This window comes from Undibacterium parvum, from assembly GCF_003955735.1.
GTDB classification, from domain to species: Bacteria; Pseudomonadota; Gammaproteobacteria; order Burkholderiales; family Burkholderiaceae_D; genus Undibacterium; species Undibacterium parvum.
This window is the reverse complement of record NZ_CP034464.1, coordinates 634250-691920: the sequence shown is the minus strand read 5'-3', so window position 1 is coordinate 691920 and position 57671 is coordinate 634250. Positions and strand designations below refer to the sequence as shown.

General features: G+C 51.0%; 43 protein-coding genes, 1 tRNA gene, 1 pseudogene and 1 riboswitch (1 of these 46 cut by a window edge). Of the genes and pseudogenes, 34 read left to right on the top strand and 11 right to left on the bottom strand.

Annotated elements, in window-relative coordinates:
* Positions 1–253, bottom strand: partial view of a leucyl/phenylalanyl-tRNA--protein transferase gene (gene aat, locus EJN92_RS03055; protein WP_126126477.1) — the 5' end (the start) only. It extends 464 nt beyond the left edge of the window; only the first 253 of its 717 coding nucleotides appear in the window; the start codon lies at positions 251–253; the stop codon falls past the left edge of the window.
* A gap of 191 nt (positions 254–444) precedes the next feature.
* Here aat and EJN92_RS03050 point away from each other — a divergent pair, with 191 nt between their 5' ends.
* Positions 445–1647, top strand: coding sequence for an ammonium transporter (locus EJN92_RS03050; protein ID WP_126126476.1), 1203 nt, complete (start codon positions 445–447; stop codon positions 1645–1647).
* Between the two features lie 13 nt (positions 1648–1660).
* Here EJN92_RS03050 and EJN92_RS03045 read toward each other — a convergent pair whose 3' ends face one another.
* Entirely contained in the window at positions 1661–2227 is a 567-nt protein-coding gene (locus EJN92_RS03045; RefSeq protein ID WP_126126475.1) for an NUDIX hydrolase, read from the bottom strand.
* Positions 2228–2389: 162 nt separating this feature from the next.
* Here EJN92_RS03045 and EJN92_RS03040 point away from each other — a divergent pair.
* From EJN92_RS03040 to truB, 8 genes are all read left to right on the top strand, one after another.
* Positions 2390–2466, top strand: a tRNA-Met gene (locus EJN92_RS03040).
* 291 nt (positions 2467–2757) lie between these two features.
* On the top strand, positions 2758–3588 hold the full coding sequence (gene scpB / locus EJN92_RS03035; RefSeq protein ID WP_126126474.1) for an SMC-Scp complex subunit ScpB: 831 nt from the start codon (positions 2758–2760) through the stop codon (positions 3586–3588).
* Entirely contained in the window at positions 3588–5306 is a 1719-nt protein-coding gene (locus tag EJN92_RS03030) for a pseudouridine synthase (protein ID WP_194074960.1), read from the top strand. The genes scpB and EJN92_RS03030 overlap by 1 nt, the downstream gene beginning before the upstream one ends.
* 198 nt (positions 5307–5504) lie before the next feature.
* The gene (gene rimP / locus EJN92_RS03025) at positions 5505–5990 is read left to right on the top strand and encodes a ribosome maturation factor RimP (protein ID WP_126126472.1); all 486 of its coding nucleotides are present in this window, start codon (positions 5505–5507) and stop codon (positions 5988–5990) included.
* Positions 5987–7546, top strand: a complete 1560-nt coding sequence (nusA, locus tag EJN92_RS03020; protein ID WP_126126471.1) for a transcription termination factor NusA — start codon at positions 5987–5989, stop codon at positions 7544–7546. Before rimP ends, nusA begins: the two co-directional genes overlap by 4 nt.
* A gap of 71 nt (positions 7547–7617) precedes the next feature.
* Entirely contained in the window at positions 7618–10572 is a 2955-nt protein-coding gene (gene infB, locus EJN92_RS03015) for a translation initiation factor IF-2 (protein WP_126126470.1), read from the top strand.
* Positions 10573–10654: 82 nt separating this feature from the next.
* The gene (rbfA, locus tag EJN92_RS03010; RefSeq protein WP_126126469.1) at positions 10655–11044 is read left to right on the top strand and encodes a 30S ribosome-binding factor RbfA; all 390 of its coding nucleotides are present in this window, start codon (positions 10655–10657) and stop codon (positions 11042–11044) included.
* 113 nt (positions 11045–11157) lie between these two features.
* Complete coding sequence (gene truB / locus EJN92_RS03005; RefSeq protein WP_322348674.1) at positions 11158–12066, top strand: tRNA pseudouridine(55) synthase TruB; 909 nt, start codon at positions 11158–11160, stop codon at positions 12064–12066.
* Positions 12067–12144: 78 nt separating this feature from the next.
* Here the strand turns inward: truB and cysS are convergent, their stop codons facing one another.
* Complete coding sequence (gene cysS / locus EJN92_RS03000) at positions 12145–13521, bottom strand: cysteine--tRNA ligase (RefSeq protein ID WP_126126467.1); 1377 nt, start codon at positions 13519–13521, stop codon at positions 12145–12147.
* Positions 13522–13894: 373 nt separating this feature from the next.
* Between cysS and EJN92_RS02995 the strand changes: the two genes are divergently transcribed.
* Entirely contained in the window at positions 13895–14992 is a 1098-nt protein-coding gene (locus EJN92_RS02995; RefSeq protein ID WP_157984303.1) for a GGDEF domain-containing protein, read from the top strand.
* 151 nt (positions 14993–15143) lie between these two features.
* Here EJN92_RS02995 and EJN92_RS02990 read toward each other — a convergent pair whose 3' ends face one another.
* Positions 15144–16181, bottom strand: coding sequence for an alpha/beta hydrolase (locus EJN92_RS02990; RefSeq protein ID WP_227869679.1), 1038 nt, complete (start codon positions 16179–16181; stop codon positions 15144–15146).
* Between the two features lie 186 nt (positions 16182–16367).
* Positions 16368–16454, top strand: a riboswitch (cyclic di-GMP riboswitch).
* Positions 16455–16553: 99 nt separating this feature from the next.
* On the opposite strand from EJN92_RS02990, the gene EJN92_RS02985 reads away from it, so the two are divergent.
* From EJN92_RS02985 to EJN92_RS02940, 10 genes are all read left to right on the top strand, one after another.
* Positions 16554–18557 carry a PKD domain-containing protein gene (locus EJN92_RS02985; protein WP_170174858.1) on the top strand — a complete coding sequence of 668 codons (2004 nt, stop codon included), beginning with the start codon at positions 16554–16556 and terminating at the stop codon, positions 18555–18557.
* A gap of 288 nt (positions 18558–18845) precedes the next feature.
* The gene (locus tag EJN92_RS02980; protein ID WP_227869678.1) at positions 18846–20222 is read left to right on the top strand and encodes a TIGR01777 family oxidoreductase; all 1377 of its coding nucleotides are present in this window, start codon (positions 18846–18848) and stop codon (positions 20220–20222) included.
* Positions 20223–20232: 10 nt separating this feature from the next.
* Positions 20233–20688, top strand: a complete 456-nt coding sequence (locus tag EJN92_RS02975; RefSeq protein WP_126126463.1) for an SRPBCC family protein — start codon at positions 20233–20235, stop codon at positions 20686–20688.
* Positions 20689–20872: 184 nt separating this feature from the next.
* The gene (locus EJN92_RS02970; protein ID WP_126126462.1) at positions 20873–22003 is read left to right on the top strand and encodes a hypothetical protein; all 1131 of its coding nucleotides are present in this window, start codon (positions 20873–20875) and stop codon (positions 22001–22003) included.
* Positions 22000–23835: an AAA family ATPase gene (locus EJN92_RS02965; RefSeq protein ID WP_126126461.1), complete on the top strand. Its 1836-nt coding sequence runs from the start codon at positions 22000–22002 to the stop codon at positions 23833–23835. Before EJN92_RS02970 ends, EJN92_RS02965 begins: the two co-directional genes overlap by 4 nt.
* Complete coding sequence (locus EJN92_RS02960) at positions 23832–24488, top strand: 4Fe-4S single cluster domain-containing protein (RefSeq protein ID WP_126126460.1); 657 nt, start codon at positions 23832–23834, stop codon at positions 24486–24488. Before EJN92_RS02965 ends, EJN92_RS02960 begins: the two co-directional genes overlap by 4 nt.
* Before the next feature lie 6 nt (positions 24489–24494).
* Positions 24495–26933 (top strand): protein kinase domain-containing protein, encoded by a 2439-nt coding sequence (locus EJN92_RS02955; protein WP_126126459.1) that lies wholly within the window; start codon positions 24495–24497, stop codon positions 26931–26933.
* Between the two features lie 416 nt (positions 26934–27349).
* Positions 27350–29740: a TonB-dependent receptor domain-containing protein gene (locus tag EJN92_RS02950; protein ID WP_126126458.1), complete on the top strand. Its 2391-nt coding sequence runs from the start codon at positions 27350–27352 to the stop codon at positions 29738–29740.
* A 129-nt stretch (positions 29741–29869) separates the two neighbouring features.
* Complete coding sequence (locus EJN92_RS02945) at positions 29870–31027, top strand: hemin-degrading factor (protein ID WP_126126457.1); 1158 nt, start codon at positions 29870–29872, stop codon at positions 31025–31027.
* Positions 31028–31305: 278 nt separating this feature from the next.
* On the top strand, positions 31306–33369 hold the full coding sequence (locus tag EJN92_RS02940; RefSeq protein WP_126126456.1) for a C13 family peptidase: 2064 nt from the start codon (positions 31306–31308) through the stop codon (positions 33367–33369).
* Between the two features lie 124 nt (positions 33370–33493).
* Here EJN92_RS02940 and EJN92_RS02935 read toward each other — a convergent pair whose 3' ends face one another.
* Complete coding sequence (locus EJN92_RS02935; RefSeq protein ID WP_126126455.1) at positions 33494–34927, bottom strand: aminotransferase-like domain-containing protein; 1434 nt, start codon at positions 34925–34927, stop codon at positions 33494–33496.
* Positions 34928–35064: 137 nt separating this feature from the next.
* Between EJN92_RS02935 and EJN92_RS02930 the strand changes: the two genes are divergently transcribed.
* From EJN92_RS02930 to EJN92_RS21400, 10 genes are all read left to right on the top strand, one after another.
* A complete protein-coding gene (locus EJN92_RS02930) occupies positions 35065–36045 on the top strand; it encodes a threonine dehydratase (RefSeq protein WP_126126454.1) in 981 nt (326 codons plus the stop codon).
* Positions 36046–36140: 95 nt separating this feature from the next.
* Entirely contained in the window at positions 36141–36989 is an 849-nt protein-coding gene (locus tag EJN92_RS02925; RefSeq protein ID WP_126129738.1) for a DMT family transporter, read from the top strand.
* 233 nt (positions 36990–37222) lie between these two features.
* Entirely contained in the window at positions 37223–37681 is a 459-nt protein-coding gene (locus EJN92_RS02920; RefSeq protein WP_126126453.1) for a RidA family protein, read from the top strand.
* Positions 37682–37776: 95 nt separating this feature from the next.
* Positions 37777–38970, top strand: coding sequence for an aminotransferase-like domain-containing protein (locus EJN92_RS02915; RefSeq protein ID WP_126126452.1), 1194 nt, complete (start codon positions 37777–37779; stop codon positions 38968–38970).
* A gap of 229 nt (positions 38971–39199) precedes the next feature.
* Positions 39200–40417 (top strand): M24 family metallopeptidase, encoded by a 1218-nt coding sequence (locus EJN92_RS02910; RefSeq protein ID WP_126126451.1) that lies wholly within the window; start codon positions 39200–39202, stop codon positions 40415–40417.
* Between the two features lie 302 nt (positions 40418–40719).
* A complete protein-coding gene (locus tag EJN92_RS02905) occupies positions 40720–41442 on the top strand; it encodes a pseudouridine synthase (RefSeq protein ID WP_126126450.1) in 723 nt (240 codons plus the stop codon).
* Positions 41443–41470: 28 nt separating this feature from the next.
* Positions 41471–42082: a ParA family protein gene (locus EJN92_RS02900; protein ID WP_126126449.1), complete on the top strand. Its 612-nt coding sequence runs from the start codon at positions 41471–41473 to the stop codon at positions 42080–42082.
* 317 nt (positions 42083–42399) lie between these two features.
* Positions 42400–42996 (top strand): lysophospholipid acyltransferase family protein, encoded by a 597-nt coding sequence (locus tag EJN92_RS02895; protein ID WP_126126448.1) that lies wholly within the window; start codon positions 42400–42402, stop codon positions 42994–42996.
* 335 nt (positions 42997–43331) lie between these two features.
* Positions 43332–43955, top strand: a complete 624-nt coding sequence (locus tag EJN92_RS02890; RefSeq protein WP_126126447.1) for a flagellar basal body-associated FliL family protein — start codon at positions 43332–43334, stop codon at positions 43953–43955.
* A gap of 108 nt (positions 43956–44063) precedes the next feature.
* Positions 44064–44216, top strand: coding sequence for a hypothetical protein (locus EJN92_RS21400; RefSeq protein WP_157984302.1), 153 nt, complete (start codon positions 44064–44066; stop codon positions 44214–44216).
* Between the two features lie 20 nt (positions 44217–44236).
* Here the strand turns inward: EJN92_RS21400 and EJN92_RS02885 are convergent.
* The 6 genes and pseudogenes from EJN92_RS02885 to zwf form a co-directional block, all read right to left on the bottom strand.
* Positions 44237–44947, bottom strand: a pseudogene (locus EJN92_RS02885) (HDOD domain-containing protein); the annotation flags it as partial.
* Positions 44948–44998: 51 nt separating this feature from the next.
* Positions 44999–46536, bottom strand: a protein-coding gene (locus EJN92_RS02880; RefSeq protein WP_407701518.1) for an IS3 family transposase whose coding sequence is annotated in 2 segments (ribosomal slippage) — positions 44999–46062 and positions 46062–46536 — 1539 coding nt in all. Because the reading frame shifts where the segments join, the coding sequence is not laid out codon by codon here.
* Positions 46533–46727, bottom strand: coding sequence for a hypothetical protein (locus tag EJN92_RS02875; protein ID WP_126126445.1), 195 nt, complete (start codon positions 46725–46727; stop codon positions 46533–46535). Before EJN92_RS02875 ends, EJN92_RS02880 begins: the two co-directional genes overlap by 4 nt.
* Before the next feature lie 175 nt (positions 46728–46902).
* Positions 46903–47805 carry an SIS domain-containing protein gene (locus tag EJN92_RS02870; RefSeq protein ID WP_126126444.1) on the bottom strand — a complete coding sequence of 301 codons (903 nt, stop codon included), beginning with the start codon at positions 47803–47805 and terminating at the stop codon, positions 46903–46905.
* A 97-nt stretch (positions 47806–47902) separates the two neighbouring features.
* Complete coding sequence (gene pgl, locus EJN92_RS02865) at positions 47903–48583, bottom strand: 6-phosphogluconolactonase (protein ID WP_126126443.1); 681 nt, start codon at positions 48581–48583, stop codon at positions 47903–47905.
* Positions 48584–48589: 6 nt separating this feature from the next.
* A complete protein-coding gene (gene zwf, locus EJN92_RS02860) occupies positions 48590–50050 on the bottom strand; it encodes a glucose-6-phosphate dehydrogenase (RefSeq protein WP_126126442.1) in 1461 nt (486 codons plus the stop codon).
* Between the two features lie 203 nt (positions 50051–50253).
* On the opposite strand from zwf, the gene edd reads away from it, so the two are divergent.
* The 4 genes from edd (at position 50254) to ppc (ending at position 57560) form a co-directional block, all read left to right on the top strand.
* Positions 50254–52098: a phosphogluconate dehydratase gene (edd, locus tag EJN92_RS02855; protein ID WP_194074959.1), complete on the top strand. Its 1845-nt coding sequence runs from the start codon at positions 50254–50256 to the stop codon at positions 52096–52098.
* A 94-nt stretch (positions 52099–52192) separates the two neighbouring features.
* Complete coding sequence (eda, locus tag EJN92_RS02850; protein WP_126126441.1) at positions 52193–52831, top strand: bifunctional 4-hydroxy-2-oxoglutarate aldolase/2-dehydro-3-deoxy-phosphogluconate aldolase; 639 nt, start codon at positions 52193–52195, stop codon at positions 52829–52831.
* Between the two features lie 159 nt (positions 52832–52990).
* Positions 52991–54631: a glucose-6-phosphate isomerase gene (pgi, locus tag EJN92_RS02845; RefSeq protein WP_407701548.1), complete on the top strand. Its 1641-nt coding sequence runs from the start codon at positions 52991–52993 to the stop codon at positions 54629–54631.
* Positions 54632–54779: 148 nt separating this feature from the next.
* Positions 54780–57560, top strand: coding sequence for a phosphoenolpyruvate carboxylase (ppc, locus tag EJN92_RS02840; protein WP_126126439.1), 2781 nt, complete (start codon positions 54780–54782; stop codon positions 57558–57560).
* Positions 57561–57671 lie beyond the last annotated feature (111 nt).

Sequence of the window (57671 nt, the reverse complement as noted above, 5' to 3'; positions counted from 1 at the left end):
TTCTGATGGTTTTTTTAAGGCTGTCCGAAAGCTTAAACTCAGCCGTCATCAAGACCATACGTGGATCGGTAGACCACCAAAGTATCGGCTGGCCTTCCGAGTACCACGGAAATATCCCATGTTTATAGGCATCTAACAAACGCGCAACCGACAGATCGGCGCCGGCGGCCAGCAAGCCTGCCGCTTCTTGATCTGCGCCCAACGCCTGGCCTACATCCGGAAACGGCGTATCGAGTTCTAACCAGGGAATCATGATCGCCCTAGTGCGTATCGCATGCCGCGCACCAAAAAGGCGCTATATTTTGGTGCAAAATTAAGCTGGGTCATAAGTTGGAAAAAATTAGGTATATAAATCAATGATTTAAATTCGCACTAAATTGGTACATTTATTGCTTTACTAGTGCGTCAGTATTTAGTATTTGCACATTTATCGGGAGATTTTATATGGATGCACACAAAAGTGGCGCGGATGCCTTGTTCATCTTGCTGGGGGCGATCATGATTTTAGCCATGCACGCGGGTTTTGCCTTTCTTGAGTTGGGTACGGTACGCAAAAAAAATCAGGTGAATGCCTTGGTTAAAATTATCGTTGATTTTGCGGTGTCGACCATCGCCTATTTTTTTGTCGGTTACGGTATCGCCTACGGTATACAGTTTTATGCGGGTGCCGAGGTGTTGGTGCAGCGTAATGGCTTTGAATTGGTCAAGTTCTTTTTCTTGCTAACCTTCGCAGCGGCAATTCCCGCCATTATCTCGGGTGGTATCGCAGAGCGCGCCAAATTCTATCCACAATTGATCGCTACCGCCTTATTGGTTGGGGTCTTATATCCTTTCTTTGAAGGGATAGCCTGGAATCAGCGCTTCGGCATTCAAGCCTGGCTCAAAGCCATGTTCTCGGAAGAGTTTCATGATTTCGCGGGCTCGGTGGTGGTGCATGCTTTTGGAGGTTGGGTGGCTTTGCCAGCTGTCATGTTACTGGGTGCGCGGCGCGGACGGTATATGAAAAACGGCGCGATTGCAGCGCATCCGCCGTCCAGCATCCCGTTTTTAGCCTTGGGAGCATGGATTTTGACGGTGGGTTGGTTCGGTTTTAATGTCATGAGTGCCCAGACGCTCGATAAGATGAACGGCCTGGTGGCGATCAATTCTTTGATGGCGATGGTGGGCGGCACCTTGGTGGCGTTGGTCATGGGTAAAAACGATCCTGGCTTTGTGTATAACGGACCTTTGGCGGGCTTGGTGGCGGTCTGTGCCGGATCAGATTTAATGCACCCATTGGGAGCTTTGATGACGGGTGGGATTGCCGGTGCGATCTTTGTCTGGATGTTTACTTGGACCCAAAATAAATGGAAGGTCGACGATGTGCTTGGGGTCTGGCCTTTGCATGGCTTGTGTGGTGCCTGGGGAGGGATCGCGGCTGGGATATTCGGCTTGAAATCGCTAGGTGGCTTGGGTGGCGTCAGCTTTGCCTCGCAATTAGTTGGCACCCTGCTGGGTATCTCGATTGCGCTAGTGGGTAGTTGGCTAATTTACGGCAGCCTCAAAAAACTAGTCGGGATACGTTTGGATCCGGAAGAAGAATTCGAGGGTGCCGATCTGTCTATCCACAAGGTTTCATCTACTGCGGAGCGTGAAACCAGTTGGTAGTGGTGAGAGGGCTTTATTCGCGCATGGCTTGGAACAAGTCATGCGTATGAAGTTCAAAGTTGCCGCCCTGTTTGACCTTGGCTAAATCCGCAAAGAAAAATTTGAGTGTATTGCTTACTGTGGGGAAGGCGATCTCAGTCCAGGGGATTTCTTGCTCACTAAATAGTTGCACCTCTAAGCTCTCAGTGCCGGCAAGGTAATCGAGGTCTAATAAGGTGGCGCGGTAAAACAGGTGGACTTGATTGACGCGCGGAACGTTCAGAATGGAAAATAATTCATGCAGGGCGATGTTTGCACCGGCTTCTTCTTCGGTTTCCCTTTGCGCTGCCTGACTGGTGGTTTCGTCGTTCTCCATGAAGCCAGCTGGCAGCGTCCAATAACCATAGCGTGGTTGTATGGCGCGCTTGCATAATAGTATCTTGATCGCGCCATCTTGCTCCCATACCGGGATTGATCCCACTACCAGTTTGGGATTTTGATAGTGGATGGTCTTGCATGCCGTGCAAACGTGGCGTTCACGGGTATCGTCAGCCGGTATTTCAAGAACGATGGGGGCGGCGCATTCGGGACAAAATTTCATGGTGCGTGATGGTGGCGAAAGGGAGGCCTAAAGTGTAGCACTGGTTCGCAGCAAGTCTGGAGAATCTAAGTTCTACATTGATTACTCCACTCGCTAATATCTCGCAATGTGATAAAGCATTTGCGCAAAGCAGCAAATTCATGTATAGTTCTACTTATCAGACGCGGGGTGGAGCAGTCTGGCAGCTCGTCGGGCTCATAACCCGAAGGTCGTAGGTTCAAATCCTGCCCCCGCAACCAGTTTCATTAAAAAAGCCACGTATTAACGTGGCTTTTTTATTACTCGCACGTATATAATTTTATCTATATCGAAATTCTGGACTACAATCTAGTATCTACTAAATTGATCGACTGTCTTTTTTAATTGTTTGCGCTTATGTATGTGCTAGGCAAACCTTAGTGACAGACTGATCCCTGAGCATGCACGTGTATGGTGCGCTGCAAAAATTAAAGAGCTGGTGTGGGCTGATAGTGCTACTTTCAGTCTGTTGCTACGTCGTGAGATCAAAAACATCTGTGTAAAGAGTTTGCATGAATACAGCTGAGGCCAAGCGAGTCCTCGAAACCGCACTGCTATGCGCGCATGAGCCACTGAGCATACATTCCTTGAAAAAGTTATTTCAAGATGAGGATGGTCAGGGAGTTGCAGTTGGTGCGGATACGATTAAATCCATGTTGGAAGATCTGCGTGGCGATTGGTCGGATAAGGGTATTGAATTGGTTGGCTTATCGACCGGTTGGCGCTTTCAAAGTCGACCGGAAATGCGCGCTTATATCGATAGATTGAATCCAGAAAAACCACCCAAGTATTCTAGGGCAACCTTAGAAACATTGGCAATTATTACTTATCGCCAGCCAGTGACGCGCGGTGATATAGAAGAAATTCGTGGCGTGACTGTCGCCTCTCAGATGATTAAGACTCTGGAAGATCGCGGTTGGATAGAGAGCGTTGGTCATAGGGATGTGCCGGGTCGACCGGCTTTGTTTGCGACGACCAAACAATTTTTGTCTGATCTCGGTTTGGCATCGCTGGATCAGTTGCCGCCTTTGCAGCAAATAGGTCAAGAAAATTCAGTTGAGAAATCTGCTTCTGAACTTGGTGCCTTGGTAGTGAATATGTTTGACGAGCAAGGGCAAAGTCCCAGCCTTGACTCTAGTGACAAAATAACGGTGCAGGGGATAGCGGGCGATTTGCTTGCTGATCCTGCTCCTATGCAAATTGATGCGGAAATTGAAATTGCGACAGCCAATGATGTACTTGAGGATGACGTTGCGATGATAGCTGCACCAAATAATGAATTGATGTCAGAGGCGGATAATAATGCCGATGTGTCTACTCATCTCAACTCAGAATCAAGATAATGAACACAAATAATTCAGATGAAGTAAAAGCCGATGTTGCAACGAACTCGGATGATGGTGTTGCTGGTAAGCCAGCAAAGCGCGCTGTTAGAGGGCCGCGCAATCTGCGTAGGGCGCCCAATCGTGAGGATGCCTCCGAGTCTGTCGCCGCAGCAGCGTCGCCTTTAGATGCGGCTTCAATCCCTGCGCCTGAAAAGAAGGCGCGACAACCAAGGCAGGCGCGACCTAAGTCTATTGCGCCTGATGCGCCGGAGTTGGGTGCGGTTTCGTCAGATGTGGTCGTGAGTGAGGTGCGCGCTCGTGTGCCAAGGGCGAGACCTGAATCTGCAGGCGCTGATGCGGCAGCTCCATCCGAATTTCAACGTGGTGAGCGTGGTCGTTCTAATGAGACTCGCAATCGTCCAGTGTACGGTGAAAAAAATGCTTCGCGACCTGCAACTGGCCCTAGGTCGCGACCAGCATCTGGGGTAGCTGGTGCTCGTAAGGATGCTCGTTCCTCGGTCAACAATGCTGATGATGTTTTTTCTTTCGTTACTTCTGACGCGTTTGATGTCAATGCTGAAGATAGGCACGATAAGACGCGCCATGTTAAACCGGTTAGGCGTGATCTGACCGCGGATGATGATGCGCCTAAGTTGCATAAGGTCTTGGCTGAGGCGGGTTTGGGTTCCCGTCGCGAGATGGAAGAGTTGATTGTGGCTGGGCGTGTGTCGGTTAACTCCGAGCCTGCTCACATCGGTCAGCGCATTTTGCCTAACGATCAAGTTAAAATTAACGGTAAATTAATTCAGCGCAAGGTAAGTAGTAAGCCGCCGCGCGTACTGGTGTATCACAAGCCTGCTGGTGAGATAGTGAGTACTAGCGATCCTGAGGGACGTCAGTCGGTCTTCGAGAGCTTGCCTAAAATGAAGGTCGGCAAGTGGCTCGCGGTTGGTCGTTTGGATTACAACACTGAGGGCTTGTTGTTGTTTACAACCTCAGGAGATTTGGCTAACCGATTGATGCATCCGCGCTACGGCATTGAACGTGAATACGCAGTGCGCACGCTGGGTGAGTTGGAGGAAGGGATGCGTCAGAAGTTGTTGGCCGGCGTGGAGTTGGAAGATGGAATGGCGCAATTCTCTAAAATCGCCGATGGCGGTGGTGAAGGTGTGAATAAGTGGTATCGCGTGATCATTGGCGAAGGTCGTAATCGTGAGGTGCGTCGTATGTTTGAGGCGGTTGGTTTGACGGTGTCGCGTTTGATACGAACACGCTATGGCGTAATGACTTTGCCATCTGGCCTTAAGCGCGGTCGTTGGGATGAGTTGGGTGAGGATGCGGTGCGTAGTTTGCTGAAGGTTAGTGGGCTCGAAAAAACTTCCAGCGATAAGTCTGATTCTAAGGCTAGGGGTAATCGTCAGACAGGTAATGTTGCTCGCAATGTGAATCCTTTTGATAAGCCGGTTGGGCGTCCTTACGACAAGCCACAAGGGAAGACTTTTGGATCTGCGCCGCGCGGTGAATATGGCAACTCGCGTAATGCTTCTGGTAATGAGCGCAATGGTAATTCGACTGGAAATGACGCCGGCAAGAAGCGCAGTCGCCAACCTGATCCTATGCAAACTGCTTTGGGTTACCCGAATGCAGGGCAGCAAAGACGTAGTGCGACCACTCGTGGCAGTGGTCAGGCGATAGGGCAGGGGATTGCAGCGCGTAGGCGTACTAAAGGCCTGTGAGTGTGATTTGGATGATGTATTTACTTTGTTTTAATTTGCGATAGAGTAAATAATCGTTTATAATCTTGTAGTTAGCAGAATTTTCCTTGGCATGTAGTATGTGCGGGGCGCTAAAGAAATGATGGGCGGGTGCCCATTTTTCTTTTGTGCATCGCTTTTTCGTGTTCGGATAAGGTCTGCGTTTTTCGGAGAATTGTCTTGCAATTGCTGGAATTAATAGAAAAAACCGTCAATGGTACTGGTTATGATTTGGTCGATTTTGAGCGAGCCGAGCGCGGTTTGTTTCGAGTTTACATAGATTTTTTGCCAGAGGATTTGGAGAAGGGGCATGTTACGGTCGAGGATTGTGCGAAAGTCAGTCATCAGTTGTCGCATGTACTTACGGTAGAGAATGTGAGTTACGAGCGTCTTGAGATTTCTTCTCCTGGCTTGGAGCGGCCTTTAAAAAAGTTTGCTGATTTTGTTCGGTTTTGTGGTGAGGTCGCCAGCATTAAATTGCGTTTGCCTATGCCTGACTCGAATAATCGCAAGACGTTTGAAGGTGTTTTGCTCGAGCCTGAAGGTGATACTTTGAGGTTGGAATTTGAAGGAAAAGATGGGGCGGCAATGCTGGAGTTTACGCTTGCCGATGTGGATAAGGCACGCTTGGTGCCGCAAGTGGATTTTAGGAGTCGCAAAGCATGAGTCGCGAAGTTTTATTATTGGTTGATGTGCTGGCACGTGAAAAAAACGTCGATGAAGATGTGGTTTTTGCCGCGCTGGAACATGCTTTGGCGCAGGCTACCAAGAAGCGTTATGAAGGTGAAGTCGATATCCGTGTGGAGATCGATCGTGATAGTGGCGAATATAAATCATTCCGCCGTTGGCACGTGGTTGCTGATGAGGCTGGTTTGCAATTGCCGGATCAGGAAATTTTGCATTTCGAGGCTTTGGAGCAATATCCAGATATCGAAATTGATGAATATATAGAAGAGCCGATCGAGTCAGTCGAGCTCGGTCGTCGTTTTGCGCAAGACACCAAACAGGTCGTCTTGCAGCGTATTCGTGATGCTGAGCGTGAGCAGATTTTGGCTGATTTCCTGGAGCGCGGCGATGCTCTGGTGACAGGCACAATCAAGCGTATGGAGCGCGGTGAGGCTGTCGTTGAATCGGGTAAAATTGAAGCGCGTTTGCCACGCGATCAAATGATACCGAAAGAGAATTTGCGCGTTGGTGATAGAGTCCGTGCCTACATACTGCGCATAGATCGCAATGCCCGTGGTCCGCAAGTCATACTTTCTCGTACTGCGCCAGAATTTATTATGAAGCTGTTTGAGCTGGAAGTTCCAGAAATCGAACAGGGTTCGCTGGTCATTAAATCAGCAGCTCGCGATGCCGGTGTGCGCGCAAAAATCGCGGTTCATACCGATGATAAGCGTATCGATCCTATCGGTACTTGTGTCGGTATGCGTGGTTCACGTGTACAGGCTGTGACAGGTGAGTTGGGTGGCGAACGTGTTGATATCGTGTTGTGGTCGGAAGATCCGGCGCAATTCGTGATCGGCGCTTTGGCTCCGGCGAATGTTTCTTCTATTATGGTTGATGAAGAAAAGCATTGCATGGACGTGGTTGTCGATGACGAAAATTTAGCCATCGCGATTGGTCGTAGCGGTCAAAACGTTCGTCTTGCGGCGGAGTTGACTGGCTGGAAAATTAATATCATGACAGCTGAAGAGTCTGCCAATAAAGCAGAGCAAGAAACCGCAGGGATTCGCGCTTTGTTTATGGAAAAACTTGACGTTGATCAAGAGGTTGCCGATATTTTGGTTGATGAGGGATTCTCTAGTTTAGAAGAGATCGCTTACGTGCCTATCAGTGAAATGCTGGAAATCGAAGCCTTAGATGAAGATACTGTGAATGAGCTGCGTAATCGCGCTAGAGATTCATTGTTGACGGAGGCAATCGCTTCCGAAGAGGGTATTGATGGGGTGGAAGACGCCTTGATCAATCTCGATGGTATGAGTCGTGTTACTGCCGGTAAGCTGGGCTTGGCTGGTGTTAAAACACTGGTTGCCTTCGGTGGCTTGGCCTATGACGAGTTCGGTGCTATTTTGGCGCTGTCAACGGATCGTGCGCGCCAATTGATTAAAGATGCATTCGAAGATGTGACTGATGATGAGATGAAACTCATCGACGCTAAATATGATGATCATGCAAAAGCCTTATTGGCCACAGCGTGGAAACTCGTAGAAGCAAAATAAATCACGACGAGTTTTTAAAAGATATTTATATTTAAGCGTTTTTTCAAGCGCAATGAGAAAAAGAGGACTGAATGGCGAGTAATAATGTAGCTCAATTTGCCACCGAGCTGAAGATGTCAGCGGATTTGCTGCTAACGCAATTGCATGCCGCGGGCGTTAGTAAAAGCTCGACGTCCGATGTGCTGTCAAAGGAAGACAAGGATAAGCTGTTGGCACACTTGCGTACTTCGCATGGTGTGACAGCGGATGCCAAAAAAATCACCTTGACCCGCAAGGAAAACACTGAAATCAAGCAGGCAGATGCCACTGGCAAATCCCGCACGATACAAGTGGAAGTGCGTAAAAAGCGCACTTTTGTCAAACGTGATGAATCGTCTCCAGAGACGCAGACCGAGCATGCTGCTGAGGTGCTTGATCCAGCGGAAGCGGAACGACGCGAAGAGGAAATGCGTCAGGAAGCGGCATTGATTGCTCGCCAGGAAGCCGAATTGATCGAGAAGCAAGAGTATCTAGAAAAGCTGGAAGCTGAAAAAGAATCGCAAGCAAATGCCTTGCGTGAAATTGAGGCTGCGGCTGCTGCATCGGCTAAAGCTGAGGCTGAAAAAGCTAAAGCAGATCAGGCAGCCGCAGTGGCTGCCGCCGCTAGCTTGAACGTGGCGAGCAAAGTAGCCGTCAAGACATCGCCTAAAGCGAGCAATATCGCTACGCCAGCTCCGGCTGTGGTGAATGTCGAAGAAGATAGTAAGCGTCAGGCTGCCGTAGAAGAGAAAAAGAAACTTGTTGATGAAGCAAAGTTGAAGCTAGCCGAAGAAGCGAAAATCAAAACAGCAAGTGACGCGAAAGAAGCCGCGGTACGTGTAGCTGCGAATGATGCTGCACGTAAAAAAGTTGCTGATGAAGTAGCTCAGATTAAAGAAATGATGGATGCAGCGCGTCGACCAAAAGTCGCCGCGCCTGCGGTAGTCGCCCCTAAAGTCGCTGAAGGCACTTTACATAAGCCAGCTGATAAAAAAGTCGGCGATAAAAAACCAGCGACCGGCGACAAGAAAGATGTTAAGCCTGCGCCAGGTACTGCTGCTGTGGTCGATAAGAAATCGATTAAATCAGCCAATGTTTCTTCTACTTGGCAAGATGATGCGAAAAAGCGTGGTGCTGCCAAAGGTCGCGCACCGGCAACTACTGGGCGTGATGGTTGGAAAAGCGGTGGAAAAGGCCGTCGTTCTAATCAGCACGAAGAACAGTCAAATTTCCAGGCTCCAGTCGAAGCAATCGTTAAAGATGTTTATGTGCCAGAGACACTTACTGTCGCTGAGTTAGCACATAAAATGTCAGTAAAAGCATCTGAAGTCATTAAACATTTGATGAAGCTCGGCCAAATGTGCACCATTAACCAAGTGTTGGATCAGGAAACTGCGATGATCTTGGTTGAAGAAATGGGGCATAAAGCTTTCGCTGCCAAGTTGGACGATCCAGAGGCAATGCTGACCGATGTCGCCGAGCATGCTGAGTATGAATCTGCACCGCGTGCGCCAGTCGTTACGGTAATGGGACACGTCGATCACGGTAAAACGTCTTTGCTCGATTACATTCGTCGTGCCAAGGTTGCTTCCGGTGAGGCTGGTGGAATTACCCAGCACATTGGTGCCTACCACGTAGAAACACCGCGTGGCATGATTACCTTCCTTGATACTCCGGGTCATGAGGCATTTACTGCTATGCGTGCTCGCGGTGCCAAGGCAACTGATATCGTTATTCTGGTGGTTGCAGCTGACGATGGCGTGATGCCGCAAACCAAAGAAGCGATTGCTCATGCCAAAGCGGCTGGTGTACCTTTGGTCGTTGCTATCAATAAAATTGATAAACCGGGTGCAAATATGGACCGGGTCAAGCAAGAGTTGGTTGCTGAAAGCGTTGTTCCTGAAGAATACGGTGGCGAATCACCGTTTGTCCCAGTTTCTGCCAAAACTGGTGAGGGTATTGAGGAATTATTGGAACAAGTGTTGTTGCAAGCCGAAGTCTTGGAATTGCGCGCGCCGATCAATGCTCCTGCTAAAGGTTTGGTGATCGAATCTCGACTGGATAAAGGTCGCGGTACGGTTGCGACAGTCTTGGTTCAGTCTGGTACTTTGAAGCGCGGTGACGTGGTATTGGCTGGTTCTTCATATGGTCGTGTACGTGCCATGTTGGATGAGAACGGTAAAAACACGAGCGAAGCTGGTCCATCTATTCCTGTCGAAATTCAAGGCTTGACCGAGGTTCCTGCTGCTGGTGAAGAGTTCATGGTCATGGTTGATGAGCGTAAAGCGCGCGAAATCGGTTTGTTCCGTCAAGGTAAATACCGTGACGTCAAACTGGCCAAGCAACAAGCTGCCAAGATGGAAAACATCTTCGACAATATGGGCGAAGGCGAAGTCAGAAATCTGCCTATCATTGTCAAGACCGATGTACAAGGTTCGCAAGAAGCACTGGTACAGTCCTTGGTCAAGTTGTCGACCAACGAAGTTCGGGTACAAGTGGTGCACGCTGCCGTCGGTGGTATTTCTGAATCCGACGTCAATTTGGCGGTCGCATCGAAGGCTGTGATTATTGGCTTTAACACACGTGCAGATGCATCGGCGCGTAAGTTGGCTGAGTCGCATGGCGTGGATATTCGTTACTACAACATCATTTACGATGCGGTTGATGAAGTTAAAGCGGCATTGTCGGGTATGTTGGCGCCAGAGAAGCGTGAAACCGTTATTGGCCAGGTTGAGATTCGTCAGGTATTCTCGGTCAGCAAAGTTGGCTCTATCGCTGGTTGCTTGGTCACTGAAGGTACCGTCAAGCGTACTTCGTCGGTTCGTCTGTTACGCAACAACGTTGTGGTATGGACCGGAGAGTTGGATTCCTTGAAGCGCTACAAAGACGATGCTAAAGAAGTCAAGGCCGGTATGGAGTGCGGCTTGTCTCTGAAGAATTACAATGAGATTGAGGTCGGCGACATTCTTGAGGTGTTCGAAGTACAAGAAATTGCTCGTACCCTGTAGTATTTATAAGAAAAGGGAGCTTTTGCTCCCTTTTTATTTTTTTGTACCTTCGTAGTATTTTTGTAGCAATTTTGTAATTATTATGGCAAAAAATAGTAAATCCATCCCCGCCCGCGGTTTGCGCGTTGCAGATCAGATACAGCGTGATGTTGCTGAAATCATTTGGTCTGAATTAAAAGACCCTCGTGTTGGCATGATTACGCTGACCGAAGTTCAGCTGACGCCCGATTATGCGCACGCTAAAATTTATTTCACCAGTTTGAAGGATGATCCTGCATCTATCAAGAACACACTGGATGGTTTGAACAAAGCCGCTGGTTTTTTACGGGCGCAGTTGGGTTTGCGTCTGCATATTCACACTCTGCCGCAACTGCATTTTGTTCATGACACCTCGACCATGCGCGGCATGGCAATGTCCAAATTAATCGACGAAGCAAACGCAACTCGATCTACAGACGACAGCGAAGATTAATTTTCTTGCTTAGGCAAATACCTGAACTAAAACCTCAGGTATTTGTATTTTCGTCTATTTCTGCTTGTCGCACGTTTTATATTCCAACGCCAATGACAATCCAAGTAAAGAAAATGCCTCGTGTTCCGGTACATGGCGTATTGCTGCTCGATAAACCAGTCGGTTGGTCGAGTAATGACGCCTTGATTAAAGCCAAGCGCCTACTCAACGCCCTGAAAGCAGGGCATACCGGCACGCTTGACCCGTTTGCTACGGGCTTATTGCCCCTGTGTTTCGGTGAGGCTACCAAGTTCTCGCAAGACTTGTTGGAAGCGGATAAGACTTATCAGACTGTCGTTCATCTGGGTGTCAGTACCAATACTGGCGACACGGAAGGTGAGGTGCTGCAGACGCTTCCGGTAGAGGTCACCGTCACACAGATTGAAGAAGTGTTAGGGCAGTTTAGAGGTGACATCTTACAAGTGCCGCCTATGTATTCCGCCCTCAAACGTGACGGAAAACCACTGTATGAGTATGCCCGCGCCGGCATTACGCTAGAGCGAGAAGCGCGGCCTGTGACTATCTATCTGCTGGAGTTCGTCAGTTACGAGGCGCCTTTTCTGACACTGAATGTGCGCTGCAGTAAGGGCACGTATATTCGAGTTTTAGGCGAGGATATCGGCAATGCCCTGGGCTGCGGTGCCCATCTAAATGCCTTACGCCGCACCCATGTTGGCCATCTACTGCTGGAAAATACCGTGACGCTAGAGGCGTTGACTGCAATGGATGAGTCGCAGCGCGCGCAATTACTGGCACCGGTAGATGCTTTATTGTCGAGTTTTCCTGAGGTCTTATTGAGTGACGATTTGGCGCGTAGATTTTTACAAGGTCAAAGGCTGGCCCTGGGGAAAGAAGAAGTACAGATACCCGAGCAATTTGGTCGTGTGCGAGTGTATCGCGAGTCTAATCGGCAATTATTGGGTTCGGCGCAATTGCAGGAATACGCAATACTTGCGCCTGAAAGATTGGTTTCTACGGTGTAATCGTAGTTCAATTACATAGTTCTATGATCGTGATTCCAGCTTGCTCTAGACTGGAATCACGACATCACAGCTTAAAACTTATGCGATAGGTTTTAACTTCATGCCTTCAGCGCTGTCTTCTATTTCGTAGCCGAGAGCTTTTATTTCATCACGCAAGCGATCGGACTCAGCCCAATTTTTGTTGATGCGACTTTGTTTGCGTTGCTCTGCCAAATCGAGAATTCTTGCTGGAATTTCGCTCATCGTCGGTTGCCAGGCAGCCAAATTCAGGCCTAGTACTTGATCAAAGTAAGTAAGTGTCGCTTTTTTATCCGCGTCACCTAGATTCGACTTCAAAGTTTCCCACATGACGGCTAGCGCTTTGGGCAGATTTAAGTCTTGGTTCACTTCGGTCTTGAATTTATCGGCAAACTCCTGACTGAGAATACCCCCTGCAGGTAAGGCGAAATATGTTTCACGTAAGCGGAACAGCGCGGTTTGGGCCGACTTTAACGCATCCCAGCTAAAGCTTAACTGACTACGATAATGCGCCGACATACACAGCAAGCGATATGCCAAAGGATCGAAGCCTTGATCTATCACGCTTTGCAAGCGTAGGAAATCACCGCTGGATTTCGACATCTTGCCAGCATCGATTTGCAGGAAATATCCATGCATCCAAAAATTGGCTAGACGTGTTCCGTGGCAGGCCATGTTCTGTGCGATTTCATTGCTGTGATGGATGGCAATATGATCTTCGCCACCGCAATGTATGTCGAACCATGGCTCCAGATACTTGGCCGACATCGCCGAACATTCAATATGCCAACCCGGGAAGCCACGACCCCAGGGGCTGTCCCATTCCATTTGCCGATTGCTACCGGCAGCGCTAAATTTCCATAAAGCGAAATCGGTCGCCTGACGTTTCTCGCCTATATCGACGCGCTTACCAGCCTCCAGTCCTTCGCGATTGAGGCGCGCCAGATAACCATAATTGTCTTGCTTCGAAGTATCGAAATACACACCATCTGACGTGGTGTAGGTAAAACCTTTTTGTTCTATGCAAGAGATAAACGAGATCTGTTCGACGATATGCTCGGTAGCCTTGCACCATATCTGAGGCGGCAACATATTCAGTGTCAGTAAATCCTGCTTGAAAGCGATGGTGTATTTTTCTGCGATATCCCATGCAGATTCACCGGTTCTGCGACTGCCTGTTTCCATTTTGTCTTCGCCATCATCGGCATCAGACACCAAATGGCCGACATCAGTGATGTTAATGACGTGGCGAACCTGATGACCGTTCAACTCCAGGACCCGGCGCAAAACATCTTCAAATAGATAGGTGCGTAAATTGCCTATGTGGGCGTAGTCGTAGACGGTAGGACCGCAGCAATACAAACCTATCCAATCCTTGCGTATAGGTGAAAACGGGCGAAGCTGACGCTCCCAATTGTCGTAGAGAAGTATGTCCATGGTATTTGAAATAGTAAAATGTGCTGTTGCTAGAATGGAAACTTGAATCGAGCGAAAATGATTTTTTTGTGACGCGCGTCAACAACTTAAGTCGTGTTTTGATTTGAGAATACTGTTTCCAGCCTTAGACGCAAAGCTAAACTGCTGCGGTCTGCAAGCGTCGGAAACATGTGATTTTTTCAACACTGAAATTTAAATGTAGACATAAATAAAAAGAGGCATCAATTTATCATACAGAGCGTGAAATAGCTTGAATAGATACCGATTTTCTGAAATTGGCACTACACTTAAACATAGTTTTTGTGTGCTTCAACGAAGAATGAGTAAAATAAGTAATCGCCTATCTAGACTGAATAAACAAAAGGGAGGGCTTATGCAAAATCGTTATCCCGATGTCAATGAAGAACTTTATAGACTTCATTATCTGAAGCAAGATAGGGCGCAATCGCGCAAACTTATACGTGTCGTGATGTGGGCAACACTGCCTTTAGCGTATGTCGATTTTAGTTTCCTCGGCACTAGTCAGCAGTTTTATAGCCTATTCTGCTTACGCCTATTGTTGTTTGTTTATTCCTGGTATTTACTAAAAGCGAGTATTAGTACCGCCAATCCACAGCAGTTAGACCGCCAAATCTTGCGCTGGAGTGCTGCGGTGTTGTTGATGCAGTTTGTCAGCAATGCCAGTTTGCCCAGAGATTATTTTGGGCATTATCTAGTCGATGCGTGGATCTGCATGATCTACTTTGTCACTATCCCGCTACCCTTAAAATCCTTGCGCCCGGCCATGTTGGCTTACCTCATTGCCTTGTTAGTTTTGTTGGCCTACAAAGTGATACCGACGTTTGCGTATGTCAGTAGCGTGGTCGCCATTTTGCTCGCCAGTGCTTATACCGGACACGCTACCTCAGCGTATTTGCAGCGCTATAGAAAAAAAATTCTAAGCGCTGAACTTGAACTGGATCGTCAGGAAAGCACGGATCCGGCTACTGGTGTGGCGAACCGCCGTGAATTCATGCGCGTGAGTGAGAGCGAACTGCAAAGACATATCAGGTTTGGCAAGTCCTTGTCGATGTTGATTTTGGATCTGAATCACTTCAAGCAGATTCTAGATGAGTACGGTGCTCCTGCTGGGGACGTGGTTCTCATTGAGGTGACCCGAAGACTGAAGCGAGCCACTCGCAGCTATGATTGTATGGCGAGGTATGGAACCGAGGAGTTTTCTCTTTTGCTGCCAGAGGCGAATGCCGAGGACGCAAATAAAGTGGCCAATCGCATACTCTCTACCATAGCAGCGATGCCAGTCGCGATGGCAGGGCAAGAGATTAAAATCAGCGCCACCGTTGGTATCGCCACCATGCAAGAAGGGGATACCCAAGAAAGCTTACTGGATCGTGCCACAGCGGCATTAAAAAGTGCAAAAAATGTGAATCTGGCACCCGGTATGCAGCAAAGAGCCAGTATGGCAGCCTGAATAAACAAACACTAGCTGCTATGTCCGAGTAAATAAATTGCATATGGCATGCCCGCACACGCATATCCCATGCGGCCTAGCGCCTTGCATGGCTGCAAACCCTGATGGATAGTGCGCGCTGGCCGGGGTGTTCAAAATTCCCAGGTAAATCTTATTTCCGTGAGCTTTGCTCATGCTTAGGCGTTGCTGTCTCAAACAAGGCCGAGATGCCTGCTGCTGATTCGAACATGGCATCACCATCATGCGCTATGCCCGGTACTCTGACGATGCGCTGCTGTGTCATCGTTGGGTGGCGCTGCTGTAGGTAGTTAAAGTAGTGTAAGCCACGCTCTAAACGAAACGCACCTTGCAATTCGGCGGAGCAGCTTTTATCGAGTGCTGGATGTTGTGGATTTGTATCGAGTTCCCCTAGTAAGTACACTACATCGCGCTGAGTGTATTGCGTCTCATAGTTGGCCCTACTTTTACTATCGACGTAGTCTGGTGCAGCCTCCCAACCATATTTCCATTGATTAAATTTTTCGCAACTCGCACTCTTTGCGAAGGGGCGTGTTTCGTTGAAATACAGATAAGAAGAGGAATTGGCAACCACATAGCGAACCGAGATCGCGTGTGATTTTAGTAGCGCTTCAGCCTTGCCGACCACTGCATATCTTTGTACGATTTGAGCACCGCCTGAGTGCCCTGCTAGTACTACCGAGCGCATATTCGGAAAGCGCTGCCGGTCGGCTAGTCGATTCAGAAGCGCGTCGATGACTTCAAAAGAGCTGATTGCTAAGGGGCCGTTGGCTGGCTCACCGCCCATCCACGCCTCCCATTGCCAATGTAAGAAATCCTCAGAGAGTGCATGTTTTTGAATATCTGCATCGGCTAAAAATTGCGGCACGATCAATATGCTGTGTGGGGACTGTTTGGCAACAGCCAGCGCATTTTTTGCGGTACGCCAATACACATCCGCATTGCGCAAACGGCCGTGAAACATCAGTACCGCCTGCGTTATTTCTGGCTGCGCTAGCGCCCAATCATGGGAGATATACATGGGAATGGTGGCATTGCCCAGTTTAAATTGGGAATCCGCAATCACAGCGACTGCGTGCTTATTGCTGGCCGCTTCATCGACAGCGAGAGCGTCCGCAGCATAAATAGATAAGAATATGCCAGCCAATTTTAGTGCGTATCCGAGGTACATAAACATTTCTTAAAAAAACATGCCGCATTAATTTGCTTAAAATTTAATCACTTGTGCGTTATACATATGAAATTGAAATTTACTTAAATTAAAAATATTTTTTGTTATTTATCAAGCACTTATATCGCATAAATAAATCAAAATAATCGATTTATTGGCTTGACTTTGCGCTTTTATCGACCAATACTGTGTTCAGGGCAAACTTGCTGAAAAGCAGGGACGCAAAGCCTCCGGCCTAATGTCTGAAAAGATCATGGTAGCGGGGTTACCGGTTAGACGTGAATGATCATTATTATTCTACAAGATCTTACTACAACGTTTTTCCGACCGCGTATGTCCTTTGTTGAAATCCACCATAACAAAGGAAATAAAATGAACAAGCAAACTCCACAAAAGCCAGTCCTCAAAACTGCCATCGCTCTCGCTGTCATGATCGTCGGCGGTTTCAGCATCTACGCAGGTGTCACTGTCGATGAAAAAATCGATGCACAAGCCAGCAATGCTGATCGCGTCACCAGTAAAAAAATGCCCTCGTCTGCGCCTGTAACAGCGCAAGCTGTGGCTCAGTCTGGACCTGCCGTCGAATTAGTAGCGCAAGGCCAAACTAGCTATAACGCGACCAAAATCAATACCCAATTTTCGCCAGATACACATAACTTCAGCATGCCAACGGCAGCGCCAAAGCGTATGAGTGAAGAGATGATGGCGCAGATGGAGTTGCCAGCCAGCTTCGTTCCAAATAGTGCGGAGGGCAGCACAGAAGGCGCGCCTTTCTCACGCATTAATTTAAAAGAGTTTTCGTCCGGTGAAAAAGCGATCGCCTTGTTGGGCAATGATCTGGATGCAGTTGCAAAATGGTATGGGATGAGCAGCGATGCGATGCGCGACTTATTGGTCTCTGATGACACTGTGCATTTGGATCGCAAGGGCCGCATATTGCATATCGATGCAGGTCTGGAAAGCGCCGTGCCAGCAGGCGCTGCTGCCGGCAGCAGCATGCAACAAGCAACTACTGCGACGACTGCTGCAGCCGCCACGAGCGCCAGTCCATTCCCGCTGGATCAAACCTTTAAGCTTCATACCAAACCAAATTCCACCCGTATTCTCTATCTCAATTTTACCGGTGATGCAGCCAATCCTGCGTTTAGCCTCGATGCCACACCAGCTACATACAATGATGCGGAACGCATCCTGATACAAAAGGTATGGCAGCGCGTGGTAGAAGATTATGCGCCTTTTGATGTCGACGTCACTACCGAAAAACCAGCCGCTCCTGCAGGTAAAGTCGGCATGACTGTCTTGATTACACCAAGAACACATACTGCAGGTGGTTATGCATATTTGAATTCTTTCGGCGCTTTCTCTACCGGAACTGCCAGTACTTTCTGCTTCCCAAATAACCTAGCCAATAGCGAGAAACCGATTGCTGAGTGCGTTTCTCATGAGTTGGGTCACACCTTGGGTCTGTCGCATCAAGGCACCACTTCCGTCGCCTATTATCAAGGGCAGGGTGATGGTGAAACCGGTTGGGCACCTATCATGGGTGTTGGCTATTACAAGAATCTGACGCAATGGTCAAAAGGCGAATACGCCAACGCCAACAACAAAGAAGACGCCTATGCAGTGATGCTTAAGCAAGGTTTAAAACCTTTAGCAGACGATCATGGCAATACCATCACAACTGCCGATGCAATGCTGAGTAAATCAGCTAACGGTTACAACAATCTCAGCGTTAGCGGTGTAATAGGGACACCAGGTGACGTTGATATGTTTAGTTTTATCGCTGGTGCTGGCACTGCAAGTTTTACCGTCAAAGGCGCTGATTTAGGTGGTAATCTGGACGTGGCATTGCAATTGCTAGACAGTAAAGGCAAGGTACTTGCCTCAGCGAATGCCGATGCCACACTGGGTAGCACCATCAGTTTTGCCTTACCTGCACAAGGGATGTATTTCTTAAGTGTCACTGGTGCCGGTAAAGGTAGTGCCACCGTCAGTGGTTACAGCAACTACGGTAGCCTTGGTCAGTACAGCATCACTGGTACTAGCGCCTTGTCGAATGGTGCGCCAGTTACGCCTCCACCAACCACAGTGACACCACCGGCTCCAGTAACACCACCGCCAGTGACGCCACCTAAACCAGTAACACCAGCTGCTGATGCCAGAAATGTGACTGTAACGTTTGACGCCAGAGGCGCTTCGGTTGCCGGTGCCACTATCAAGACTTATCTGTGGAATTTTGGCGACGGTACAGCAACTGCCAGCACTGCCTTAGCGATACATACCTACACCAAAGTGGGTACTTATACCGCATCACTCTCAGTAATTGATTCTTTAGGTCGCAAGTTTGGCACCAGTATGCAAGTAGTCATCAAATAAGTATTAAGTAAAATTTCTACCTCCAGTCTGTTCTACTTTCTGCCTGTAAGACACCGTTATGGTGGGTCTTACAGGCAGTTTTTTATTATGGGATCGGTTTTTTCAAGCGACCGACCCGCCGTGCTCCTACACTTCCTAATTTGCTAGCTTCAGTCTGTTCAACCGCAGAGTGCAAAGCTTAGTGATCTGGATCGGTGCTTTGGCGCATTTCGGCAACCTTCACCGTAGGTTCAATTAGCGTTCGAATTGACTGAGGCGCTGCCGCAACCCCGTTCGGCTAGGCTGGAGTTGAGCATTCATTCTGTACGTGCACTCATTTATAGCCTGCTGTTTATCGGTTTGGCTGGGTGGCTCTGGCATGGCCTCTGGGCTTTACTGTTATTGTTAATCTTTGCGTTAGAGATCGTGCTGACATTATGGGATTTTGTCATTGAGGATAGAAGTCGATTACTGCCCGCCAGCGAGCGCATTACACATACTGTATTGGCGATCAACGGAGGCGCATTCATCATGCTGCTGATACTCAATGTGCCAGTTTGGATGGTGCAGACGAGCATGTTGCAAGCGCAAGACTGGAGCGGCTTAACTATTTTTCTGGCATTGTGTGGTGTGGGCGTTGGTCTTTCTGGAATCCGCGATGCGCTGGCGGCACAGCGTTTATATCAACAAGAAGATCGCAACAATGATCAAACAAACGAGGCAACTTCTATGCTCAATACTCTGCATTTTAACCATCAATCAGCAAGCGTACTGGTCACCGGTGCTACCGGGTTTATCGGTCAGCAACTGGTGCGCGCCTTAATCGCGGACGGACAGCGCGTCACCGTCCTCAGTCGTAATCCCAAACAAGCGGCATGGCTGTTTGATGCCAAAGTGAGCTGCATTGGCAGTATGGGCGAGCTGCCCGATGCCTATCCGCTTGATGTCATCATCAATCTTGCAGGTGCGCGCATCCTAGGCTGGCGCTGGAGTGAAAAGCGTAAGGCCGAGTTGCGTCTTAGCCGGGTCGCACTCACCGACAGTATCGTGGCATGGATAGCGCGTGCCAACCAAAAACCACGGCTGCTGCTATCGGCTTCGGCAATCGGCTACTACGGCATACAAGAACCCGACGATCAGCGCGAATTGGCGGAAGACAGCCCGCCACAGCCCATTTTTATGTCGCAACTATGTCAAGAATGGGAGGCTGCGGCGCAGGCCGCCCAGCAATATGGCGTGCATGTGAAGTGCATGCGCTTTGGCCTGGTGCTAGGGCAGCAGGGCGCTTTACCTATGATGCTGCTGCCGATTAAGTTGGGACTCGGTGGCGCGCTCGGTCGTGGTAGCCAATGCTTATCTTGGATACATGTGGACGATGTAGTCAGAGGCATTGCTCATCTTTGTGCAATCGATCAGCAAGCCGATGTTGAGTCCAGGCAGGACGGGGCCTATAACTTCTGCGCCCCGGAATCTCTCACGCAAAAACAATTTAGCCAGACCGCCGCCCGCATTTTAGGTCGGCCTTGCTTCATGCCTACGCCTGCGTGGCCTATGCGCCTGGCTTTGGGCGAGCAAGCAGATCTGTTACTGGAAGGGCAGCGAGTGATACCAAGGCGTCTGCAAGCACAAGGTTTTCGCTTCGCTTATCCGGATTTAGAATCGGCTCTAAAAAATTTATTGAAATGAGGCGGACAGCGTGATTGTTGAACATCGCTTACTGATACACGCGCCGGTTTCTGATGTCTATCAAATCTCGCAAGATTATGATGTTCGTTATGAGTGGGATCCATTTCCAGAAAAAATAGAGATCTTAAATGGTATGAGTAGTGTAAAGCCTGGAGCCGAAGTGCGCGTGTTTGCTAAGTCGGGTCTCATCATGGATGTACAGTTCATGCAAATGAATCCACCGTCGGTCGCCGCAGTACAGATGACCAAAGGACCGTTTTTTATAAAGAATTTTGCTGGCAGTTGGGTTTTTCGAGCGGATGGCAGCACTTCTACGCTGGCAAAATTTCGATATTCGATCAAGCTAAAATTTTGGACCTTCCCATTTTTTAGTGAAAGACTCGCTGCCTTTTACTTCAAAAAAATTGTTATCGCGCGCATGCAAGGATTAAAAAACTATATTGAGCAGCAATATCGCCGTCCTTGATCTTTAATACCACCGCCAGCGCGCATATTCCATGCGTGTCTCCAGCCTGTTTGGCCTGCAGGCCGCATAGGATATGCGCCTTGGGCCATTTGATTTTGAAAATGTATGGTTTTATTGATCTACAGTTCACCCGCCTACCTCGCCATGCTATATTGCATTCTTGTACAAATTAAGCTGATACCCTATGAGCGGGCCCACCACCGTCATCTTTAGTGCTGACCCTTTCCTTACCCTAATGTCTGCAGCCGCGATTACGGCTGCGCTTCGTGTGGCCGAGGCGCACGATGCTGCCGCAGTCTTGCGCGCAGAGCAGCGCGATGATCGTCAGCAGCAGCAGCGCTTGCAGAGCGCGTCGCAGAAAACCGGTGAGCTCCAGTTGCAGCAACGTCGGCTCGCGGCTGAGCAGGATTTTGCGCACTTGATGAGCTTAGCAGAGACCATAGGATATGCCGCCCAAGTAGGCGCAAGCCGTCCCTTAGCGCCAGTCTCTAACAGCCAACAAGGCTTAGAGCAAGACATGGAGCAAGACACGGAGCAAGACACGGAGCAAGCCAGCGAGCAAGCCACCGCCCTGTATGTACACAGTCTGCAGGCTTGGTCAGAACAATTGCGCCCGGTATTATTGGCCGAAGCGGCGCGCCGCGCCGATGCGCTGGCACACAATAAAGAGGCTGATTTGCGCACGGCGAGTGCCGCGGTCGTGCCGCAGGCTTTAGTGGCGCGCCTGATGGCGCGCATCGCGCATTTCGCCGAAATACCAGAGCAGATCGCTGCTCTGGCGCGAGAATTGGAGCAAAGTCTGCCCGGCGTGCGCGCCAGTTCTCTGGCGACAGAGTTGCGGGTACAGATACAAGCCTTGCTCGATGCCGATTTGCAGCGTCAGGTCCAACAGGCCAATGCCGTGATCCTGCAGCAAAGCCTGAAAGAGCTGGGCTATCAGGTTGAGGAAATCGCTAATACGCTGTTTGTGGATGGTGGGGTCGTGCATTTTCGTCGGCCCGGCTGGGATAATTACATGGTGCGCATGCGGATTAATCCGCTTACCAAAAACGCCAACTTCAACGTCATTCGTGCCGTCGCTGAAGGTGAAAACGAACGCAGTGTGCGCGACCATCTGGCCGAAGACCGCTGGTGTAGCGAGTTCCCAGCCTTGCTCAAGGCCTTAGAGGCCCGCGGTTTGCAGATGCAGGTGACGCGCCGTCTGGGTGCCGGAGAGTTACCGGTGCAATTGGTCGATGCGCGTAAATTACCAGAATTTAAAGACGAACAACAACGAGCAGCACGTAGTCAGCCCATCACGAAAAAATTACCATGAATGCACCAACACCCCGCTGGCTGCAAGACCTGCACAGACTGCTGCCTATCCGTTCGCATTATGTGATTTCCGGCAGCATCCGCGATAGTTTTTTAATGCCGCTCAATCAAGGCATGGCGCTGGTGCCTTTGGCACGCGCTCTATGGGAATCCTTAAAAGCCAGGGACTATCGATTTTTGCTGATCTACGATCCCAGCGACGGTCTAAGGGTCTATCCCGATGAACCAGTGCAGCGTGAATTAGCCTCCCGCCTGTTTGATTTAAAACTGGCTGACGGTTGTCAAATCATTAGCCTGGAGTCGCTCAGTAAACTGATGAAGAAGCTCAGTGGCGAACGCGAAGCGCGCTGCGCTTTGGTGCTCGATTTTGCCTCGCGCATTAGCCGCCAAGCCGAGCAATTGGGCGAAGCCGAGCATAGGTTTTTTGTCGCGGCCGAAAAAAATTCCCTGAGTGCGGCGCCGCTAGTGCCAAAGGATGGCGGTGTGCCGTTGTTTAATCCTGTGCTGTGGCTGCTCAATCGTGCGCAAGATCTGCCGTCCTGGTTTACGCTCGATAGCGAGCGGGTCGCTAGTTTGCTGATCGCGAAACCTGATTTTGAAACGCGCCAGGCTGCCGCACAACAGTTGGCGCCTTTGTTTGCCGGGTATGCCGAGGCTGGCAATGATGCCCGCGCGCAGTTTATAAAAAGCTTTACCGAAGGTAGCGAGGGCATGTCTTTGACTGCTTTGTCGGACATCACAGAGCTGGCCGATCGCCAGCAACTGGGCATCTCTATGATAGACGATGCGGTGCGCTGTTATAAAGTCGGTGCCCTCGATAACCCTTGGCGCAAGGATTATCTGCGCGAAAAAATTCGCGATGCGCATCATTTCATAGAAGACCGGGTCAAAGGCCAGCATCCTGCGGTAGTCAAGACCCTCGATATTCTGAAGCGTTCCGTGATGGGCTTGACCGGTGCACAGGCGCGCTCTGGCGGTAGCCGTCCGCGTGGCGTCTTGTTTTTTGCCGGGCCCACCGGGGTCGGTAAAACCGAGCTGGCCAAGACCTTGACCCAACTAATCTTCGGTGATGAACGTGCCTATCTGCGCTTTGATATGAGCGAGTTTGCCGAAGAGCACAGTGGTGCTCGCTTACTCGGTGCGCCGCCCGGCTATGTCGGTTTTGATGCTGGCGGTGAGCTCACGAACGCGGTGCGCGAAAAGCCTTTTTCTGTGGTCTTGTTTGATGAAATTGAAAAAGCCCATCCGCGCATACTGGATAAATTTCTGCAGATTTTAGAGGACGGTCGCCTCACCGATGGGCGCGGTGATACCGCCTATTTTTCAGAAACTATTTTGGTGTTTACTTCGAATCTAGGCATCTATGTCGAAGACCAACATGGTCAGCGTATACAAAATGTGCAGCCCGGCGATAGTTACGATACGGTAGAGCTCAAGGTGCGCGAGGCGATAGGAAATTATTTTAAATTCAAATTATCGCGCCCCGAATTGCTCAACCGCATCGGCGACAATATCGTGGTGTTTAACTTCATCAGCTTAGAGGTCGCGGCGAAAATTTTTGATAGCATGCTGCGTAACGTGGCGCGTCGGGTGCAGGAAGAATTGCAGGTGAGCCTGTCTATGCCGGCGTCGGTGCGCGATGATTTATTTGCGCGCTGTACCAAAGACCTGAGCAATGGCGGACGCGGCATCGGTAATCAGCTCGAATCCTGCTTCATCAACCCCTTATCACGGGCTTTGTTTGAGCACGATCTGGAAGGCAAACAGCGCGTCATCATCAGCGCTGTCAGCGAGTCCGACAAAGTGATCAGCTTAAGCCTGCAAACCGCATGAAAATTGCGATTAATAAGGCGCATTTTCCAGTAACAGTACTAGGCCCTGGGCGGCGTATTGGTATCTGGCTGCAAGGCTGTCGCATCGCCTGCAAGGGCTGCGTCTCGCAAGATACCTGGGCCAATGATGCCAGTAAACAAATGACGGTGGCGCAATTACTGAGCTGGTGTCGCCAGGTCGCTGCGGCTGGCTTTGACGGCGTTACGATCTCCGGCGGCGAACCGTTTGATCAGCCCGCCGCCTTGAGCGCCTTGCTGGCTGCACTGGCGCACTGGCGTAGTGAGGCGAAATTGGATTTTGATGTGCTGTGCTATAGCGGCTATCCGTTGGCGACGCTACAAAAAAAGCACGCAAAAATTCTAAACCAACTCGATGCCCTGATCCCTGAACCTTTTATCGAAACCCAGCCGCTGACGCAGGCGTGGCGCGGCTCTGCCAATCAACCTCTGGTGCTAATGTCGGATCGAGGCCGTGCCCGTATGCAAGCCTATGTTGATGCACCGATAGATGCACAGGACAAGCGCATTCAGACCATGATAGATGGCGAGCGCATCTGGTATGTAGGAATACCGGCGCGTGGCGATATGCAGGCGTTGGACGCGCTATGCACCGAGCGTGGCATGGCTTTCGAAAAAGTCAGTTGGAGACAGTAAGCAAGTATGAGCGCTAGCCCAGAATATATACGCCGCTGCCCTAGTTGCGAAACTGAAAATGCCGCGCACACGATGCGCTGTGCTTGCGGCGCACTGCTGACCGGCGTCGATCTTAGCCTAAGCGCCGCAAGCGTTTTGCCACTAGCGCCAATAGCTCCACTTGCGCACACTCAGAGCGTCGCCGCAGTGTTGCCGCTGAGTGCAGAGCTGAATGCAGAATTAATCTGTTCCTATGCAGATTGCGCCCAGACTAACCCAGCTGGTAGCGACACTTGCCTGTACTGTAATCGACCACTATTGCTAGCGGCAGGGGAATCAGCGGCAACAGCGGGCACGCAGTTAGATCAAATGCTAAGCCTGCTGTCATTGCCTTCGGCATTGAAAAACCGCTATCGCATTTTGCGCCCTTTACCCACGCAAGGTGCCGAGGCTGAATTATTGCTGGTGCAGGAATTGGCAAGTAATACGCAACGCATCGCCAAAATTTACCGGCATGGCATACAAGTGAAAGCCGAGGTGCAACTCCGTGTGGCAAACATCCCGGCAGAGCATAGAGTACTGCAGCTAGAGGCGGGTTTGTCGGACGGTTATGCCTTTGAAGTGATGGAATTTTGTGAGCAAGGTTCGCTGCGTCAACTGCTGCAAGACAAACTGGCGCAGGCGCAGCATTTCGAAGCGGAAAGCCTGGCACTGATAGTGCAAGAGCTAAGCAGCGCGATAGCCAGCGTGCATACGGCCGGTCTTTTACACCGCGATCTCAAGCCAGAAAATATTCTGATACGCACGCTAGAACCTTTGGATTTGGTGTTGACGGATTTTGGGATTTCGTCGGTGCTCGATGCCACCCAAAAATTAACTGGTATGGCGCGTACCTTGCCGTACGCCTCTCCCGAAAGCTTGTCCGGCGTGATCGATGCCAAGTCCGATTTTTGGGCCTTGGGCATGATCATGCTGGAATTGGCCAGCGGCCGTCATCCTTTTGCCGGCTTATCCGAAGCCGTGATTTTGCATCAACTCACCACCCGTGAGATTGAGATCAACGTGGTCAAAGATAGTTATCTGCGCAAATTATTGCGAGGCCTGCTGTTGCGTGATCCGCAGGCACGCTGGGGCGCGGCGCAGATCCAGCGCTGGCTGGCGCGCGATACTAGTTTGCCCGATCCGGTTGAAAATGCCATGTTGGGTGGTTTTCGCGAACCCTACCACCTGGGCGCAGACGTTTGCCATACCCAGCAACAATTGGCGGTCGGCCTGGCGCGCAACTGGTCCGATGGGGTAGGCGATATCGCCAATGGTCAATTGCTGGCGTGGTTTCGCGATGTCCAGAAAGACCAAAATGCCACACGCGTGCTGCTCGCTTTGCGGCACGAAAAGCGCCTCTCTATCGATGTGCAATTGTTGCAATTGATCTTGCATCTGGCGCCCGGTATTCCACCGGTATGGCGCGGCGTATCGATAGAATTACCGGTGATTTTGGCTTACGCCAATAAGGCCTTAAAGGACGATGCCGAGGCCGCACAATGGCTGCATGATTTGTATCTGCATAAGGTGCTGGAAGCGTATGCAGACGCGGGCAATGCGGCCACTGCCAGTATTGTGCAAAAGTGGCAGCAGGCCTGCAGCCAATTTGAGCAAGCATGGCAAACGGCTTTGAAACTGCTCAAGCAAAAGAGCCCAAAACATTTGCCGGGTGAATACGTCAACGTCGATAAATTAATGTACGGTTTGGACGAACATCAGATGCCGGCGCTGCGCACTATGCACGCGCAAATCCTGGCGATGGCCTACGATGCACAATGGTCAGAACGCTTGCGGCAACGCCTGATCGTCGCCTACGCCGGTCTGATGGCGTATTGTCCCTGGCTGATAGAGTTGGGTCAGATCGCCGACATGCAGACCGCGCATTTGCTGGTGCTGGAGGCCTTGTTGCCAGAGGCACGTAGGGTCGCAGAACGCCAGCAAAAAGCCCATGCTTTCGAAAAAAACGCCGAACAAGAAAATACTGCTGGCCTCAAGCAGGATCTGAGCATGGCGATCAACGCGATACGCAGCGCCGCCAATGCGAATTTTTTTGAAGCAAGTGCCACTGCCGATTTGCGTAGCGCACTGGATCGCTATTTTGAATTGCTAGCGCAAATCCGTGCTGCCGGTCAGGCCGACCCGGCATGGCTGGAAATGAAAAAAACGGCATTAAAAGGTGAGCGCAGTGCCGTCAAAATGCTAGGCCTGGTTGATACACTGGCCGAGCGCCGCTTGCAAAATACCGGCTGGTTCAGCCGCGAAATGCTGATCGCCTTTATGCTTGCCGCCTTTATCTTACCCATGTTATTACGCGGAAGCGCCCTAGGACTATTGGCCTTAGCGTTTTTAGGCATGGCAGCCTGGCGCCTGCTACCTAACTTTTTAACGCTACGTGAAATCCGCAAGCTGGCGCGCTCTATGTGAAAAAATAAAAATCAGCATGCCGCCAGCCCGCATATTCCATGCGGGTCTCCAGCCTGCCTGGCCTGCAGGCCGCGTGGGATATGCGCCTTGGGCTAGGTGGCTATTTTTTTCTGGATCTGGACCATCGCACAGCTTCAAGTTGAAAATAGACATATCAAGTACCAGTAACTCACAAGTGAAAAACAAAGAGGGACTTGTTTAAATAAATATCTTGCAAATGCGAATCATTCGCATTAAACTGCGTTTTTAGCCAGCTAAGCCTAAGCGCAGTTCTCCCCCTGCCCATCAGAGCGCCAGCCATCCACATTTTTGGGTGCTCTATGATTTTCTCTGCTTTATCTGTTCCTGTTGGTTCAAAATCTGTTTTTAGCTCAGGTTCTAGCTCGGTTTCTAGCTCTGTTCCAAGTTTACTTCCTATGCTTGTTTCTGCTAGCCGCGTTTCTGGTGCAACCGCTTTTCGTCTAAATCGCACGTCCATTTCTACGCTACACGTTACGCCTGTGCTGGCATCGGCGCTGGCGGCGCTGGCCTTGCTGGCGCCAGTGTTGGTGCATGCGCAGTCCGCCGCTACGGCTGAAACTGTGGCGGGAGACGCCAAGGCTGCGCAAACTGGCAAAGCGGACGTGCGTATTAATTTGCCCGAGATCACGGTGCAAGCTCAGAAAGAACGGGTGGAATCTGGCGGCCGCAACGTGCGTTTAGATAGCGATGATTTACAGCGCCGTAATGCAGGCGATATGGCCGGCATGGCACGTTATGAATCCTTGATTAGTGTGCCCGGTGCAGCCAGTGGTAGCGGGAATATCTGGGACGGCGCCGGCAACACCGGTTTTAATATTCGTGGAGTAGAGGGTAATCGCGTCAGTATCGCGCTCGATGGCATTGCCATGCCGGATGCGGCCGCTAAGCCTGATGCGAATAGTCTCAACAGCTTTGGGGTAGGGCGTGATTATTTTGATCCCGAGACTCTGCGTCAAGTGCGTTTTAGTTCGGGTAGCAGTGCAGGTAGTGAGGCAGTGCCTGGTTTGGCGGGCAGTGTGGCGCTAGGCAGTAAAGCACCGCAAGATTTTTTAAGCGCAGACAAAAGCACTTATTTTGGCTACGCGGCCAATCACAATTCTAGCGATACCAGCCTGATGCAGGCCGTCACTGGCGCGGCGCGCAGTGGCGCCTTGCAGGGGCTCGCTATGTACGTACATCGCAAAGGTCAGCAGCGCCAAACTTATGAGGCGGTGCTGCAAAATCCGGATGAGTGGAGCTCGGATGCCGTGCTGGCTAAATTGCAGTGGGCGCTCAATCCGGCGAATAATTTTGAGCTTACTTTAGATAGTTTTCAGAGCGATCATCAAAGACGTTTCCTCAATAAACTGAGCCCGGCTTATCCGGCTGGTGCGCAACAAGATTCGCATACCGAGCGCCGTCGCCTTAGCCTGGCGCATCAATTATCCAGCCCAGATTTTATCGGCTTTGATCATCTGCAAACTTTGCTATACAGCCAGAAGGCGCGGGTCGATGATCTCACTCGCGCACAAAACATCAGTCGCGGCATCAGCTCATCGAGAAATATTCGCACCAGTTACATCAACGATAGCTTGGGTCTGGTCTTGAATGCTGATAAGCGCATAGGCACGCAACATCAGCTCAGCTACGGTCTCAATTTTGAGCAAATCGAGAGTAGCCGTCCGTGGCTCGATGATCGCACGATCACGGCCAGCGGCGTGCATCAAATCACGCAAAAGAACCGTATGGCGGATGTCACGACGACGCAATGGACGGCTAGCTTAGCGGATGATTTTCGCTTTGATCTGGCGGGCTACAGCGCCACTTTGAGCCCGGCGCTACGCGCTCAGTATCGCAACATGAGCCCGAAAAATTTGGCCAATTATGTGATCGCCGTGCCGCAGGCAGCGCAAGAAATCAAAGAAGATAGTGCGCACGCCATCACGCCTAGTTTGGGCTTGAACGTCACCTTATTTACGGGCTTCGAGGCCTACGCCCAATACGCGCAAGGGGCAAGATTGCCAACCGCGGCCGAACGTACCGGCACCTACGATTCGTTTAGTTATACCGGTGCCGGTGCTGGTTATGCGGTGTTGGGTAACCCGGCCTTGAAAAAAGAGAGGAGCGATGCCTTTGAGCTTGGTGTACGCGGTGCCATCAGCAAGGGTGTGCAATTTAATGCCAGCATATTTAATACCCAGTATCGCGATTTTATTGAATACGTGGCACAGCCTATCGACCCAATCCACTACCCGACCATTAGCTATGGCCTGTATCGCCCGGAGAACATAGGCCGGGTACATACCTGGGGCGGCGAAATGAGCAGCCGCTTCGAGTTAGGCGTCTGGTCGCCATCGCTGGCTGGCTTTAGTCTGAATTTGGCGGCCGGGCTGGCACGTGGTAAGGCCGAAAATACCACCACTGGCAAGCACGGTGAGTTAGCTTCATCCTTACCTGCCAAGGGAACTTTGACGATCGCCTATGACGATGCGGCACAGCGCTTTGGCGCTAGCCTGAGTGCCGTGAGGGTGAATGGCAAACAAGCTAAAGACGATGTCATCAGCGGTGATACGCTGGCGCATTTTGCGGTGCCAGCAAGCACCGTAATGGACCTGAGCGGGTATTGGAATATCACTAAAAACGCCAAGCTCATCCTCGGTATTTATAACCTCAGCGATCAAAAATATTGGGACTATGCCTCGGTGCGCGGCCTGGCTGCCGATACCAATGTCTTAGCGCATAGCGAAATTGAAAGACAGAGTATGCCTGGCCGCAATTTCTCAGCGCGTCTGAATCTTAATTTTTAAAAATTCGATCAAATCGTCTTTAAAAAACGTAAAAAAAAGCAGCGCCCAGCAGGTTGGCGCTGCGACTATTTTGCTTCCCTCAAAATCACCAATCGTCACAAGCAGCAGCTCACTTTTAATAGGAACCCTATGCACCACTTTAAACACACTTTCTGCCTGACGCTCATTTGCGCCAGCCTCGCCGGCACCAGTTTTGCCGCCAGCCCTGATCTGAGCGAGCGCTGGGCCAGCCTGCGCGCCGAGCAGCCAAAAATGCAGATACGCGATGCTGCCAGTAAGCTCGGCGTTTCAGAAGCGGAGCTACTGGCCAGCCAGATTGGTAAAACGGTGACGCGCTTACAAGATGGCCCGGATGCGGCTAGTAAAATCATGCAGGCAGCGCTCGATCTCGGCACCGTGATGGCACTGACCAGAAATGAAAATGGGGTGTTAGAACGCACTGGCGTGGCCACAAAAATGAAGCCGGAGGCACTCAGCGGTGATCCTGAAAAAGATCTGGAACGCGCGCAGCGCATCCGTAGCGTGGCCGGTGGTTATCTGGGCGGCCAGATCGATTTGCGCTTTACGCTAGAAAAATGGCAGTACGCGTTTGCCGTGGTGCAGCCCGGACGCGATGGCACGCTGGCGCGTAGCCTGCAATTTTTCGATGTCAGCGGCAACGCCATCCACAAGGTGTATTTAAAAAATGAGGCTGGGGTGGTCTTGTTTGAACAATTGCAAAAAAACTTTGCGGCCAGCCAGCAAAGTGGCGCTCTCAAGATCGTCGCCCAAACCCCGAAGAAACCAGAAAAGAACGACAGCCAGATCGACCTCAAGGAATTTCAATTAGCCTGGAAAGAAATGAGCGATGTCCACCAATTTGAACGTCTCTTGCAAGACTTTGAATTGAGTCGGGAACAAGCTTTGCGGCTGGCACCCCAGGGTGTGGCGCAAAGAATCAATGGCAGCGCGGTACGCCAATTATTAGACCAGGCCGCACAGCAACAGGTAGGCATCATGGCCTTTCTGGGCAATGGTGCACTGACCCAAATTTTTAGCGGCAAGATCACAAAAGTGGCCGCCAGTGGCGATTGGTATAACGTGCTCGATCCCGAGTTCAACCTGCATCTGCGCGATGCCAATTTCAATAACGGCTGGGTAGTACAACGCGCTGGCGTCACTTCGGTAGAGTTTTACGATAAACAGGGTGAATTGGTGGTGACCTTTTTTGGCGTCAGAGAAAGAGCCAAACCACAACCGCAAAGCTGGATAGAGTTGACCAAAGGCTTAACCAAAACCGTGTCATAAATTTGCGACGCTGCTGTCCATTTAGGCTGCCCTTGCGGGCAGCCTATTTTTTATCTGCACATAAAATCCAAGCCAGCAGGCGCAATAGATATGCGCCTGCTGGCACGATATTGGCTGCGAAGGCCCATGGATACTAGGTTTAGTCGCATTCATTTTGGATAAATTCGATTTTTGACGGGCCCATTTAGGCAAACAGCGAAGCTAAACAAAAATAATAATGTCCTATTTGATAATTAAAGTAATACACTTCAACTCTTTGTATTCCAATATTAAATAACATGGATGTCAGCCTCAGCAGCGTCAATACTTCTCCACTCTCCTCAGCTTCCGCAGTCTCCGTACTGTTTGCGCATCTGAAGGCAGGTTTAGCTGGCGCCCTATTTTTACGCATCGATCCAGAGAAGAAAAATGCCAATTGGTCGCAACTGATCTTGCTGACGCTACTGTCTCTCGTGCTCAAATTCGGTCGGGATTTTCTGGAGGTCGGAATCCATGGACATCCATCCTGGTATGGCTTGCCCGGTGCCTTATTTGCCTTGCCTTTGCTGATAGTGGCCGCCTGGGCGCTATGCCGGCTCGCGCGGCAGCCCGAAAAAACCTTATCGATACTGATACTCTTGAGCTCGATATCGCTCTACTACCAGGTTTTTCAATACATACTGAGTTGGGGTTTAGAGCAAAAATTTTTTCCCGTTGCGGTCTCGCAATGGCTACATCGCAGCGACGCGATTTTACTTTTTTTGTTGGCTTTGGCCTGTGCTACGGCGGCTTGCCGAGTGCTGCAGATCGCCGGGCTAAAAAGAATTGCGGCGCTATTCCTGACGGTGGCAATCATCGCTTTTCCTTTATCACACATCTATCTCGATCAGAGTCTCTGGGTGGCTGCATATGACAGCGAGGCTAGCGCCAAATGGGACGCCCAACATCGTATACTGGAGAGTGAGGATGTATTTTATTTGCAGCCACAACTTTTAGAGCGCGCCTTGGCGGCGCTACAGCCGAGTCAGTTGGCCGGTATTCAGGTATTTTTTGTCGGCGTGGCGGGGTATTCGGATCAAGATGTTTTTATGAAAGAAGTCGATTACGTTAGCGCGCTATTTAAACGGCGCTATGCCACCACTGGCCATACCATAAGCTTGATTAACAACCCCAAGAGCGCCAGCACAGTGCCGATTGCCAGCGCCACCAGTTTGCAAATGGCGCTGCAGCGGGTGGGCGATGTGATGCAAAAAGACCAGGATGTCTTGTTTTTGTATCTGAGCTCACACGGATCAAAAGAGCATAGATTCTCACTCAACTTCGGCAGCATGCGTTTCAATCATTTAGATCCGAAACGTTTGCGTGAGATGCTCGACAAGTCCGGCATCAAGCGGCGTGTGATCGTGATTTCGGCTTGTTATTCAGGCGGTTTTATCGATGCACTCAAAGATGAAAACACCTTAGTGATGAGCTCTGCCGCTTTCGATAAAACCTCGTTTGGCTGCAGCAATGAGGCCGATTTTACTTATTTTGGTAAAGCCTATTTCGAGCAAGCTTTACAGAAAACAGATTCCTTTATTGATGCCTTTGAATTAGCCAAGCCAGTGATCGCCAAGCGCGAGAGGGCGGAAGACTTTACAGAATCCGAACCGCAGATTTTTGTCGGAAAAAATATACGAACCACATTGGCCGAACTGACTGAGCAATTAGCTGCACAAAGGCTAGTCAAGCTGCTGACCGCTCCGGCGGCGCAGACGCCGCCCGCGCTTGCCAGTCCGCCTGTCTTGCCTAAGCAAACGCAGATTCAGCAGCCTAGTGTAGGGCCTGGAGTAGCGCCCGAGCCTGAGCTCGAACGTAAGCGAGCCGCATTGCAATTAGTGGCTTTGATGCGCTTCGAAAACATACTCGATGATAGCGTACGGCAATGTAAGGAGAGCGCCAAGAGCCGCAGCGCAGAGAGCGTCGTCAAGAGCACTCCCGACTATTTCATGGGTTTAACGCCGCAATCGACTACCTGGCCCGAGGTCAAGATGGCCTATCAGGCCTACTTTGATCTGGCCTGTAATTACTTTCAGGGGGATCAATACACGAATGCGATGGCAAGCATATTTGCCCATCAATTGTCGCTGGGCGAACTCCAGGAGCTCAATAGGTTCTATTCATCGGCACTAGGAAGTAAATTTTCCAATAGTAATCTCGTGGCCAATCAGGCACTACAAACTGAACTCACAAATAGCATGGCGCTGCTTGGCGAACAGGCGAATACCCAGTTTACAAAAAAATTGACTGAGCTTGCTGCCATAGAACATCAAGCCAAGCTGACTGCGGCAGCAAAGATCAGACCTTGGTGGCGCTTTTGGTAAACTAAAAGAAGCATGCCGCCAGCGCGCATAGTCCATGCGCCTTTCCAGCCTGCCTGGCCTGCGGGCCGCATGGGATATGCGGCTTGGGCCAGTGTTGATTTTGCGGTGAATGCAAGGTGGGTGGCTAGCCGATTTCTTTTTCCAGAAACGCCCAGACGCCGGGGTCGGACATGGCGGCGATGTTGATGCGCATGCGGCTCGATGGCAATTGATTCGGTGAAAACAAGCTGCCGGGTGCCAGCAGTATGCCTTGTTCCAGCGCTTTTTCGGCCAGGGCGATGCTGTCGCAGCTGGTTTCTACCCACAAAAACATCCCGGCCGGAGTGCGGTATTCGACTTTCATGCCCAGGTTTTCTACCCGTTTGGTGACGTCGTCACGCACGCTGTCGAGCTTGCCGCGGATGCGGTCCACATGTTTGCGGTAATGGCCTTCCGAGAGAATTTTATACACCACGCGCTCGCCGATCTCGGTAGTGGTCAGGGTCGAGAGCATCTTGCGGTCTGACAGCCGGATCGCTAATTGCGGCGAAGTGGCGATGAAGCCTACCCGTAAATTGGCCGCCAGGGTTTTGGAGAAGCCGCCCAGATAGATCACGCGATTGAGTTGATCGAGCGCCGCCAAACGGGTGGCTGGCTGCACTGCGGTGCCGGGGTGCATATCGCAATAGATGTCGTCTTCGACGATCATAAAATCATGCTGTTCGGCGGTTTTTAAAACCTGAAACGCCTTGGCTGCCGACAGTGAGGTCGAGGTGGGGTTATGCATCACCGAGTTGATGATGTAGAGCTTGGGTTTGTGCAGGGCAGCCAGCTCGGCTAACTTGGCGACATCCGGGCCATCATGCAGGCGCGGGATGCCGATTACTTTGGCACCGAGTATGGAGAAAGAGCCGAACATCAAAAACCAGGCCGGGTCATCGACAAAGATGGTGTCGCCGGGTTGGGTGAACTCGCGCGCGACCAAGTCTAGCGCCTGGGTGACGCCGCTGGTGGTGACGATTTGTTCGGGCGCGGCCGCGATCTCTAGCTCGGCCAGTTTGAGTTGCAGTTGCTGGCGCAGCGGCATAAAGCCTTGCGGCGTGCCGTAGTGCAGTAGCTGGCTAGAGTTGACGCGGCTGATCGCGCGCAAGCCATTGGCGACTAATTCACCATCTAGCCAATCGTGCGGTAAGACGCCCGAGCCCGGCATTTTTTGCGGCGGCAACTGGCGGAACATATTGCGCACTAACCACACCACGTCAAACTGTTGCGCGACCGGATTCGCCAGCGCAACCGCATGATTATTGGCCAGCATAGAGGCGCGTTCGCGCACGAAAAACCCCGAGCCGCGGCGCGATTCCAGATAGCCATTCGCTACCAGCCTATCGTAAGCCTCGACCACGGTAAAGCGCGAGACTTGCTGCTCGTCGGCGAACTGGCGTATCGAAGGCATGCGGGCACCGGTGCGCAACAGTTTGTCGTCAATCCGGCTAGCCACCGAGCGCACGATTTGCTCGACCAGCGAGCCGCCGGACTCGCGTGAAACGATAGGGTTGGAAATAATAGGCGAGCTACGCATGAGCTGACTCCATAAAAGAAACGAAAATCTGTACTGGAAAAGCGACCATAACAGTGTGCAATCTATCTAAATTATTGTATTGGTACTGTATTGGTTTTTTGGGCTAGGATAGCATAATCCAAATTCAGGAGCTCAGCATGAAATTTTCTTTGCCGAATCAAGCCGCCTTAACATCTGCCGCTCAGATCGTCTACGCCAGCATGCCCGCGACCGCTCAATACGCATGGCCATTATTATGCGAAGCGCTGGGTACCGAGGTCTGGCTCAAGCACGAGAATCACACGCCTACCGGTGCCTTCAAGGTGCGCGGCGGTCTGGTGTATCTGCACGAACTGATGCAGCGCGAACCAGCGCTGCGCGGTGTGATTTCGGCCACCCGTGGCAACCATGGTCAGTCGATTGCGTATGCAGCACGTCCACATGGCATCAAAGTGACTATCGTTGTTCCGCTTGGGAATAGCGCAGAAAAAAATGCCGCGATGCGCGCTCTGGGTGCTGATTTGATCGAACATGGTAATGATTTTCAAGAGAGCCGTGAACATGCAATGGCGCTGGCGCAGCAACAGGGCTGGCATATGGTGCCCTCGCTGCATACCGATCTGGTGCGCGGCGTCGCCACCTATTGGATGGAATTTTTTACCGCGCAGCCCGACTTGGATGTTGTGTATGTGCCCATCGGCCAGGGCTCAGGTATTTGCGGCGCAGTGGCGGCGCGCAATGCCCTAGGTTTAAGGACTAAGTTAATCGGGGTAGTATCTAGCCATGCCTTGGCTTATAAGCTGTCGTTTGAGCAGGGTAAAAATATTGCCTCGCCAGTGAGCACCGTGTTGGCCGACGGCATGGCATGCCGGGTGCCGGATGATGCTTCGCTGGCGGTGATCTTCGAACATGTTACTGAGATAATGGCGGTTAGCGATGAGGAGATCGCTGCCGCCATGAAATTACTGTTTTTGGCGACCCATAATGTAGCCGAAGGAGCCGGCGCTGCGGCGCTGGCGGCGGCGCTGCAAAACAAGGCGGCGCTAGCCGGTTTAAAAGTGGGATTGTCACTCAGTGGCGGCAATGTCGATCATGATAAATATGCAGAGGTTCTTACTCAAACAAGATGGGCAGCATGATGACTAATGTAAATACAGCCGCAAGTACAAAAACAGGCGGCCTGGCAGACACCGATCTGGCGATCAAACATGGCATCAGCGATGACAGCAAGGGCATGCTGCTAGGCGCCGTGGGGGTGGCGATTTTTAGCCTGACTTTGCCGTTTACACGGATGGCGGTGGCGGAACTTAATCCTGTGTTTGTGGCGCTGGGGCGTGCTGTGGTGGCAGCTGTGCTGGCGGCGCTGCTGCTATGGCGCATGCGGGCGAGTTGGCCCACCAAGGCGCAGATCAAGCCCTTGTTGCTGAGCGCTTTGGGCTGTGTGATCGGCTTCCCAGTATTTTCTTCGATCGCGATGCGTTATGTACCGGCCGCGCATGGTGCTGTGGTGCTCGGCATCTTGCCTCTGGCGACCGCCATTTTCGCTGCCTTGCGTTTTAAAGAGCGGCCATCGGCGGGCTTTTGGATCATGGCGCTGATTGGTAGTGGCTTAGTGGTGGGCTTTGCCTTGCAGCAGGGCGGTGGCGCTTTCCAGATGGCCGATCTGGCCTTGTTTGCGGCGGTTGTTTTGGCCGCGATGGGCTATGCGGAGGGCGGGCGTTTGGCGCAAAGCATGGGTGGCCAGCAGGTGATTTCCTGGTCACTGGTCTTGTCTATGCCGCTGTTGTTGCCGCTTACTGTCTGGCTGGCCTGGCATTACGGTCTGAATGCATCGCCCAAGGCCTGGCTGAGTTTTGCCTATGTTTCGGTGTTTTCCATGTTCATAGGTTTCTTTTTTTGGTACAAGGGTTTGGCTATCGGTGGTATTGCCAGAGTCGGGCAGGTGCAATTGTTGCAACCATTTCTGAGCTTGTTGGGCGCCGCCTGTATTTTAGGCGAGGCGCTGACTGTGACGAATTTGCTATTTGCGCTGGCGGTGATTGCCGTGGTGGGACTAGGACGACGCATGAATATTCGACGGTAAGTTTGCAAAAAAAGCCACAAACGCCAAATTAAATCAAGCCTAGTGCCACGAATTGGGGGTATTAATCGTGGCATCAGGGTCGTACAATGGAGGATTGCCGTATCCCTCACAAATAAAAAAACCATGCAAGTTAGTCGGAATCGATAAAGCAAAATTCGCAAAAATTTCTCACTACTCTCAATCAACCCTTTGCCGCTTGCCTGACCATGCGGCCCCATTTTTTGGAAACAGCCATGTCCTTTTACGAAAAACTGAACGCACTCAATATCACTTTGCCGGTTGTTGCGGTACCGGTCGCGGCCTATGTGATGCACGCGCAAATGGGCAATACCGTCTTTTTGTCTGGTCATATCGCGAAAAAAGACGGCAAGGTATGGGTTGGTCAATTGGGTAAAGATATGATGACCGCCGAAGGTAATCTGGCGGCGCGTGCGATTGCGATTGATATGATCGCCACTTTGCAAGACGCCTGCGGTGGGGACTTAAACCGGGTCAAGCGTATCGTAAAAGTGATGAGTCTGGTCAATTCTACCCCTGACTATACCGAGCAGCACTTGGTCACCAACGGTGCTTCTGAATTGATCGCCGAGGTGTTTGGCGCGCAAGGCAAGCATGCCCGTTCTGCCTTTGGCGTGGCGCAAATCCCTATGGGTGCCTGCGTAGAAATCGAAATGATCGTTGAAATCGCTTAAAGCTAAAAACCGCGCAAGCGCATGATTTCTGCCGCACTGTGGGTGCGACAAAAAAATACCTAAGCACAAATAAAATACTTCCAGGTGAGACCAGCATGAAACTTGAAAACCCTACTCCTATCGATTGGAAATTTTCGGTACGCGCCGAGCAGCTGCAAAGCTCGGTAATCCGCGAGATTCTCAAAGTTACCCAGCGCCCTGAAGTGATTTCTTTTGCCGGTGGTTTGCCATCGCCAGAAACTTTTCCGGTAGAGCGCATGCGCGCCGCTTTCGATAAAGTCTTGTCAGAAAACGGCAAAACGGCATTGCAATATGGCCCTACCGATGGCTATACGCCACTGCGTGCGTTTATCGCCGATTCTTTATCGACCAGCGACAGCCAAATTTTGCCAGAGCAGATCATGATGGTGTCCGGATCGCAGCAAGGCCTGGATCTGTTGGGTAAAGTGCTGATCGATGAAGGCAGTAACATCATGGTCGAGACTCCTAGTTATCTGGGGGCCTTGCAGGCGTTCTCGGTGTACCAGCCGAAGTTCGTCTCGATAGAAATGGATGAGCATGGCCTGATCCCGGCCTCGGTTGCTGCCAAAGGCGAGGGCGCGCGTTTGCTGTACGCCTTACCTAACTTTCAAAATCCGACCGGCCGTACCCTTTCGGTAGAGCGTCGTTACGAATTGGTAGAGACTTGCGCCAGACTGCGCGTGCCTTTGATTGAAGATAATCCTTACGGCGACCTTTGCTATCGGGGCGAACCTTTGCCTAAGTTGCTCAACATGAATCCGGGCGGCGTGATTTACATGGGATCGTTCTCTAAGGTGCTCACTCCTGGCATACGTCTGGGCTACATCGTTGCGCCGATTCCGCTGATACGCAAACTAGAACAAGCCAAGCAGGCCGCTGATTTGCATACTTCGACGCTGACTCAAATGGCAGTGTATGAAGTGATTAAAGACGGTTTCCTGAGTGAGCATATTCCGACTATCCGTAGCTTTTATTCTGGACAGTGCGATGTCATGTTAGCTGCCATGAAGAAGTATTTCCCTGAGTCGGTGAGCTGGACACGTCCGGAAGGCGGCATGTTTATCTGGGTGACTTTGCCTAAGCATATCGATAGCAAGCAGTTGCTCGATGCCGCGTTGGCCGAGAATGTCGCCTTTGTTCCCGGTGCGCCTTTCTATGCGGATAATCCTGAGACCAATACCTTGCGATTGAGCTTCGTTACCGTGTCGCCAGAACGGATTAACGAAGGCATACAAAAATTAGGTCGCCTGATACAAGCGAGAATGTAACTAGTAGCCGAGACAGATGCAGTGATGCAAAAAACGGGCTCGCCGGCGACGGCAAGCCCGTTTTTTTTCGGGCAAAATTTGGACTTGTGCAGATTTCGTCATGCTATAGGCCGGGATAATCAAGACGATAGCCGCTGATGTGGGTACATTAATGACTTCCCGCAGTCCCTCATTCCCGCATAGCGCTGCATCGTTCGCATTTTTCGACCACATAAGAAAACTCAAAAATATGGCACATCATTTCAACAGCATAGGCGGCTCTACTGCAGCAATTCAATTGGCCGGAATACGACCTGATCTGTCGGACGTGCTGCCCATTTCCGCTGCTGAACGTAGCAGCCGCGTGAATAAGGCTGCCATGTTGATGCGCCTGCAAGGCATAGACGGCATGCTGCTCACTGCCAGCACTAGTCTGTACTATTTCACTGGTTTGCAATGGTATCAAAGTGAGAGACTGATAGGCGCGCTGCTCACTCCCGAAGGCCAGATCGTGTACGTCTGCCCGACGTTTGAAGAATCGAAAGTGCGTGAAACCGTGGGGCAATCAGCCCAACTGCGTTTATGGGAAGAAGACGAGAGTCCGTATCAATTAGTCGCGCAATTACTGGCCGATCTGGGCTGTGCCACGCAGAGGATAGCGCTGGACGAAGCCGCGCCTTTTTTTGTGTTTGATGGTTTGCGTAGCGCCATGCCAGTCACCAGTATCGTGAATGCCAGCACAGTGACGGCGGAATGCCGCATGCATAAATCGTCCGCAGAGTTAGCCTTGATGCAGAAGGCGAAGATCATCACACTGGAAGTGCAAAGACGCGCGGCCAAGATCCTGCATGAGGGGATCTCTTCGCTGGAAGTCGCCGCCTTCATTGATCAGGCGCATCGCGCTTTTGGCGGCAGTAGTTCAACTTTTTGTATCGTCAGTTTCGGTGCCGCAACGGCGATACCGCACGGCCCGGATGGCGCGCAGTATTTGCGCGAAGGCGACATGGTCTTGATCGATACTGGCTGCAAGATACAAAACTACCATTCGGACATTACCCGCAGCTATGTGTTTGGCCAGGCAACGCCACGTCAGCGTAGCATCTGGGAGCTGGAGAAAAGCGCGCAGGCAGCTGCTTTTGAGGCCGCCCAGATCGGCGTACCGTGTGAACAAGTCGATGCTGCGGCGCGTAAAGTCTTAGAAGCGGCAGGTTTGGGGCCAGGCTACGAGACGCCAGGTTTGCCACACCGCACCGGCCACGGCATCGGTCTGGATATTCATGAATGGACGTATCTGGTCAAGGGCAATACCCGGCCACTGGCGGCCGGCATGTGTTTCAGCAATGAACCCATGATTTGCATAGAGGGCGAATTTGGCGTGCGGCTGGAAGACCATTTTTACATGACAGAGCAAGGTCCCAAATGGTTTACCGGACAAAGCGAGTCTATCGATGCGCCGTTTGGTGCGTAAAGACCTTCTGACTATTCGTCAATAGTACAAAAATCTGCAGGCCATTGCGCAATCCTGGTGCGGCCTGCAGACCAATATCGGCTCGAAAGGCGCATGGATATTGCGCATTCTTTGCGCCTAGTGCTTTTTTCTGCGGGATGGCGGCACTGGAGGTCCTCATTCTCAAGGCTGATTAAGCGTTGATTAAGCGTTGATTAAGCGTTGATTAAGCGTTGATTAAGCTCTGATTTCAGCTCAAGCAGCACCGTAGCGGCGCAAAAAAAATGTAAAATACGCGCTTTAGCCTCTGCCGCAATCCCACCATGAGTAAATTATCTTTTGATCGCATCCTTCAATCGCAAGGCTTCGGCACCCGTAAATATTGCAGGGAGTTAATTGATGACGGCGAGGTGAGCATCAATGGTGAAGTGCTCAAGAGTTACAAAACCGCAGTTGAAACTGCGGGGCTGGTGTTTACGATTTTTGATGAAGAGTGGGAATATCACGAACATCTGTATATCGTCCTCAATAAACCGGCCAATTTTGAATGTTCACGTAAACCCAGTCATCATCCCGGCGTATTAACCTTGTTGCCCGAGCAATTTAGCTGGCGTGATGTGCAGCCGGTGGGGCGTTTAGATCACGACACCACCGGTATGTTGCTGATGTCGGACGATGGTCCCTTCATTCACGCACAATCCTCGCCCAAACGCCACATTCCTAAAATCTATGTCGCTACCGCCGCCGAGCCTGTCACCGATGAATTGGTGCAGACTTTGTTGGCTGGCGTGAAATTGCACGATGAGCCAGAACCGCTGGCAGCAAAAATATGCCGCCGTCTGGGCGAGAATCAATTAGAAATCATCCTGGAGCAAGGCAAATATCACCAGGTGAAGCGCATGTTAGCCGCCGCTGGCAATCATTGCGCAGCATTAAGCCGTACTGCGATCGGTCAGCTAACACTAGCTTCTCTGGGGCTGGAAGAGGGCGAGTGGTGCTACCTGACGCCCGAGCACATGGCTTTATTGGTGCCTGACACGCAATAATATTTTTCAACTTCAAAAAGGAAAAATCATGCCGGTGATCGTCATTGCAAACCCCAAGGGTGGCGTTGGTAAGAGTACTTTTTCTACTAATCTTGCTGGTTATTTCGCTGCGCAAGGGCATCATGTGATGCTGGGAGACGCCGATGTGCAGCAATCCTCACATGCCTGGTTGGCGATACGCCCGGCAAATTTGCCTGCGATTCAGGCCTGGGAGATGACGGACGGGCATATCGCCAAGCCGCCTAAGGGAACCACTCACATCGTGCTTGATACACCGGCTGGTCTCAAAGGCAGTAAGCTCGATGCCGTGTTGAAGCTGGCGGATAAGGTAATCGTTCCGCTACAGCCTTCGATTTTTGATATTCTGGCAACCGACGAGTTTCTTAAAAAACTCGCCAAGCGGGAAGGTAACTTTGAAGTCGGGGTCTTGGGGATGCGGGTCAATGCCCGTAGTCGTGCCGCCGAACAATTAGAGCTGTATGTCAAGCAACTCGGTTTGCCGGTTCTTGGCTATCTGCGCGATACACAAAATTATATTCAACTGGCTGCCCACGGTGCTACTCTGTGGGATGTTGCCCCTTCAAGAGTAGAAAAAGACCTGGCGCAATGGCAAGCAATCTTGCAGTGGATAGAAAAATAGTCCAGCGTAGTCAGTTTGTGTACTTCAAAAAAATTGACGCGATATGGTCGATTTTGTTTTATTCGATAGCAATTCGATTATAGATAGCAAAAAATAGCGAAATATCTTAAGGCTGAGGCGATATTTTCTCCTCATAGTGAGGCTGCATCACTATAATGCCGTGACATTTGTGGCTCCATATTTTCTTTTATTATCATAGTACTTACGCAAAACCGCCCCAGCGTCCTTGTATCCGCCTTGCCGTACTAAAGTACTGTCTTCGGCGGCACGCCTAGCTGGAACAATTTTGCGAAAGTCCTATATCAATTGCTTACGGTATGCACTATACAATTTTTGACACCCCGATTATTAACACTCTGATGCGCTGGTTTTCTGTCTGCGTTTTACGTCTGTGTGGCTGGAAAGTCGAGGGCCAAAAACCATCCGAGCTGAAATATGTATTGATCGCCGCACCTCACACCAGTAACTGGGATTTTCCTTACACCATGATGATTTGTTTCGCATTACGTCTGGATGTGTATTGGATGGGTAAGGCCAGTTTGTTCCCACCGTTTTTCGGTGCCTTCTCGCGCTGGATGGGTGGCATTGCGGTTGACCGTTCGCGTGCTGGTAACTTGGTCGAGGGTACGGTGAATGCGTTCAATGATAATCAAAAATTGACCGTCATCGTGCCGCCCGAAGGCACCAGAAATAAGGTGACGCACTGGAAAACCGGCTTTTATTACATCGCACATGGTGCTGGCGTACCGATTGCCTTAGGTTATCTCGACTTCAAACGTAAGGCCGGTGGCATCGGTAAAGTATTTCATACTACTGGCGATATAGAAAAAGACATGAAAGTCATACAGGAATTTTATGCCGGCATTTCAGGTAAAAATCCTAAGCAATTCAATCTAGATAATACCCAGACCTAGTTTTTCCGAGCTTGTAACGCGGTATTGCGCTGAACTCTCAGATTAATACCGCATACTGTTTGCGATCTCCCTCTCTTCCCCAAATTCGGCTTCCAGCTGACTTAAAACTCAGCGAGACGGTATTTTCCTGCGCTTAAAATACTCGGATAAATACTTTCTATTGTCATAAAATGGAAATTGCCAGGGCATATAATTTTCAAGCAGCTTGTTCACATCGCTTGCCAGCCTCGTTTGTGAACTTGCTAGAGCATGCAAGTTTTCTTCATTGCTATGGCTAGATGTGCAGTAAAATCTTTATTTTGTTTCCGTGTGGATATATTTTACTAGGATAAGTAATGTCAAAACCCTCGTCAAAAGGAGACTTACTCACATCAAAACTCGATTTCGAGAATATCGATGGTGCGTCGCCAGCAAAAAAAGCAGATTTTACGACACAGCAGAGCGCTGCTAAAGAGGTCCCTGATCCCCCGCTCGAGAAAAAAAAATCGATCGCAGCAGCCCAGTCTTTTACCAAAACGGACGCTAAATTGAAAAACACAAAACCCGTGGTTGCGGTAAAGAAAGATAGGCTAACCCAGACTATTGCAGGCTTAGTGCTGTTAGGCTTGCTGATCGTGTCAGGCTTGATTTATATGTACAAGGATAGTACTCGCAATGTGAGTGGGCTTAACTACGTGACTCTCCCGCAAATTATCGTCAATATGGATGGAAACGTCGCCAGGTTACGGGTTTCGGTACAGATAGATATGGAAGATGCTGACTGGTTGAAACAGCATAAAAAAGAGTTGGAGAATAGTTTTCAGAGGACTATCGCTGCAATGAATCCGGACGATCTACGTTCCGCTAAAGGTATCGCTGAGACGCAATTGGCATTGAAGCAGCAGCTCAATGAAGATGCGCGTTCGGAAAAAATTCAGGCAGTGTTGATCACCGAATTATTGGTGCAAGGTAAAGAATAGAATGCGTTCATGTTTTGCAGCTCGGAGATAAAATTTTTATTTGTTAGCGTCAACAAAAATAAAAACTAACCGTTAAGCAAATAGAGGATGTCATTAAGAGGCGCAATCATGGAACACTATTCTCAGCCAGCTAAACATCAGGATCAAGAGTTGCCGCACTCTCAGCAAGAGCAATCGACCACGCCACTTAACACCAAGGAGGCGCGCCGCCAACTTGGATGGGATTTGGTGGCGGCGCAAAGGCAATGGCGGGGACGTTAGTGCAATTCAGGGCAGATTTTTTACAAATCTTCCCGGCTAATTTGCGCTAATTCTGCCGCTGTTTCTTGCATTAACTCTTGTAGCACTGTCTGATCCAGATCCAAACTCTCCCACGACTGCCCCGATACTTCTGTCACCTGGCTATCCGGCGTACTGCTGACGCCGATGGCATGGGCGATACCGTCCGCGACATGGATGACGGTTGCCAAGAATCCCAAGCCAGGCGTTTCCGGCTGATGGTGACCCGCAATCGCATTTTTCATGACTTCAGAAAAATTCCATAGGTTTGCCAGACTCATGCCTACCGCAGCATGATCTATCCCCAAGACCTGACGCTCGGCATCGAATTGGCTGATTTGATGTTGATGCCGGTAAGCGATGCAAGCTTCGTACTGGCGCGGATATTGGGTGACTAACACCAAGGCTCCTAAGTCGTGCAAGAGGCCAGCGGTATAGGCGGTATCGACATTGAGATTGAGTCGTTTGGCTAACAGCTTGGCGGCAATCGCTACTGCGATCGAATGCCGCCAGAACGCCTTATGATCAAAACCTTTGCAATTGTTTTCAGGGAAGCAGCCGCTTAAGGCTGCCATCATGATGATTTTTTTGACGTTCGCCAAGCCCATCAAGCAAATTGCCTGCTGGATCGTGGTGACCTTGATCATGGTGGTGTAATACGCAGAATTGGCATAGCGCAAGGTACTCGCGGTCAGCGCCAGATCGCCACTGACTTTTTGCGCTAACGGTGTGTGTCAAGCTAGTTGTCGCTTTAATGTTTAAAATTAAGCTGCTTTCATATAATCTTTCTCTTGCATCTGAGCTCGTTCAGGATTCAAGTAGACAGTACTGCCTAATGTCCAATCTCTCGTTTCTCCAGACCAGCGTCGAGGATTTTTTTTACGGGCTAGTTGATAGACCTGTGCACGCTGCTGAAGTAACACACTTGCTTGCCCACGATGGCGCTGATCTGGAGTGACGTATTTCAAGCCGCTATGGCAATGTTCTTCGTTATACCATTTGACGAATTCATGTACCCAGAGACGCGCTTCTTCCAAGGTGTCGAATGGCCGTTCTGGCCACTGCGGGCAATACTTCGCAGTACGAAATAATGCTTCGGCGTAGGCGTTATCGTTGCTGACACGTGGTCGGCTAAAAGACGGAACCACACCAAGATCGTACATGGCGGAGAGCATGTTCGCCCCTTTCATAGCCGTGCCATTGTCGGAATGCAGCACCAGTGGTTTGCCGGCTATTTGTTCACGCAAACAACCGCGCCACAACAAGTGACTGGCATGTTCTGACGATTCGTTTTCATGCACTTCATTGACCACCAGCTTACGGCTGTAGATGTCTTTCATCATGTACCAATAAAAGAATCTGCCCTTGACCGTGCTTGGTAGCCAGGTGATATCCCAGCACCACACTTGGTTAGGTCCATCTGCTTGATGCGTTGTCAATGGCCGTTTCTGCGGGCTCTTACTTCGCCCCCTTCGCTGTCCTTGATTAGCTGCTTTCATGACGCGGTAAAATGTCGATTCCGATGCCAGATAAATTCCTTTGTCGGCCAACTTGGGAACAATCTGATGCGGCGTCATGCTGGCGTATTCGGCGCAGTTAGCTGCTGCCAACAATGCCTCACGTTCTGCTTGATTGAGCTTATTTGCAGGACACTGATGCATGGTATCAGGCCGCCGATCTTGTGGTGAATGCCGCCACCGCTGTAGGGTGCGCACACTCAACCCCAGCATGTCGCAAGCAAGGTCTTGGCGCGCGCCAGCGGCAACCGCTTCATTAATCAATGTCAGGGCTTCAAGGCGATCTGGGGCTTTGATCATTCGTCCTTTTCCCTCCCCCAGATCGCCTCGGCTTTTTTTCTTAAAACAAGCAGCGCCGCCGACTCTGCCAACTCAGCATCTTTCTTTTTTAAGGCGCGTTCCAGTTCGCCAATGCGTTTTGTCTGTGAGGCATCTGGTTTAGTCTGCACCAATTGTCCATTGGCCTGCTCGCAGGCTAAACGCCATTGCGTCACTTGTTCTGGATAGACGCCTTTGGTTCTGCAATACGCCGATAGCTCTACTTCACTTAGTGCTGCAGCCTCTAGCACGATGCGAAATTTGTCCGTGCTGGACCAGCGATCACTTTGTTTACCATCTCCAGGCACAATTCTTCCTTCCTCACGCGCCACGTTCTGCCAAACACGTAGCGTCACTGTAGTAATTCCCGTGGCCTTTGCTAATTCCACCACTGCTCGGTTTAACGGGGGCATCATTTGTTGAACAGCCCATTCCCTTTGTTCTGCTGTATATCGAATACGTTTCATCTTACCCTGACTTCCGCCCTCCATCTTTTTATCATATTAAGTGAGGCGACATCTATCCTGACATGGAGGGCTAACAACGAAATATCGACGTCCTCATTGTCTACATCGTTGAGTAGTTCCATCACGATGGCCGGCAGGCTGGGCAGATCTTTGACGTTTTGTGCGACTTCTTGTAGGCTGATGGCATTCATCCGGTGAACTCCTGTACTTGGTTGGGTGTAAGGAAACTGGAAGAGACAGCTTGACAGAAGTTGCGACGCAATTGGGTAGAAAATTGAAGGATTGAGTGTTTTGATGGACTAACCCTGCAGTGCGGCAGGGTTAGTCACAACATAGCCGCCTGGCGTGCTGATGAATCGAAGAAGTTTACTCTAGTTTAGAGTCAATTTTTTTCTCACTAATGCTGTTTTTGGCACGCTCTAACATGTCAATAGCGGCTGGACCACGCAGCAAAGTAACGGCAACCGCCAGCGCATCGATATAGGTCAGATGCGCCAGACGCGAGGTCATAGGCGTGTAAATATCCGGATCTTCTTCTACGTCTACGCTCAGGTGTACATCGGCCAAGTCGGCCAAGGGCCCACCACTGGCGCACAATACCAAAATTTTAGCTCCGGCATTTTTTGCCAGTTGTACGCTGCGTATCAGGTCGCGGGTACGGCCGGTGCGCGAGAACGCGACTACCAGGCAATCGCTGTTGAGTAAAGATGCCGATTGTGCCTGCAAATGGCCATCGCAAAACACCGTGGTGGGTATGCCAAAGCGGAAGAATTTTAACTGTGCGTCGACCGCCAAAGCGCCCGAATAACCCAGCCCGTAACACTCTATGCGACGGGCGCGTGCCAGTAAATTTACGGCTGCTTCGAAGCTGGTAGGGTTGGCTGAATTGCGTGCCTCCATCAGCGCTGCGATCGTGCGATCGAACACCTTGGGCAGGACATCTCTGACGTGATCTGCTTGATTCACGTCCAGATGCAGGTAGGGGATACCGGTCGCCAGGCTTTTGGCGAACGCCATCTTAAAGGTTTTAAAGCCATCAAAACCCATGGATTGCGAAAACCGTGCGACCGTCGGTTCGCTGACATCGCAGGCTTGCGCCAATACCCGTATCGACATTTCCAATGCATTGTGTGGCTTTTGCAGTAAAAATTCAGCAACCTGACGCTCTGCCCGGCTCAGTGCCGTACTGGCCGTACGTATCCGTGCCAGTAAGCCTTTTTCGGAAGGCGTTACTTTGGGCGGTGAGTTTGCGGGGAGAGCGTTAAGCATGGTTCTTGGGCATTTAAGCGGTAAGGGGGGGCGTCTAAAAACTCTGCAGGTCAGTGATTTAAACTAGTGTTTAAAATAGCCAATAAATAAGCATTTATCAGGGACACCAAAAGACCTCTATGGTACAGCCTGCTTGGGCGATTAAAGTAGAAATCGGCAAACTAAGGCTGGCGGCGCGTTCTAATAATTGTCGTTTTTCTGCACCGCTAATCACTAGCCAGATTTTTTTGGTGTTTAACAGGCGCGGCAGCGACAGAGAGATGCGGCTCTGGCGCGTTTGCGGATGTAGCGCAGCCAGACAGGCCAGATGATCATGCTGAGTCGGTGCGCCCGGGAATAGTGAGGCGATATGGCCGTCAGTACCCATGCCCAGCAAGACCGCATTAAAACTGTGCGGTATTTGTTGATGCAGACGCTCGCTAATTGCTTCTACCGCTACTTCCGGTGTGCGTGCCGCATTTTTCAATGAGACTAGTTGCCATTGCTTACCATAGGAGAGCGGCATACATTGCTTGAATAAACCCTCATTACTTTGCGCATCGCTGTCGGCCACCCAGCGCTCATCGGTGGCGACCAGATGTAGATTGCAAATGTCGCGCGCGGCCAGCATCGCGTCTAGTTTGCGATACACAGGCGCAGGCGTGGAGCCGCCTGCAAGGGCAAAATGGGCTGGAAGCCGCGCCGCTGTTGCGCCATCTATTTCTGATATCCACTCTGCCAGCAGTGCATCGCTCAGTGCAGAGAAGTCTGCGTAAGAATTAAATTTAATCGTGCTCATGCTTGCTTAACCTTCCACATACTCTTCGCCCCAGGCGGCGCCATGTTGCGCCAGCAGGTAGCTAGACGCGGCCGGCCCCCAACTGCCAGCGATGTAGGATTTCAAACCTTCGCTGTCATTGCTCCAGGCACTCATGATAGGGTCTATCCAGGCCCAGGCGGCACTGAGTTCATCGTCACGTACAAACAAGGTCAGGTCGCCATGCATGGCATCTAATAACAGACGCTCATAAGATTCGACCCGGCGTAAATTTGAGGCTTCGGCGAAATCGAGATTGAGTGCCACATCCGACAGCCGTATCCCTTCGCCCGGTTCTTTCGCCTTCATGAAGAGCTGTACGCTTTCTTCCGGTTGCAGCGAGATCACCAGACGATTCGAGCGCAAAGGTCCTTGTGCTTTTCCAAAGATGGAATACGGTATCGGCTTAAAATTAATCGTGATCTCGGCACAGCGGCTCGCCATACGTTTGCCGGTACGCAGATAAAACGGTACGCCAGCCCAACGCCAGTTGTCGATCTCGGCGCGGATCGCGACGAAAGTCTCGTTGCGTGAGGCGGTCGGTACACCAGGTTCAGCCTGATATCCAATGACAGGTTTGCCATCAACAGCGCCGGCGCGATATTGGCCGCGCACGGTTTTTTTACTCACTTCTTCCGGTGTGAATTTATGCAGGGCGCGCAATACTTTAACTTTTTCATCGCGGATCGCATCTGGGTTGGCGTTCACCGGCGGCTCCATGGCGACGATAGAAACCAGTTGCAATAAATGGTTTTGCACCATGTCGCGCAGCGCGCCAGTGCGATCGTAAAAATCGCCGCGTGACTCTACCCCGACTTGCTCAGAAATCGAAATCTGTACGTCTTGTATCCACTTACGATTCCAGAGTGGCTCTAAAAACGAATTGGCAAAGCGTAGCGCCAACAAGTTTTGCACCATCTCTTTACCCAGATAGTGATCGATACGGTAAATCTGATTTTCATTCAGATAAGTGCGCAGCGATTGATTAATCTCTTTGGCCGACTGGGCATCGCGCCCCAGAGGTTTTTCTACCACCACGCGGGCATTGCCTTCGACCAGGCCGTGTTTAGACAGTTGCTCAACCACCGGGATAAAGATATCCGGACCAGTGGCGAGGTAAAACAGCGTAGGGTCGGTTTCTGAGGTGTGTATGCGTTGTTTGAGCTGCTCAAAATCGCCGGCTTCATGTGCATTGATTTTGGAATAAGTCGTCAGAGCCAGAAAGGCTGCCATTTTTTCGGCGCTGTGATCAGCGTCTTCGCTGGCGTAGGCCTCGATACTGGCGGCCACCCGCACGCGAAACTCTTCATCCGTGAGGGCTTCACGCGCGGCACCGATGAAACTAAAACTGGCAGCTAGCCGACCATTGACATACGCGCTATACAAAGCAGGGATGATTTTGCGCTTGGCAAGATCGCCAGTGCCGCCAAACAATACAAATGTGGTCATGCTGACTCCGGTTTGTTCTGGTTCTGAAAAAGTGTGTCTGAATTATGGCATATTTCAAACAGAAATGTAGTTTCGTTACGAGTTATTTGTTTGTTTTTGACGTAATTTCCACTTTTAAGCTTATTTCTGAAAGTTTGTTACAGAAAATCTGAAATTATGCTAATCTTTCAGCATCTGAATCAAGTCTAAAGCGAGCCCCATCTATGAGCACACAGCCTAGCGTTAATCCTCCACTGCATCCAGTATTGCAGCGCGTGACACAACGTATTATTGAACGCAGTAAGACGTTGCGCAGTGAGTACCTGGCGCGTCTGGAACAAATGCGTGGCCGCGGTCCGCGTCGAGCCAGCCTGTCTTGCGCGAATCAGGCGCATGCCAATGCCGCGGCTGACTCCAAGGCTAAAATTTGGCTCAATCAGGCGCAAAAACCGAATATCGGCATCGTTACTTCATATAACGATATGCTATCGGCGCATCAGCCTTATGCCACTTATCCGGATCAAATTAAGCAAACAGCGCTGCGCTTTAATGCCACCGCGCAGGTGGCGGGCGGTGTACCAGCCATGTGCGATGGTGTCACTCAAGGGCGTCCTGGGATGGAGTTGTCGCTGTTTTCACGCGACGTGATTGCCCAGGCGACTGCAATCGCGCTTTCGCACGATGCTTTCGATGCCACCTTATGCCTGGGGATTTGCGACAAGATCGTGCCTGGCCTGTTGATAGGCGCTTTGGCATTTGGTCACTTGCCAACTATTTTTGTGCCGGCCGGACCTATGGGCTCGGGCTTGTCGAATAAAGAAAAAGCCGCGGTACGTGAACGCTATGCCCAAGGCAAGGCGACTAAAGATGAATTACTGGCAGCCGAAAGTGCGGCCTATCACAGCGCTGGCACCTGTACTTTTTACGGCACCGCCAATAGTAATCAGATGTTGTTAGAAGCGATGGGCTTACATATGCCGGGCGCCGCTTTCGTTCATCCTGCCGATCCTTTACGTGCTGCCTTGACCGATACCGCGGTAGAGCGCGTGTTGCAGTTGACCGAACAGAGTGGCAACTACCGTCCTATCGGCCAACTGGTCGATGAAAAATGTATCGTTAATGCCGTCATCGCTTTGTTGGCCACTGGTGGCTCGACTAATCACACCATTCATTGGATTGCGGTAGCGCGCGCTGCCGGTATTTTGATCGATTGGGCCGATTTCGATGAGCTCTCCTCGATTATCCCTCTCTTGACTCGCGTGTATCCAAATGGCACTGCCGATGTGAATGCCTTTGAAGATGCTGGCGGCCCCACTTTTGTGATCCGCGAATTACTCTCGGCCGGTTTGATGCACGCCGATGTGATGACGGTGTTTGGCGACCAGGGCTTGAACTCACACACCACCAAGCCGGTGTTGGAGGGCGAAAAAGTCAGATGGCAAGCGCTGCCAGCGCTGTCTACCGATACCAGCGTGGTACGTAATGTCAATGATCCGTTTGCGACTACTGGTGGTTTGCGTCTGCTGCAAGGTAATTTGGGGCGCGCCATCGTCAAAGCGTCTGCCGTGCCGGAAGAGGCGTGGATAGTACGCGCGCCGGCCAAAGTGTTTGATTCTCAAGACGCGCTGGTGAATGCCTACAAGGCCGGGCAATTGAATATGGATTTCGTGGCCGTGGTGATTTTCCAGGGCCCGCAAGCCAATGGCATGCCCGAACTGCATCACTTTACGCCGGTATTGGGTAGCCTGATGTCGGCTGGCTATAAAGTTGCGCTGGTGACCGATGGGCGTATGTCGGGTGCCTCTGGCAAAATCCCGGCGGCACTGCATGTCAGTCCAGAAGTGGCACAAGGCGGGCCACTGGGCAAGGTGCAGGAAGGCGACCTGATCGAGCTCAATGTCCACACCGGTGAATTACGCGCCTTGGTGGCTGAGGATGAGTGGAATAGTCGTGCTGTGCGTACTTTGAGTAGCGACTCTTCGCATGGCTATGGACGTGATTTGTTCGTGGCACAAAGACGGGTCGTAACGGCGCCAGAAAAAGGTGCATCGACTTTGTTTATTGATTGATTGATTGATTGATTGATTGATTGATTGATTGATTTACCAATTAATTATTGAGTTAAGTAAGCTGGCCTACCCTAATTTTAGATAAGAGAACAACATGAATCCTAGCAAACGGAGCATCATTGCCCAACTGGCCCAACTGCGCGTCTTGCCTATCTTGGTGACTGATGATGTAGAGCAGGCGATACGCTGCGTGACAACGCTGGCCGAGCATGGCTTGCCGGCGGTAGAGATTACTCTGCGTACCCCTAACGCCATGAACGTCTTGCGTGAAGTGGTCAAGGCCTGCCCGGGTGTGACGGTGGGCGCAGGCACTATCTTGACGCCTGCACAGTTGGATGCAGTCAAAGAAACTGGCGCGGCTTTCGGGATTAGTCCTGGTATCACACCCGTGTTGGCAAAAGCGGCCGCTGAGTCTGGCTTACCGTATTTTCCTGGCGTCGGTGGTGCTAGCGATTTAATGCTGGCGCTGGAGCATGGTTTTGATGTGGTTAAGTTGTTTCCGTCTGACATAGTGGGCGGCATCAAGATGGCCAAAGCCCTGGGCGGGCCATTTCCCGATGTGCGTTTTTGCCTGACCGGTGGCGTCACCGTAGAAGCCATGCCGCAACTGCTGCAGCAATCCAATGTGCTGTGTGTAGGCGGTTCATGGATGTGTCCAGCTAGCTTGATCGCAGCTAAGGACTGGGCTGCGATAGGCGCGCTGGCAGCTCAGGCAGCGGCTGCAGCAAAATAAGATACTAGGGGAGGGTATGACTAAGTCAGGTCAGTTTGCGCAATAGATACGTGCGCAATCGCCCTGCGATACGCGATACTCCCCCTAAGACTCATAGTAGCTAGCGCATTTTCAGGTAATTCTCCAGTTAATTTATTTAAGCATAAAGACATCATGGCAATTTCTGTTTCCCGTACTCCTTTATGGTGCCTGTTGCAGCAGCGCGCCAACAATATGCCAAGTCTGAAGGACTTGTTTCAAGCCGATCCGCAACGCTTTACGCATTTTTCGGCATCCGCTTGTGGCATGTTGCTCGATTACTCGAAACAAAGAATTGATACCACCGCCAAGCTCAATTTGCTGGCGCTGGCCAGACAGCAAGAAGTTGAGTCGCGCCGTGATGCCATGTTGCGTGGCGAAGCCATTAATCACACCGAAAATCGCGCAGTTTTGCATACCGTGTTGCGCCTGCCGCGAGGTGAAACGTTTAATTTGAATGGCGAAAACATCGCCGCCGATGTGCATAAAGTCTTGGCGCAGATGCGCAGCTTTAGCGATGCGGTGCGCGAAGGGCGCTGGCTGGGTTACACCGGCAAGTCTATCCGCACTATCGTTAATATCGGTATCGGTGGCTCTGATCTGGGCCCGCAAATGGCGTGCATCGCCTTAGCACCCTGGTCGCAAAAAAATCTGTCTCTGCACTTCGTCTCGAATGTCGATGGTCGCCACGTGGCCGATGCGCTGGCCAATGCCGATCCTGAGACCACCTTGTTTGTGGTGGCATCGAAAACCTTTGTCACCATGGAGACGCTGACCAACGCGCGCACCGCACGCGAGTGGATGCTGGCGCATGGCTGCCCGGCCGAACAGATCCGTCAGCATTTTGTGGCACTCAGTACCAACGTAGAAGCCGCGGCCGAATTTGGTATCGCACCGGAAAACGTGTTCCCGTTCTGGAATTGGGCTGGCGGACGTTACTCGATGTGGAGCGCGATCGGTCTCTCGATTGCCCTGTATGTGGGCATGGATAAATTCGAAGAAATGCTGGCCGGTGCGCACGAGATGGATCTGCATTTCGCGCAAGCGCCGCTGGAGCAAAATCTGCCAGTGTTGATGGCCTTGATCGGGGTCTGGAATATCAACTTCCTCGGCCTGCAAGCTCTGTCGATTGCGCCTTACCACCAACGCATGACACGGGTGCCGGCTTATCTGCAACAGCTGGAAATGGAAAGTAACGGCAAGTCCGTCACACGGGAAGGTCAGCGCGTCGATTACACCACCTCGCCTATCTTGTTTGGCGAGGCCGGTACTAATGGTCAGCATGCTTACTTTCAGTTACTGCATCAGGGCGCGACGATTATCCCTACCGATTTTATTGTGGTGGCCGAAGACGATGCTGGTCTGCCTGGGCACAACAAGGCCTTGCTGGCCAATTGCTTCGCCCAGTCAAAAGCCATGGCCTTGGGCAAGAGCATGCAAGAAGTGCGTGCCGAACTGGGTGATTTACCGGAAAAAATGCTGGCGCCACGCGTGTTTGAAGGCAATCGTCCAACCTCGACCCTGCTACTCGATTCCCTGACGCCACGTTCGCTCGGTGCCATGATCGCTCTGTACGAGCATAAAGTATTTGTGCAATCGGTGATCTGGGACATCAATGCTTTCGATCAGTGGGGCGTAGAACTGGGTAAATCGCTGGCGCAGCAATTGATCAGTCTTGATCCGGATGCGGTCAAGGAGGATTACGATAGTTCTACCCGTGGCTTGCTGCAGGCGATACGACGTCGCGATAAAACAACGCAGATCAACAAACAATTACAGTGACAAGCCCATGTAAGCAAGCCGTCAAACTGTTCGCTTAGTCTGGCCGATGAATACGCTGGAATTACAAAATGCTGCAACGCAATAGGTTTCATCGCCCGGACAAAATTTTTCATCTCATGTTTTTTTCAGTACCGTAAACTTCTCAAGTATGAATACTCCATTCCCGACTAAAGTTGATCTCTCTGAAGACGACAAAGACCATAGCCTGCGCGAAGATATTCGCCGTCTCGGCCGCATCTTGGGCGACACCGTGCGCAATCAGCATGGCGACGAAATTTTTGAATTAATCGAAACGGTACGCCAAAATTCGATACGCTTTCGGCGCGATGCCGATCCGGCTGCGCGCAGCGAGCTGGAAAGCACGCTCGACAGCCTGACCAATGACCAGACCACTCAGGTGATACGGGCCTTCAGTTATTTTTCGCATCTGGTGAATCTGGCCGAAGATCAGCATCATGTGCGCCGTACCCGTGCCCATCTGATCGCTGGTTCCGCTACCCGTCGTGGTAGCCTGGCGCACACCATAGAGGCGCTGTATGAGAATGGCCACAGCACCGCGCAATTACTAGAATTTTTCCAAACTGCCGAAGTGAGTCCAGTCCTGACCGCGCACCCTACCGAAGTGCAGCGTAAGAGCATACTCAATTGCCAGATGGCGATTACCCGTCTGCTGGACGAGCGCGATCGTATGCAGTTGACCCCGGAAGAGTCTAGTGCCAATGAAGAGGCGGTAGGGCGCGCCGTGCTGACTTTATGGCAGACCCGCATGTTGCGCACCTCGAAACTCTCGGTGCTCGATGAGGTGGAAAACGGTCTGAGTTTTTACGATTACACCTTCTTGCGCGAACTGCCGCAGTTGTACGCAGGTCTGGAAGATTTATTGGCCAGCAAAGATGCAGCGCATAAGACTGTGGAATTGCCTAGCTTCATGAAGATGGGTAGCTGGATAGGCGGCGACCGTGACGGTAATCCTTTTGTTACCGCTGAAGTGCTGGAAAAAACCCTGGCGATGCAAGCAACGCGCGCGCTCAAATTTTATCTCGATGAGTTGCATACTCTGGGTTCGCAATTGTCTATGGCTAGTTTGCTGGTGCAGGTCTCACCAGAATTACAGGCATTGGCGGAGCGCTCCCCCGATCATTCGCCGCACCGCTCGGATGAGCCGTATCGCCTGGCGATTAGCGGCATGTATGCGCGACTGGCAGCCACCTATAGCCAATTATTGGGTCTGGTACCGGCGATTCCGGCCAGTGGTCTGGCGCAAGCTTACGTCAATGCCGAACAACTGGCGGCCGATCTTGACACTGTCCATCAATCGCTGATGGCAAATGGGTCAGCAGCTTTGGCGCGTGGTCGTTTGCGCCATTTGCGACGTGCGGTGAGCGTGTTTGGCTTTTATCTGGCACCGCTGGATCTGCGTCAGAATTCGGATGTGCATGAGCGTGTGGTGGCTGAACTCTTACAAGCAGCAAACCCCGAGATGCGTTATCTGGAGCTCGATGAAGAAGGGCGGATTGCCGTCCTGATCGCTGAAATCAGTTCATCGCGTCCACTGGCTTCGCCGTATCTGAGCTATTCCGAAGAAACCCAGTCTGAGCTGGCGATTTATCGCGCCGCCTGTACCGCCAAGCAGCGTTATGGCATGGGCGCAGTACCTAACTGCATCATCTCCAAAACCGATGGCGTCTCCGACATGCTGGAGCTGGCTTTATTGCTGAAAGAATCGGGTTTGTTGCATCCGGATCAGGCACGGCTCGACGTCAACATCATTCCATTGTTTGAGACTATCGGCGATTTGCAAAATAGCGCCCCGTCTATGGATCGCTTGTTCGCTATCCCCGCCTATGCACGCCTGCTGGCCAGTCGCGGTATGGCACAAGAAGTCATGCTGGGCTATTCAGACAGTAATAAAGATGGCGGTTTCCTGACCTCGGGTTGGGAGCTATTTAAAGCTGAACTCGATTTGGTCAAAGTATTTGAAAAACATCAGCTACGTTTGCGTCTGTTTCATGGCCGTGGTGGTTCTGTCGGTCGTGGCGGCGGACCAAGTTTTCAGGCTATCCTGGCGCAACCGGCCGGTGCGGTGCAGGGACAAATTCGCCTGACCGAACAGGGCGAAGTGATTACCGCCAAATACGGTAATCCGGAAGTGGGTCGGCGCAATTTGGAAGTGTTGGCGGCCGCCACCATGGAGGCGAGTTTGCTCTCGCACACTGAAGCTGCACCAAGGCCAGAGTTTTTGTCGGCGATGGAAGAATTGTCCGATCACGCCTTCCGCGCTTATCGCCATCTGGTCTATGAGACCGAAGGTTTTGAACAGTATTTCTGGGAATCGACCGTAATTTCAGAAATCGCAGGTCTGAATATCGGCAGCCGCCCTGCCTCACGCAAAAAATCCACCGCGATCGAAGATCTGCGCGCAATTCCCTGGGTATTTAGCTGGTCGCAATGCCGCCTGATGTTGCCGGGTTGGTTTGGTTTTGGTACTGCAGTGCAAAGCTATCTGAAGGCACATCCGGAGACTGGCTTGCAGAATTTGCAGTCTATGTTTAAGGAATGGTCGTTCTTTTCTACGGTTTTGTCGAACATGGAAATGGTCTTGGCCAAGAGCGATATCGGGATCGCCAGCCGCTATGCGCAACTGGTCAAGGATCAGGCCTTGCGCGACAGCATTTTTCCTAGATTGCAGGCCGAACATGCGGCCACGATCGAAGTGTTGAAGCTTATTTCCGGCCAGGACGAATTATTGGCGGCTAACCCATTGCTAAAACGCTCGATCAGTAACCGTTTCCCTTACTTGTCGCCACTTAATCACGTGCAGGTGGAGTTGCTGGAGCGCTATCGTCAGGGCGATCCGGATGAGCGAGTACGGCGTGGTATCCATTTATCTATCAATGGGATCGCGGCAGGCTTAAGAAATAGCGGTTAAGCGCCAGCCGGGTTTCGCACTCCTACTATACTCATAGGGGTATTGTGAGAGTGCGCAATCAGGATGTGCGCAATTGGGGTGGTTTTTAGTTATACTCCCCTGATTACCTGC

Bases quoted from the DNA above. Each gene is read 5' to 3' on its own strand.
- EJN92_RS03050 (WP_126126476.1), top strand. From the start codon at position 445: ATGGATGCACACAAAAGTGGCGCGGATGCCTTGTTCATCTTGCTGGGG.
- EJN92_RS03045 (WP_126126475.1), bottom strand. From the start codon at position 2,227: ATGAAATTTTGTCCCGAATGCGCCGCCCCCATCGTTCTTGAAATACCG.
- scpB (WP_126126474.1), top strand. From the start codon at position 2,758: ATGAATACAGCTGAGGCCAAGCGAGTCCTCGAAACCGCACTGCTATGC.
- EJN92_RS03030 (WP_194074960.1), top strand. From the start codon at position 3,588: ATGAACACAAATAATTCAGATGAAGTAAAAGCCGATGTTGCAACGAAC.
- nusA (WP_126126471.1), top strand. From the start codon at position 5,987: ATGAGTCGCGAAGTTTTATTATTGGTTGATGTGCTGGCACGTGAAAAA.
- infB (WP_126126470.1), top strand. From the start codon at position 7,618: ATGGCGAGTAATAATGTAGCTCAATTTGCCACCGAGCTGAAGATGTCA.
- rbfA (WP_126126469.1), top strand. From the start codon at position 10,655: ATGGCAAAAAATAGTAAATCCATCCCCGCCCGCGGTTTGCGCGTTGCA.
- truB (WP_322348674.1), top strand. From the start codon at position 11,158: ATGCCTCGTGTTCCGGTACATGGCGTATTGCTGCTCGATAAACCAGTC.
- cysS (WP_126126467.1), bottom strand. From the start codon at position 13,521: ATGGACATACTTCTCTACGACAATTGGGAGCGTCAGCTTCGCCCGTTT.
- EJN92_RS02995 (WP_157984303.1), top strand. From the start codon at position 13,895: ATGCAAAATCGTTATCCCGATGTCAATGAAGAACTTTATAGACTTCAT.
- EJN92_RS02990 (WP_227869679.1), bottom strand. From the start codon at position 16,181: ATGTACCTCGGATACGCACTAAAATTGGCTGGCATATTCTTATCTATT.
- EJN92_RS02985 (WP_170174858.1), top strand. From the start codon at position 16,554: ATGAACAAGCAAACTCCACAAAAGCCAGTCCTCAAAACTGCCATCGCT.
- EJN92_RS02970 (WP_126126462.1), top strand. From the start codon at position 20,873: ATGAGCGGGCCCACCACCGTCATCTTTAGTGCTGACCCTTTCCTTACC.
- EJN92_RS02965 (WP_126126461.1), top strand. From the start codon at position 22,000: ATGAATGCACCAACACCCCGCTGGCTGCAAGACCTGCACAGACTGCTG.
- EJN92_RS02960 (WP_126126460.1), top strand. From the start codon at position 23,832: ATGAAAATTGCGATTAATAAGGCGCATTTTCCAGTAACAGTACTAGGC.
- EJN92_RS02955 (WP_126126459.1), top strand. From the start codon at position 24,495: ATGAGCGCTAGCCCAGAATATATACGCCGCTGCCCTAGTTGCGAAACT.
- EJN92_RS02950 (WP_126126458.1), top strand. From the start codon at position 27,350: ATGCTTGTTTCTGCTAGCCGCGTTTCTGGTGCAACCGCTTTTCGTCTA.
- EJN92_RS02945 (WP_126126457.1), top strand. From the start codon at position 29,870: ATGCACCACTTTAAACACACTTTCTGCCTGACGCTCATTTGCGCCAGC.
- EJN92_RS02940 (WP_126126456.1), top strand. From the start codon at position 31,306: ATGGATGTCAGCCTCAGCAGCGTCAATACTTCTCCACTCTCCTCAGCT.
- EJN92_RS02935 (WP_126126455.1), bottom strand. From the start codon at position 34,927: ATGCGTAGCTCGCCTATTATTTCCAACCCTATCGTTTCACGCGAGTCC.
- EJN92_RS02930 (WP_126126454.1), top strand. From the start codon at position 35,065: ATGAAATTTTCTTTGCCGAATCAAGCCGCCTTAACATCTGCCGCTCAG.
- EJN92_RS02925 (WP_126129738.1), top strand. From the start codon at position 36,141: ATGCTGCTAGGCGCCGTGGGGGTGGCGATTTTTAGCCTGACTTTGCCG.
- EJN92_RS02920 (WP_126126453.1), top strand. From the start codon at position 37,223: ATGTCCTTTTACGAAAAACTGAACGCACTCAATATCACTTTGCCGGTT.
- EJN92_RS02915 (WP_126126452.1), top strand. From the start codon at position 37,777: ATGAAACTTGAAAACCCTACTCCTATCGATTGGAAATTTTCGGTACGC.
- EJN92_RS02910 (WP_126126451.1), top strand. From the start codon at position 39,200: ATGGCACATCATTTCAACAGCATAGGCGGCTCTACTGCAGCAATTCAA.
- EJN92_RS02905 (WP_126126450.1), top strand. From the start codon at position 40,720: ATGAGTAAATTATCTTTTGATCGCATCCTTCAATCGCAAGGCTTCGGC.
- EJN92_RS02900 (WP_126126449.1), top strand. From the start codon at position 41,471: ATGCCGGTGATCGTCATTGCAAACCCCAAGGGTGGCGTTGGTAAGAGT.
- EJN92_RS02895 (WP_126126448.1), top strand. From the start codon at position 42,400: ATGCACTATACAATTTTTGACACCCCGATTATTAACACTCTGATGCGC.
- EJN92_RS02890 (WP_126126447.1), top strand. From the start codon at position 43,332: ATGTCAAAACCCTCGTCAAAAGGAGACTTACTCACATCAAAACTCGAT.
- EJN92_RS21400 (WP_157984302.1), top strand. From the start codon at position 44,064: ATGGAACACTATTCTCAGCCAGCTAAACATCAGGATCAAGAGTTGCCG.
- EJN92_RS02875 (WP_126126445.1), bottom strand. From the start codon at position 46,727: ATGAATGCCATCAGCCTACAAGAAGTCGCACAAAACGTCAAAGATCTG.
- EJN92_RS02870 (WP_126126444.1), bottom strand. From the start codon at position 47,805: ATGCTTAACGCTCTCCCCGCAAACTCACCGCCCAAAGTAACGCCTTCC.
- pgl (WP_126126443.1), bottom strand. From the start codon at position 48,583: ATGAGCACGATTAAATTTAATTCTTACGCAGACTTCTCTGCACTGAGC.
- zwf (WP_126126442.1), bottom strand. From the start codon at position 50,050: ATGACCACATTTGTATTGTTTGGCGGCACTGGCGATCTTGCCAAGCGC.
- edd (WP_194074959.1), top strand. From the start codon at position 50,254: ATGAGCACACAGCCTAGCGTTAATCCTCCACTGCATCCAGTATTGCAG.
- eda (WP_126126441.1), top strand. From the start codon at position 52,193: ATGAATCCTAGCAAACGGAGCATCATTGCCCAACTGGCCCAACTGCGC.
- ppc (WP_126126439.1), top strand. From the start codon at position 54,780: ATGAATACTCCATTCCCGACTAAAGTTGATCTCTCTGAAGACGACAAA.